This is a genomic window from Aestuarium sp. (assembly GCF_023253315.1).
Taxonomy (GTDB): domain Bacteria; phylum Pseudomonadota; class Alphaproteobacteria; order Rhodobacterales; family Rhodobacteraceae; genus Marivivens; species Marivivens donghaensis.
Genome location: NZ_JALRGW010000004.1, coordinates 106,778 through 162,394 on the forward strand (window position 1 = coordinate 106,778; position 55,617 = coordinate 162,394).

The window sequence follows — 55,617 nt, forward strand, 5'->3', positions numbered from 1 at the left end:
ACAGTGCATAGGACAGTGACGCGCCAAGGATCGCCCATTGCCCCAACGCGCTGAGGTTTAGGTTCCGGAACGCATCAAAACCGATCACCACGACCACTCCGGCAAAGCCGATGAGCACACCGACCAAACGGTTCAGGGTGAGGCGCTCATCCGCAAAGAAAATGGGCACCAACAGCACCGTAAAAAGCGCAGTTGTTGCATTAAGAATGCTCGCCAAACCACTGTCGATAAACTGTTGTCCCCAAACAATGAGGGTAAAGGGCAGGGCGTTATTCAGAAGCCCATGCATCAGGAATATCGGGATATATCGGGCTTGTTTGGGCACCTTTGCACCGCTGGCATATATCCAAAGCCAGAGCACCATCGCCCCGCCCGTGACCCGAAACGCGACAGTCGTGTAAACGCCGATGCTCTCAATCGCCGCGCGATTGGCAAGGAATGATCCCGCCCAAATCAACGCCAAAATGAGGATCATGCCCCATGCCTTAGGTGATAGTCGCATCTGCGGAGTCATCGGCGCCTCGATATTTGATCAAAAAGACAAAACCACACAAAAAAGCCCCGCACAATGGCGGGGCTTTCGGAATTTTATCGGCTGGGATTAGTAGTTGTATGCCAGCTTCAGACCGATTGCTGTTGCGGAGTTATCGGTGAAGTTAGAGTTGATAGTCTGCGTTCTTGCATCGCCCAATTCCACGTAACGGATGCCACCTGAAAGCTCCATTCCGTTATCAAACGTGTACGCACCGCCAATAGAATAGCTAATATAACCATCTGTTGGTGCGAGGTTGCTCGCTGCTAAGCCACTTTCTTTTTCATAACCAATCGCAAACTGAGCAGCGAAATTATCGCTAAATTTACGACCGATGCCGACGGTGTAGGTTGTCACGTCTTCGTTGTTAAAGTCAGAAAGAACACCAGTACCGTCAGTTGTACTCGCTGGGTTCGAGTCAGTAAGGTGCGCCTCTGACCAATCTGCCCATCGAATGTTTGCAAACGCGAGAGTGTTTGCCGCAACGCCAGTCTGGAAATCCAAGTTGACGGATTGTGGCATAGTAGCGGTTAGATCACCAGAAGTGCCGTCTAGAGCAAAGTTTGTTTCGGACGAGTAGGTAAGAGCCGCCCGCAATGCAATTTCGGGGATCTCATATGCCGCACCGACGACATACCCTATATCAGAATCTGCTGAGTAGGTCGATGTATACGCTACTGCGAGAGGGTTCCCGATCGGTTGTGTAAGTGTGTAGTTGCCTTCTGCGGACACAATACGAGGACCTGCGTATACACTCATGTTGTCATCAACATGGTACTGGGCGAGGAGTGTATATCCCTTCGAAGTCACTTCAGCGTTGGTTCCAACAAGTGCGTAGCCGGCTGTTGAATAATCAACATTCGCTCCGAACGGCTGGTCCATAATAAGCGCCAATGACCAGTCATCGTTAAGGTCAGTTTTATATGCAAGACCAATTTGAGTGTAACTGCCAGCAACATTACCTGAAGCAGCGGAGGTTGTAGTAGGTGCCAACGCGTGGTCGATCCCTGTACCCGTCACATCCGGGCTCACCGATCCGAACGAAATCTCTGCGTAGGTGCCTTCTTCGAACAGAGCGGTGATGCTCTGGCCGGAACGGTCCATACCGCCTGCGTAGGCTGCGGTGGTGCCGAGTAGCAGGGCGATGCCTGCGCCTGTAAACTTTTTCATGTTTTTGATCCCTGATTACCGTCACGTAAGCTGACGGTCTCCTTCTCCCATGACGTGAACGTTAGCTAACCGAAAGTTGATCGGTCAATTCTGACGCCGCGTAAGATGTTTCTCATGACTTAAGGTAACAGGGGACATGGTAAACGGAAGATTAACAGACGGATAGGCGCGCGGATAATTTGACAGTTGGTCAAATCTGTTGCGGCACCGCATCAAATAAACCGTTCAGTTTACTTTATTTTTCGAGATCAGGACGTTCGCGGATTGCATATTCACGAGGAATTCCAACCGAAATTTCACCCCACGCAGAGGCTTTTACCCGCGCCTGATGCGCATCAAAACTTTCACCATCGGTAAAGAGTTCGGACACGTTGTAACGGCCTGCAACATCGGGATCAGGGGTTACATCGAACCGCACACAGCCCGTTTCAGCGCGGGTGAGTTCGATATGAAGCGGAAGGGCGGCCGCGATTGCCTCGCGCCGCCCTTCGGGGACAACAATATATCCCGTGAGTTCGATCATTCTAGCTCGATCGTTCCCGGAGGCTTGGACGTGAGGTCGTAGAACACGCGGTTCACGCCTTTCACCTCGTTGATGATGCGGGTCATTGTTTCACCGAGGAATTCCTGCGTGAACGGGTAGGTGTCTGCGGTCATGCCGTCGACCGAGGTCACAGCGCGGATCGCAACGGCGTAGTCGTAGGTCCGCCCATCGCCCATGACGCCCACGGTGCGCATCGGAAGGATCGCAGCGAAGGCCTGCCAGATTTCATCATAGAGACCGTGCTTGCGGATCTGGTCGATGTAGACGGCATCCGCTTTGCGCAGGATTTCCAGCTTTTCGCGGGTGATTTCACCTGGGCAACGGATCGCGAGGCCCGGACCAGGGAAGGGGTGACGACCGATAAAGCTGTCTGGCAGTCCGAGTTCACGACCAAGCGCGCGAACCTCGTCTTTGAACAACTCACGGAGCGGTTCGACCAGTTTCAGGCCCATCTTTTCAGGCAGACCGCCCACGTTGTGGTGCGATTTGATGGTGACCGAAGGACCGCCCGAGAAGGACACGGATTCGATCACGTCCGGATAAAGCGTGCCTTGGGCAAGGAACTCTGCGCCTTCGATCTGGTCCGCGTATTTCTGGAACACGTCGATAAAGAGCTTACCGATGGTTTTGCGCTTCACCTCAGGATCGGAAATGCCTTCGAGTTCACCAAGGAACAGCTCGCTTTCGTCCGCATGAATGAGGTTCAGGTTGTAGTTGTCACGGAACATCGCGACGACCTGTTCAGCCTCGTTCAAGCGCAGCAAACCGTGATCCACGAACACACAGGTCAGCTGGTCGCCAATCGCTTCGTGCAAGAGAATACCCGTGACCGAAGAATCGACGCCGCCCGACAGAGCACAGATGACTTGTTTGTCACCGACTTGGGCGCGGATTTTTTCGATCATTTCCTGACGGTAAGACGCCATTGTCCAATCGCCAGTGAACCCAGCCATTTTGACAAAGTTTTCCAGCATCTTGGCGCCGTTCGGGGTGTGGTGCACCTCGGGGTGGAACTGGACAGCGTAGAACTTGCGCGCTTCATCCGCGACCATAGCAAGAGGGGCGTTCGGCGAAACACCGATGACCTCAAACCCAGGGGCGAGTTTCGTGACGCGGTCGCCGTGCGACATCCAAACCTGTTCTTTGCCTTCGCCAAAGAGACCAGCAAAGATCCCGTCGCCTTTGTGACCCTCAGCAGGGGTTACAAAAGCACGGCCATATTCAGCGTGATGTCCAGCTTCGACCTTACCGCCGAGCTGTTCCATCATAACTTGTTGGCCGTAGCAGATCCCAAAGATCGGCAGGCCCATGTCAAAGAGTTCTTGCGGCGCGCGGGGAGAGCCGTCGCGCGTCACGCTGTCAGGACCACCTGAGAGGATCACAGCCTTCGGAGCAAGCTCACGAATGGTTTCAGCGGTGACCGACTGATAGGGGTGGATTTCGCAGTAAACCTTCAGCTCACGCAGGCGGCGCGCGATCAGCTGCGTCACCTGAGAACCGAAGTCGATGATAAGGAGGCGTTGATGCTGGGTCATGCCTGCGGAATAGGGCCGTGGCCACTAAACCGCAAGCGTATTGTCGATAGGGAAATGTCGCTTTTGCCCCCGATAGGACGCAAAATCCGCACCTCGTGTGTTTTTGGCGCGGTATTGAACGTTAAACACCTACCGGAGGGATACATATGTCGGATGTTGCAGAGGCTCGTGGTCGTCGTGGACGTGGGGGTGGCGGTGCTGCCCGTCGTGCGGAACGGTCTGCCGTCAGCGTCGAAACGGCAAAATACATCGAACGCAACATTCCTAACCTCGAAGTTCTGAACGACGAGGCACTGGAAATCATCGAGAAAAACGCCGAAACGATTCTCGCTGAAGTCGGCGTGAACTTTGTCGATAACCCTGAAGCGCTCGAACTGTGGAAAGCAGCAGGCGCAGACGTTCAGGGAGAACGCGTTCGTATTCCCCGCGGCCTTGCTCGTGAACTGTGCAAAACCGCTCCGTCGAAATTCATTCAGCACGCTCGTAACCCCGAGCGCAACGTTGAAGTTGGTGGCAAGAACCTCGTTCTGGCTCCGGTTTATGGCCCGCCGTTCGTACGCGACAGCAACGGTGGTCGTCGTTACGCGACCATGGCAGACTTTGAGAAGTTCGTGAAACTGGGCTACATGTCCAAATGGCTTCACCACTCAGGCGGCACCGTTTGCGAACCGACCGATATTCCGGTGAACAAGCGTCACCTCGACATGCTTCTGGCGCACATGACCCTGTCGGACAAACCGTTCATGGGTTCTGTGACCGAACCGAGCCGTGCGCAAGATTCGGTTGAAATGTGTGAAATCCTGTTCGGCAAAGAGTTCGTTCAAGAAAACACCGTGATGACTTCGCTCATCAACATCAACTCGCCGATGACTTTCGACAGCATCATGATGGGTGCACTCGAAGTTTACGCTCGCAATAACCAAGCTTGCATCATATCGCCGTTCATCGTTGGCGGCGCAATGGCTCCGGTTTCTGTTGCTGGCACGCTGACACAGGTTCTGGCCGAAGTTCTGGCAGGCGTGGCTTATAGCCAGCTGGTCCGCAAAGGCGCGCCAGTGATCTTTGGTGCGTTCGTGACCTCGATCGACATGGGGTCGGGCGCTCCGACCTTTGGTACACCTGAGGCCGCTCTGATCACCTACGGTGCTGGTCAGCTCGCACGTCGTCTGAACCTGCCGTATCGTTCTGCTGGTTCGTTCTGTGGTTCGAAACTGCCTGACGCTCAGGCAGCTTATGAAACTGCGAACTCGCTGAACATGGGCCTCATGGCTGGCGTGAACTTCATGCTTCACGCTTGTGGTTGGCTCGAAGGCGGTCTTGTTGCAGACTTCGAAAAGTTCGTGATGGACGCTGATCAGCTCGGCGCTCTGCATGGTCTGGCTCGCGGCATCGATATGTCCGAAAACGGCCAAGCGATGGATGCGATCCGCGAAGTCGGCCCTGGCGGTCATTACCTTGGCTGCGCACACACTCAGGCGAACTTCCAGACTGCGTTCTGGCGCTCTGACCTCTTTGACTACAAGCCGTTTGAGACTTGGGACGAAGAAGGCGCACGTGACACCCGTGCACTCGCTGCCAATCGCGTCGAAAAGATGATCGAAAACTACCGTCAACCGGTTCTCGATCCAGCTATCGAAAGCGCGCTTCGCGAGTATGTCGCGAACAAGAAAGCGTCGATGCCTGACAGCTTTACCTAAGACAATCAGCCCCGCAGCGCTTCAAACGCTGCGGGGTTTTGCATTGGCACGCAGGTCGCGTGCTTCGGCCATGATCGCAATCAGAACCTCGACGTGCTTTGCAATCGAATACTCGGCCCGTGCGGCAAGCCGATGATCATTCATCCTCCGCTCTAGCTCCAACAGTTTGACCAAAGCCTCTGCGCATTTAGGCAATGATGGGCTGCGCAAAATGCGGGGCAGGTGGATTGATCGTTTGTAATCATCCACACCAAATCGCGCCGTCCGCACCAAAAGCGACGGACGATTGAGCGCCGCAACCATTCCAAAGATATCCAACATCGGTCAGTCCTTTCGCGTCAGAATTTGGAATATCCTGACACAGGTTTTCCCGTGTTGCGTGTGTTCGAATTTCAGCGTTCGGTCCTGCTACCAGAATTTATCTTTTTGAAACCATTATGATATGGCGCGGTTTCCTTAACATTTAGGTAACTAACGCAATTATAGGTTGAAAAAGTGTTAAGGGCGCTGCGCCCTGACGTGGGATGGACGATCTGGGGAACACTATGACTGTAACTGCTGAAAGGGTGGCCATCGTCACGCATCTGCCTGCGTGGGTGCCCGATGCCGCACGGAACTATCTGGCGCATACCGAAACGGGGCTTTCCATACGGGCATTGGCACGGGCGAGCGACTGCCATGCCTCAACGATTTTGCGCCAAGTGCGACGGTTCGAAAACCGACGTGACGATCCATTGGTCGACGATGCACTCAGACGGCTAGCGGGGCATATGCCTGCGCGGTCTCAAGCGTCAGATGGGGAAACAGCCTTTATGAATGTCGAACTGCGCAATGATCCAAACCCGCAACCTGATGGTCTGACCGAAGACCAAATCACCCGTGAAGCAAACCGTATCCTGCGGCGTCTATGTGAAACGGGTGCCGTTCTGGCGGTTGCTCGCGACATGGAAATGGCGGTCGTCGTGCGGGATGATCCTAGCGGTGGCACAATGCGCACGGCGGTGACGGAACGCGCGGTCGCGCAGGCCTTTGCGCTGCGCGATTGGATATGTTGCGACGATCCCGAAGCCCGCATTGTCCGCTATCGGATCACCAATACCGGCCGCGCCGCAATTCGCCAAATGATCGAAACCAGTGGGTTTGCTGAGCAGCAAAGTCCGTTCATTTCGTCCATGGATGAGCGGTTCTTTGACGACGTTCGGACGGCGGGGCGGGTGACAATTGCGGAAAGTCCGCTAGTTGGGCTTTCGCGTCGACGCGGGAAAGATGGGCAACCTTTTCTGACGCGGGATTTGGTGACCGCAGGGGAACGGCTCCGCGAAGATTTCGAGTTAGCAAATATTGAGGCGAACTCCCAATTGGATTGGGCAGCCTTAATCATGTCTCCCGCTGGGACGGAAATTCAATTGGATGGTGCGGGGCGGCGTGTTCTGTCGGCCCTTCATGATCTCGGCCCGGGGCTGGGTGACGTCGCATTGCGCTGTTGTTGCTACCTTGAGGGGTTAGAGGCAGCAGAACGCAAAATGGGCTGGGCCGCGCGTTCGGGTAAAATCGTGCTCCGCATCGCGTTACAACGATTAAAGCGTCATTACGATGAGCAGGGCCAATACGCGCCGAAAATCGGATAATGAAAACTTGCCCTAAGTTGAGTTTCAAATAAGTTCACCTGATGCGAACCACATTCAAACAACTCCGCTATATGATCGCTCTGGCCGAAGAAGGTAGCTTTGTTGGCGCGGCCGAACGCGTTCACGTCTCGCAACCTGCTTTGTCGCTTCAAATCAAAGAGATAGAGAGCAACCTTGGCGTTGATCTCTTCGAACGCTTGCCGCGTGAAGTTCGACTAACGCGGGCAGGACAGGTTGCCGTGGATCGGGCGCGTCAAATCATGGCAGAGGTAGCAGACCTAGAAAAAGCGGTCCGTGATCAGAAAGGCCTGTCGGGGAGCCTCAAGTTGGGCGTTATTCCAACCGTCGCGCCGTATCTTTTGCCGCTTGCCGTTACCGAAATTCGGGCACGCGATTTGATGTTAGAGCTTCGGATAAGAGAGGCGCAAACCGACCGATTGATCGAAGAACTGAAACGGGGACGCCTCGATGCCGCGGTGATGGCGCTACCGATCGGGGAAAAGGGGCTCGTCGCGCATCTACTGTTTGACGATCGGTTTCTGCTGGCCGGATCAAAGGGGCGGCTGGCGGCCTTAGCCGACCGAGGGGAGGCGCTGCGCCCGACCGAGATTGTGCCTGATCAACTGCTGCTCCTCGACGAAGGTCATTGCCTTGCCGATCAAGCGCTAGAGGTTTGCGGGTTACGTGGTCGCGGTCGCGTTGATCTCGGTGCGTCATCGCTCTCGACCCTATGTGGCCTCGTGGCCGAGGGGTTCGGTTTGACGCTGTTACCAGAGATTGCCGTTCGAACCGAACAAGCCGCGCAATCGGGGCTGTCTTTGATGCGGTTCAAAGGGGCAGAGCCAAAACGCACGCTTGCCTTGGTGCGACGGGAAACCACGACGGATGATGGGTGGTTTACCGAATTGGCGGGTATTCTAACAAATGCCGGGCAGGGGCTTTTGACCCATGCCCGACACGTCAGTCAGCCTTAGGCTGCTGCGGTTGTGTTGGCTTCTTTGAGCCACGCCATCACGGTTTCAGGCGAAGATACGCCGTAAGGGTCTTCACCGTGGTTGTCGCTGAGGCCCGGCTCTTCGAACCATGCTTCGATCACGCCATCATTGACAACGCAGGCATAGCGCCACGAGCGCAGACCAAAGCCGAGGTTATCTTTGCGCACCAGCATACCCATGCGGCGGGAAAATTCGCCCGAACCGTCAGGAATGACTTTGACGTTTTTCAGACCCTGATCCTGCGCCCATTTGTTCATCACGAACGAGTCGTTCACGGACATGCAGTAGATTTCATCGATGCCTTCTGCCGCGAAATCTGCAAAACCGTTCTCAAAACCCGGAAGTTGGTATGTCGAGCAGGTCGGGGTGAACGCGCCCGGCAGCGAGAAAAGAACAACGCGCTTGCCCGCAAAATAATCCGCAGTGGTCATGTCCTGCCAGCGGAACGGGTTCGGGCCGCCAACGGATTGATCACGAACACGGGTCTTAAACGTTACGTCGGGAAGCGTGTAACCAACTTTCATCTGTCTCTCCTAAAAGGTTGCTCTGCAGTGCAGCAATTCTGTCCGCTGTTTAGAATGATTCTACCCAAGCCACAATTCAGACCGAACCCTCAAATGGCGCATAGCTGCCATTCATTGCTTTCAATTCATAAAGAGACTATTTCGGTTCCATCATGGCTCAGGAGGAGGTCCCATGCGCGATCTTAAAATTCCGGATCAGCGGCACCCTGAAAAGGCGCACCGCCCAGACAACGCTCAGCCGAAAAAGCCGTCGTGGATCCGTGTTAAGGCACCGACTTCTGACGGGTATAAGAAAACCGCCGCTATTATGCGCGACCACAAGCTCGCGACCGTCTGTGAAGAAGCCGCATGCCCGAACGCTGGCGAATGCTGGAGCCAAGGTCACGCCACCATGATGATCATGGGCGAGATTTGCACCCGTGGCTGCACATTCTGTAACGTAGCGACGGGCAAACCGAACGCTCTCGACGTGTTTGAACCGGGTCGTGTTGCGGATGCAGTGCAAAAGCTGGGCCTGAACCACGTTGTGATTACCTCTGTCGACCGTGACGATCTGGATGACGGAGGTGCGGAACATTTCGCGCAAACAATCCGTGCTGTGCGCCATCGGTCGCCTGAGACGACGATCGAGGTTCTGACACCTGACTTCTTGAAATGTGGTCCTGAGGCGCTGGAAATCGTTGTTGAGGCGAAGCCCGATGTGTTCAACCACAACCTCGAAACGGTGCCGGGCCTGTATCACGAGGTTCGTCCAGGGGCGCGCTATTTCCATTCGCTGCGCCTTTTGCAGCGCGTGAAAGAGCTCGACCCGTCGATGTTCACCAAATCGGGCATCATGGTCGGTTTGGGTGAAGAGCGGCAGCAAGTGCTACAGGTGATGGACGACATGCGGTCGGCGGATGTGGATTTCCTGACCATTGGCCAATACCTTCAGCCGACGCCGAAACACCACCGCGTTGACGCGTTTATCACACCAGAGGAATTCGGCTCTTATGAAAAGTCTGCCTACGGCAAAGGGTTCCTAATGGTTTCAGCGACACCGCTGACGCGTTCGTCCTATCACGCAGGCGACGATTTTGCGCGTTTGCGGGACGCGCGAAATAAGAAATTGGGCCTCGCCTAATCCTTCATACGGTCCGCTACGGCGGGCCGTTTTCGTTTATGCGTAAAGTACGCCCGCACGGTCCTCGAACGCTTTCACGATCCGCGACATCGCCTCGTTAAAGAACATGCCAGCCGCCCCTTGGAGCAGTTTGTTCTTAAACTCAAAATCCACTGAAAATGCGACTTCGCAGCCACTCTCAACATCGCGAAAGTTCCAGACGGAATTCAGGTGCTTGAACGGGCCGTCGATGTAGGCTGTGTCGATCTGCATCTTTTCTGGCCAGAGCGTGACGCGCGACCCAAAGCTTTCGCGGAAGACTTTGAACGACACGACGAGGTCCGCCAGCATGACCGCATGATCGCCGTGATCAGTCACCGACCGAATGCGCGCACCTGCCGTCCACGGAAGGAACTTTGGGTAGCTCGCCACATCGCCAACCAGATCGAACATCTGTTGTGCGGTGTAGGGCAGAACCTTTGTCTCAGCGTGGCTTGGCATTTTGGCCTCATCGGTTTTATCGCGTCTTTACTTACGGACCACAGCCCGCGATGCAAGAGGGCCATTTCGCCACATAGCCAAATTCGACTTTGACATAGGCGGACTGTTTTCAGACAAAGAGGCGAAACTAACGGAGAGTCAGATGCCCAACCGTCCTTATGTCATTGACGAGATGATTTCCGCAAAGGCCATTGCGGCCCGGATTGAAGCCCTCGCCAAGGTGATTGAGACAGAGTTCGCAGACACTGACAAACTGGTTGTCGTTGGGCTCTTGCGTGGGTCGTTCGTGTTTATCGCGGATTTGGTGCGCGAGATTGGATTGCCGATTGAGGTCGATTTCCTTGAGGCGTCATCTTACGGCGATGGAATGGAGAGCAGCCGCGAAGTTCGCATCCTCAAAGACCTACGCGGTCAGATCGAAGGTCGCGATGTTCTGGTAGTCGAGGATATAATCGACACAGGTCACACGCTGTCTAAGGTGACTGAGTATCTCAAAACCCGCAAACCCGCGCGGTTACGCACGATTGCGCTGTTGGATAAACCGGCGCGTCGCGAGGTGCCGTTTAAGGCGGATTGGACTGGCTTTGAAATCCCCGATGAATTCGTTGTCGGCTACGGTATCGACTTTGCCCAGCGGAACCGAAATTTGCCGTTTATTGGGTCGGTGAAATTCGTACAGGACTAAATGAAAAGGGGGCCAATCGGCCCCCTGATCGTTTTAGGAGTTCAGTTCGTAGGCGCGTTCGCCGTGAACCGATAGGTCGAGGCCGTTTGTTTCGGTCTCTAGATCAACACGGATCGGGAAGATCAGTTTGACCACGTAGATGATGATCAGCGTGCCAACGACGGTGAAGATACCGACGATTGCAAGAGCGCCAAGCTGAGCCGTCCATGTGGCAGCGCCAAAGACAGCGAGCATGATCGTGCCGAAGATACCGCCAATCCCGTGAACCGCAAAAACGTCGAGCGAGTCGTCGATCTTTAGTTTGTCACGGATCAGGACAACGGCTTCTTGGCAGAGGACGCCAGCGATTGCGCCGATGATCAGGGCCTCAACAGGGCCGACAGAGCCAGCCGCTGGGGTGATCGATGCAAGACCCGCAATCGAACCTGTCACGATAGAGACCAGCGAAGCACGACCGAATTTAATACGTTCCCAAAGCGCCCAAGACAGCGAAGCGGTCGCAGCCGAGAGGTGGGTCACGGTGATCGCCATTGCAGCTGAACCGTTTGCTGCCAGTGCCGAGCCACCGTTGAAGCCAAACCAGCCAACCCAGAGCATGCCAGCGCCGATAAACACGAGGCCCGGATTATGCGGAGGGGTGTGCTTTGTCTTACGCGGACCAAGGACCAGCGCGAGAAGAAGCGCTGCGAGGCCAGCGGTTTCGTGAACCACGATACCACCCGCAAAATCGACAGTGCCCATCTGTGCAAGGAAACCACCGCCCCAAATCCAATGGGTGACGGGTGCGTAGATCAGCAACATCCAAGCAGCCGAGAAGGCGAGCACGAACCCAAAGCCGATACGTTCGACATATGCGCCGATGATCAGGGCAGGGGTGATGATTGCGAATGTCATCTGGAAGGCAAAGAACAGCACTTCGGGGATGGTGCCCGAAACGGTATCTGCATCAACGCCAGCGAGGAACATCTTGGACAGGCCGCCCCAGAAGGCGCCTTCGCCGCCAAATGCAATTGAGTAGCCAGCGACAAGCCACAGAACACTCATCAGACAGGCAACTGTGAAACAGTGCATGAACACACTCAATACGTTACGGGCGCGGACAAGGCCCCCATAAAACAGTGCAAGGCCCGGCAGTGTCATGAATAGCACAAGCGCAGTGGCCACAAGAATCCAGGCGGTATCCGCTCCGTTCATTGTCCCCTCCAGAATTGGGTTTTCCCGTTGATGGTGGGCAAAGGCAGGATTCGAAGTGCTTAGGAAAGGCGCAATCGCGGAATATCGTGATAAAATATTCAGCAGTTTTGTAAGTGATTAAATATTGGGCAGTCACAGGGTCCTACGATTAAAATCAGGGCAACACTGAATCTGTGGCCCTAAGTAAGAGATCAAGCGCATGATCCCGCGCTGCTAGCCGAACGTTTTCGCGGCCCAAGGCGCCAAACTCAACGGTTTCGGTCTGTGTTTCTGTGCCGTTGGTAATCCCAAAACAGACACGGCCTTCGGGTTTGAAGTCGGACCCACCGGGGCCAGCGATCCCCGTGATCGACACGGCAAGCGTTGCGTTGGAATGTGCCAGCGCACCGCGGCACATCTCATCAGCGACCTGTTCACTCACTGCACCAAAGGCATCAAGCGTCTCTGCACGGACACCCAACATCGCGATTTTTGCATCGTTGGTGTAGGTGACAAAACCCCGATCAAAGATTGCCGAACTCCCCGCGATATCGGTGATTGCAGCAGACACCATCCCACCTGTGCAGCTTTCCGCTGTGGCGATGACGATACCTTTGGCGCGTGAAATTTCGAGAAGGCGGGCAGCGCGGCTCACATCAGCACCAGATGAAACAGCGCCGCAAAGCCGATGGTCACAATCGCGGCAAAGACACCCGCAATCACATCGTCGAGCATAACGCCCATTGCGCCACCTTTGCGATCTGCCCAACCAACAGGGCCGGGCTTTGTAATGTCAAACAGGCGGAAGAAGATGAATGCACAGACCCAACCCGGCCAGAGACGGGTTACGTCGATGTTCATCATCGATGCACCGTAGATCACGGGCGCAAGGGCGACCCACTGGCCGACAACTTCGTCGATAACGACCTCGGACGGGTCGTGATCTTCTTTGCCGTCGATGTAGATGTTCGTGAAATACAGCCCCTTGAGGAACCCAGCGACAATCGCAAAAGCAAAGAACCAAACGCCACCGATTTGATAAATCGCCCAAGCAAAGGGTAGGGCGGCCAACGATCCCCACGTGCCGGGGGCAGCGCGCAAGAGGCCGACGTAAAAGACGGTTACAGCGAGACGAGCGAGTTCTTTCATAGTTTCACCAATGTTGCTGTTGCAATCGATGCGATACCTTCTTCGCGACCTGTAAAGCCGAGCCGTTCTGATGTGGTTGCCTTGACGCTCACACGCGTCTTATCAAGCCCCATGATCCGCGCCATTTCCGCTTTCATCGCCGCTGCGTGCGGACCGACCTTGGGTCGTTCGCAGATCAGCGTGCAATCAACATGAGTGATGGTAAAGCCGTTTTCACGCGCCAAGGCACATGCGTGTTCGAGGAAAATATAGCTGGCGGCACCCTTCCATTGCGGATCGGAGGGCGGAAAATGTTGGCCGATGTCGCCCATCCCAAGCGCGCCGTAGATCGCATCCGTCACCGCATGCATCCCAACGTCCGCGTCCGAATGACCCTTGAGCGCCTTGTCATGCGGGATTTTTACGCCGCAGAGCCAGACATGATCGCCGTCCTCAAAAGCGTGAACGTCAAACCCGTTGCCAGTGCGAATATCCATGTCGGCCCTCAATATTGCTTCGGCCCACGCAAAATCTTCGGGAGCCGTAATTTTAATGTTCGTCTCGTCGCCCGCCACGATCGCAACGTCAAGCCCAGCCCGCCGTGCAACCTCCACATCATCCGCAGCGTCGCCAACTAGGCTGCGATGGGCCGCAAGGATTGGATGGTAGTGAAACCCTTGCGGCGTCTGTGCGCGGTATAGGCCATTGCGATCCTGCGTGCCAATGACGGTTCCGGCATCCCCTCGCCAGAGGGCATCTGTCACCACGAGGGCCGGCGCCGCTGCTTGGTGGGTAGTCAGAGCGGCGACAACACGGTCAATTACAGCTTGGGGCACCAATGGACGCGCTGCATCGTGGATCAATACGAAATCAGGTGCGGTTTCAACCATCGCCTCAAGCCCCGCCCGAACAGAGGCAGCGCGGGTCGCGCCACCGGCAACACAGCGGCAGCCCGTCAATTCAGTAGCACGATCCATGTCGTCGGGATGAAGAACAACGACTACAAGATCACAGCTAGAAAAACGAGCAATAGACCGCGTGAGGATCATCTCGCCCGCGATGCTTTGCCATTGCTTGGGGATATCGCCGCCCGCTCTGACACCGCGTCCCGCCGCCACAATCAATGCTGCTGTCGTCATTAAAACCTCGGTTCGTTTTACTCAGTCTTAAGCGCCTCAGGCGGGCCACGCAAACCATGATAGCTTTGCGGGCGTTTTGATTAAAAATTAAGCAGCAACACGCAAATGCCTAAATATTATCGCTGATTTTATTGTGGGTTGAGTGCGAAATGGCTAGATCAGAACCGAACGCTCAACAAATAGGCAAAATTGGTGGTTCGGAACGATTCCTTATTGATTGGTGATGTGACCCTAACGCCGACGGTGGCGCTGGCTCCGCTTGCGGGGATCACTGACCTGCCGTTTCGCCAGCTCGTTGGTGAATTCGGTGCGGGTTGGGTCGTGTCCGAAATGGTCGCCAGTCAGGAAATGATCCAAGCGAAACCCGGTGTCCGTGAAAAGGCTGAACTGGGATACGATCAGGCCAATACCGCCGTTCAGATCGCAGGGCGCGAGGCCTATTGGATGGCAGAGGCTGCTCGGCTGATTGAGGCCAACGGTGCGCGGATGATCGATATCAACATGGGCTGCCCCGCGAAAAAGGTGACGAACGGTTACTCTGGCTCGGCCTTGCTCAAGGATTTGGACCACGCACTCACGTTAATTGAGGCCGTCGTGGATGCGGTTTCCGTGCCTGTCACTCTCAAAACACGTTTGGGCTGGGACGATGCACTACTGAACGCTCCAACGCTCGCCAAACGCGCTGAGGACGCAGGGATCAAGATGATCACCATCCACGGCCGCACGCGATGCCAATTCTACAAAGGCAAAGCAGATTGGGATGCGATCCGCGCGGTCAAAGATGCGGTGACGATCCCCGTGATTGCGAACGGCGACATTGTTGATAGCGCCTCGGCCAAAGAGGCTCTTGATCGATCGGGGGCAGATGGCGTGATGATCGGGCGAGGTGCCCAAGGGCGGCCTTGGGTTCTCGCGCAAATCGCGGCCGATCTTTCTGGCACCAAAGCGCCAGAAACGCCGACCGTTGCGGAATTTATCGACCTAGTTTCAAAACATTACGAGGCGATCCTTTCATTCTACGGGATCGACCTTGGCGGGCGCGTCGCGCGGAAACACTTGGGTTGGTACATGGATCAAGCCGCACCAAGCGCAGAGCTTCGTCGCGCGGTGTTAACAGAAAAAACACCAGAGCAGGTTCTGCGTCTTTTGCCCGACGCACTATGTGACATGGAAAGACGTGCAGCATGATCAATGATCAAAACCTTTGGAATTCGCTGCCTGTTCCGGCCTTGTTGCTGGGTGGGGATGACACGATCCTCGACAGCAACCCCGCTGCTGAAAGCTTCCTCAACCTTTCATCCAAGGCACTTACAGGCGCGAATGTCTGGGAAAAGGTGATGATTGATGCGCCGATGGAAGAGGCCTTTGAACGGGCGCGGAAATACAAAACGTCACTCTTTGTAAACGACATTGATGTGGGATCGGGTGAACGCCCGCCGATGCAATGCAACATCCAATTTTCTCCGCTCCAAGGCACCGAAGACCAGATGGTGATGATGATCTCACCGCGCGAAATCGCGAGCCGTATGACGATCAACACGTCGTCGGGTAAGGCCGCAAAGTCCGCCATTGGTATGGCTGAAATGCTGGCACACGAGATCAAGAACCCGCTGGCGGGGATTACGGGTGCGGCGCAGCTGTTGTCGATGAACCTCAATTCCGAGGATCAGGAAATGACCGACCTGATCGTCGATGAATGCCGCCGTATTGTGAAACTGTTGGAGCAGGTCGAGCAATTCGGGAACCTTCGCCCACCTGTCGCAAAGCCCGTGAACATTCACGACATCTTGGATCGCGCACGGCAATCAGCTTCAATCGGGTTTGGCGCGCATATGATGTTCGTCGAGGACTATGACCCGTCGCTGCCTCAAACAATGGCGGATGCGGACCAGTTACTGCAGGTGTTCCTGAACCTACTGAAAAACGCGTCCGAGGCTGGCAGTGCGGGCGGCACAATCCGTCTACGGACCTTCTATGATCCGTCGTTGCGCGTACGTCGGCCTGACGGCACCCATGCACGGTTGCCGCTTCAGATCGAGGTGATCGACGATGGCCCCGGACTGCCACCCGAAATCGCGGCAGATGTATTTGAACCCTTTGTTTCGGGACGGGAGAACGGAACGGGCCTTGGTCTTGCGCTGGTCTCGAAATTGATCGCCGACGTTGGCGGCTGGATTTCGGTGGACTCCGTTCCCGGACGCACCTTGTTCCGCATTTCACTACCTCTTGCGCCCAAAGACCTTCAATTGACTGACGGAGAGACCTAATGGACGGCACAGTCCTCGTCGCCGATGACGACCGCACAATTCGCACCGTTTTGACCCAAGCATTGACGCGAGCAGGCTGTAAGGTCCACGCCACGTCGTCGATCGTGACGCTCATGCGCTGGGTCGAGGAAGGGAAGGGCGATCTGGTTATTTCCGACGTGATTATGCCCGACGGCAATGGTCTGGAACAGCTGCCCAAGATCGCAGAGCTTCGACCGGGTCTGCCTGTCATCGTGATTTCGGCACAGAACACGATTATGACAGCGATCCAAGCGGCTGAGGCAGATGCCTATGACTACCTGCCGAAACCGTTTGACCTACCTGACCTGATGAAACGTTCGGCGCGTGCGCTGGAAGTCAAACGCCGTGCGCCCGTGCCGCGTAGTGACAGCGATGAGCGTGCGGGGGATTTGCCTCTGGTCGGTCGAACAGCTGCGATGCAGGCGCTTTATCGGCTTGTCGCACGCGTGATGAACACACCGCTTCCCGTGCTGATCACGGGGGAAAGTGGCACGGGAAAATCTCTTATTGCCCGCGCAATTCATGACCTCTCTGACCGTCGGAGCCTGCCGTTTGTGGTGGTGGCGCCCTCTGACCTTGACGGGATGGACGGCCCCAGCACAGTGATCGCACGTGCCAAAGGCGGTTCGGTTCTTTTTGATGAGGTCGGCGACCTGAGCCACGACGCCCAAGCGCGGATTGTCCGGATGCTGGATGCCTTGGGCGAAAACGCGCCGCGGATCATGGCGACAAGCCAGATTGACCTGATGTCGCGGATGGAGTCCGGTGAATTCCGCGAGGACCTGTTCTATCGTCTATCGGGCGTAACGATCGCCGTTCCATCGCTTCGCGAACGGGTTGATGACGTTGCCATCCTTGCTGAACACTTCCTATCGAAATCAGAGCGTGACGGCATGCCTGCACGCCGTCTGTCCCAAGGGGCGCTGGATTTGGCCCGTGCTTACAGCTGGCCTGGCAACGTGCGTCAGTTGGAAAACGCCATGCGTCGATTGGTTGCGACTGCTGCCGAGGAAGAAATCACGCGCAGTGAAATGGAGATGATCCTCAGCAACCAGCCTGCGATGGAGCCGCTGCGCAGTGGCGACTCTGGTGACAAACTCTCGGCTTCGGTGACCAAACACTTGCGTCGGTATTTCGATTTACATGGCGGCGTGCTGCCGCCTCCAGGGCTGCATCAACGTATTTTGCGCGAAGTTGAGACGCCGTTGATCGAGATTGCACTGGATGCGACAGGCGGCAATCAGGCGAAATGCGCCGATCTTCTCGGGATCAACCGAAATACGCTCAGAAAGAAGATCACCGAGCTCGATATCCGCGTGACACGGCGCCGTAAGTTGATGTAAATTAGCCACACAACAGTGGCGGAAGAGTCGCAATGACCTTTTGACCACATAAGGCGGTAGCGGGGAAAACCTCGCATTTTACAGGACGAGCGGGTGCAACACTCCCTCTTGGGTCAAATCCTCAGCCAGTTCAGCTGGTGGAGACGAAAGCGTTCGGTTCAGAACGCTGCAACGCTCGGGTTGGTTCTTTTAGGGCCAACTCTTGTGGCGCTTACCTTTGTTGTTTTGGGACCCCTGGATCAGGGCGCTGCGGATAATTCGCTGCGTCTCGTCTTGCTTGCTGACTTTGTTTACATTCTCGTCGTTGCATCGCTCGTCATGCAGCGCGTGGCGAAAATGGTCGCAGCCCGTCGCGCACGATCTGCAGGCTCTCGCCTTCACCTTCGTTTGACAGGAGTTTTCGCACTCTTGGCGCTGATCCCGACGGTCATGGTCGCTATTTTCGCGGTTCTGTCGATCAACATGGGCCTTGAGGGGTGGTTTTCGGAACGCGTTGGGAATGTTCTGAACAACTCACTCTCCGCGGCGCAGGCTTATAAGGACGAGCACCGTCGTGAATTGACCCGCGATGGGGAGGCATTGGCGGGGTATCTCAACCTCAAACGCCAAGCGACTCCATTCATGACTGATGGCCAAATCCGCGAGGCACTCGCCGCCGTTCAACCCCAAATCGACCGCACCCTTACTGAAGCGTTTGTGATCGATAGCGCAGGTGATTTTCGTGCCCGCGCCGTGGGGTCTTACGAGTTTGATCTCGAACGCCTCACACCCGAAGAGATTGCCGTTGCTGATGCCGAAGGACAACTTTTGATCGAGGACTGGGATAACAACGAATTTCGGATCGTTATTCCGCTAGAAAGCTACCTTGATCGTTACCTCTATGTGAGCCGCGCAGTCGACGGGAGCGTTCTGTCACTTCTCGACGAAACTGAACAAACTGTTGGCCTTTACAATCAGTTAGAGAACGAACGTGGGCGGCTCTTCTTTGAATTCGGCCTCGTTTACCTCGGGTTCGCATCAATCCTAATCCTTGCCGCGATTTGGCTAGGACTTTGGTTCGCGGAACGCCTCGCACGGCCAGTTGGTCGCCTTGTGACAGCCTCGCACCGTGTGGGTGAAGGTGATCTAGATGTTCGTGTTCCAGAGATCGTAGGTGATGATGAAATCGCGCAATTGGGTCGCGATTTCAACAAGATGACAGAGCAACTTAAGGCGCAACGAACGGAGTTGCTGGAGAACACGCAGCAGATTGAGGGTCGCCGAAGGTTGTTCGACTCTGTGCTTGGGTCGATTACGTCGGGGGTTATTGGCCTCGATCCCAATGGAAATATCAGTTTTGTAAACCGCTCGGCGCGTCGATTGCTCGATATCGACAGCATGCAAAAAGATGTGGCTCTGTCAGTCGCCGTCCCAGAATTCGGCCCCGTTTTTGACGTCCTACGCACCGAAGGACGCGAAGTCGTTCAAGAGCAGCTGAACCTGATAAGGTCCGGTAAACAAGAAACTTTGCTGGTTCGCATGGGTACACGGCGTGCGCAAATCCAAGGCGAGGGCGAAGCTGCGCTCGAAGGGTATGTTGTGGCGTTTGACGACGTGACCGACCTCGTGACCGCTCAGCGCACTGCAGCTTGGGGTGATGTAGCCCAGCGGATTGCGCATGAAATTAAAAACCCGCTGACGCCGATTCAATTGTCTGCGGAACGGATTAAACGAAAATTCGGGCCTAAAGTTGGTGACGAAAGCGACAGCCTGACACAAATGACGGACGTCATTGTTCGGCAGACGGGTGACTTGCGGCGCATCGTCGACGAGTTCTCAAAATTCGCTAGGATGCCAGAACCCGTCAAAACGACCTTCGATTTGGTGAAGCTACTCAAGGATTCCGTTTCACTTCAAGAAGTTGGCCAGCCGACGGTTAAGTTTGTAAGTGACCTCCCAACTGATCACGTAGATGCCGAAATTGATCAGACAATGATTGGGCAGGCCCTGACGAACTTGATTAAAAACGCTGGTGAAGCCATTGAGACGCGACAGGAAAAGCTGGGATCAGATTTTACGCCAGAGATCCGCGTGACGATGGCCGTTGATAGCGGATTGGCGCGTATCACGATTTCGGACAACGGCATCGGTTTGCCTGAGGATCGTGCGCGACTGTTCGAACCCTATGTCACCACCCGCGACAAGGGCACCGGCCTTGGCCTGCCGATTGTGCGCAAAATTATCGAAGAACATGGCGGCACTCTCACACTTGAGGACGCCGAAACCTATGACGGCACCGGCCATTTTGGCGCGATGGCTGTTATTGATCTACCTGTGCTGGCGGCGGTACCGCAAGACCAGAAAACGTGAGTTTATGAGGGACTTATGGGCGATATTTTAATCACCGATGACGAACGCGATATCCGCGAACTCATCTCGGACATTTTGAAAGACGAGGGTTTTTCGACCCGTATGGCTGCTAATGCAGATGAATGCATGGGCGCAATCGCGGCAGAAAAACCAGCGTTGATGATCCTAGATATTTGGCTCAAAGACAGCCACATGGACGGGATCGACATTTTGTCGAAGGTGAAAAAAGACCATCCCGAAATTCCGATTGTGATCATTTCTGGCCACGGCAACATTGAGATTGCAGTCGCTGCGATCAAACAAGGCGCCTACGATTTCATCGAAAAGCCTTTTAATATTGATCAGTTGCTGGTCGTTATTAAACGAGCAATGGAAACATCGCGCCTGCGTCGCGAAAACATCGCCCTGAAACGGTCTGATGGCCCGACGGCGGAAATGCTAGGCGATAGCGCAACATTCCGCATCATGAAATCGCAACTGGATAAGGTCACAAAATCCAATGGCCGCGTGATGTTAACGGGTGGTCCTGGTGCGGGCAAAGAAATCGCAGCGCGGTACATCCATGCGAATTCGAACCGCGCGGACGCTCCGTTTGTAGTGGTCAGCTCTGCGTCGATTGATCCAGATCGCATGGAAGAAGTTCTGTTCGGACGCGAAGGCACCGAGCGCGGCTTAGAGAAAGGGCTACTGGAGCAGGCGAATGGTGGCGTCATCTATTTCGATGAAATCGCCGATATGCCATTGGGAACACAGACCAAAATTTTACGCGTCCTTGTTGATCAAAAGTTCTCTCGCGTCGGCGGTTCCGATGTGATCGAAGTTGATCTTCGTGTGATCTCATCTACCAACCGTGACTTGAATGCCGAGATTGAGGCGGGTAATTTCCGCCAAGAACTCTATCACCGTCTGAACGTTGTGCCGATTGAGGTTCCGACCTTGGAAGAGCGGCGCGATGATATTCCGCTTTTGGCAGAACACTTTATCGCTGAACTGAATAAGTCGCAGGGCCTGCCTATGCGGGCGCTGTCCGAAGATGCCCGCGCCATGCTCCAAACGATGATTTGGCCAGGGAATGTGCGTCAGTTGAAGAACGTGATCGAACGCGTTCTTATCCTTGGCGATAGTTCCGAGCCGATCAGTGCTAAGGAGCTTCCAAATGTTGAGGAGAGTGCTGCGACCGAAGGGCGGATCGTTCTGTCTGGGGCGCTTGCGACTTTGCCGCTTCGCGAAGCACGTGAACTGTTCGAACGTGAATATCTGCTGACCCAAATTAACCGATTTGGCGGCAACATTAGCCGCACCGCGTCCTTTGTCGGGATGGAACGGTCCGCGCTACACCGCAAATTGAAATCTCTAGGCGTTGTGACGACCAGCAAGGCGGGCGCACGGATCGCCCAAATCGAACAGGATTAATTGCTGTTAGAACGATGAAATGATAGCGCGCAGATTGTTTTCGATGCTGCGCGCTGCGTCCTGCGCACTGTGGCGGCAGGTATCGCGAAGCATGAAGTAGACCTCAGGTCCAGATGCGACAAACACCATATCGCAGGCCTGATAGAAAGAGGTTCCGAGCTTCTGGCGCAGCGGGTCCATCGCCAAGCGGATCAGAGCCAAACGCCGTGCCGCGTAGGGAATAGCCGATACGTCAGAATTCGCGGCAGATGCCAATTTTTCCTGAGTTTTCGCGATAAACAACCGATATCCAGCCTCATTTCGCATCACGAAATCAATCACGATACGATTGGCGAGATTGACGCGATCAATGACAGACAAATCCTCAGTGCAGTTCGATTGAAAATGCTGGATAAAGTCGGCCTGCGCTCCAATGTCTTGGCTCGTGACGGCTTCGAGTTGGAGCGTCTCTGGGTTTGGAAAATACCGGTAGGCTGTCGCGGTGGAAATCCCTGCGCGTTCGGCAACAGTTGCAACGGTGACCACGCTTTGTTCAGCCATCAACTCTCGGGCGGCGTTCAAAAGTTGGTTTCTAGTTTTTGCCTTTTGAGCAATCCGACCGGTCGATTGAACCATTGAACGATGTAGTTTTGACATCACTAAACTCTTCTTACTGGATAATGTGCTGCGAATTTTATTCTTACAATTCAAGCATGACGATAGTTAATCCAATACACGCTATGGATTAGTAAGGAATTCCTTACCTGAGCGTCAAAGAGAGGGCTTCCATTGACCCTTTCCTGTGCATCTGCCACTTGTAGCCCAACCAAGATATTAGGAAGCTCGGTCATGAAAGTTATCATTTGTGGCGCTGGTCAGGTTGGTTGGCAGATTGCGCGCCACCTGTCTTCGGAACGAAACGACGTAACCGTTGTTGATAACAACCCCGAGCTGGTGCGCCGCGCGACAGAGACCTTGGACGTGAACGGCGTAACTGGACATGCATCCTATCCTGACGTGCTCGAACGGGCAGGGGCGCGGGATGCAGAGATGATCATCGCCGCAACGCATTCTGATGAAGTGAACATGGTCACCTGTCAGGTGGCGCACTCCGTGTTTGCCGTTCAGCGCAAGATCGCACGCTTGCGGGCACAAAGCTATTTGGACGCAATCTATTCCGATTTGTATCGTCGCGATCATCTGCCCATCGATGTGGTGATCAGCCCTGAACGCGAAGTGGCCGAGGCCGTACTGCAGCGGTTGTCATCGCCAGCGGCCTTTGACACTGAGAACTTCTTTGAGGGGAAGGCACAGCTTTTGGGGATCACCGTCCGCGAGGATTGTCCCGTTATCAACACGCCACTGCGCCAGTTGACCGACCTGTTTTCCACCTTACGCGCTATTGTTGTCGGTATTCGCCGCGAGGGAACACTGTTCGCACCCGCGCCAGGCGATCAGATATTTCCGGGCGATGATGTTTATGTCTTTACCAGCACCGATGACGTAACACGAACGCTAGAGGTTTTTGGCAAAACCAACGTCAAACAGGAGCGTGTGGTGATCATCGGTGGGGGCAATGTCGGCCTCGCTGTGGCGCGTGCTTTGGAAACCAGCACGGACCGCGTTCGTGTGAAGGTCATCGAGAAGAACCGTGCGCGAGCTGAGATTGCGGCTGACGCCCTAGAGCGGACGATTGTTTTGCATGGTGACGGCTTGAATGCGGCGCTCCTTGAGGAGGCGAACGTAAGCAGCGCGGATGCGGTCTTGGCGATTACGGACGACGATAAAACGAATATGCTGGCAGCGGTGCGTGCGAAATCTCTTGGCGCTGGTATGTCGATTTGTTTGACCAACGATCCGACATTGGTTCCGCTGATGGGGCCGCTCGACATCGACGCCTACATTAACCCGCGGGCCACAACGGTTTCGTCGATCCTACGTCATATTCGCCACGGTCGCGTGCGTGCCGTTTATTCGATTGGCGATGCCGAAGCCGAGATGATCGAAGCCTATGTCCTCGGTACTTCGCCGATTTCTGGACAACGTATCAGAGAGATTGATTTCCCAGAGGGCGTGCTGGTCGGTGGGATTTTCCGTGATCGGAAATACCTCAAACCCACTGGCGACTTGCGGGTAGAAGAAGGGGACATTGTTGCGATCTTTGCGATGACCTCTGATGTTCCTGCAGTGGAACAGTTGCTTCAGGTTTCGATCGATTTCTTCTGATGCTTAAGCGGATCACAGACCTTCCGTTTTTTGTCCTCCTTATGGGGATCTCGTCTCTGGCGATGATTGCGCCTGCGGCTTTTGCATTGTCGCATGGGCACCACGCGATTGCGCGTCCTTTCTTTTATTCGATGATCTTGTTCATGTTGCTTACGACCCTGATCGGGTTCGCAACACATGGCCAGCAACCGCGCCGCGTGGCGCGTAGCCACCTGATCACTTTGGTCGGCGCCTACCTGATCCTACCGATCCTCCTCGCCGTTCCATTTCACGAAGCCCACGGTCGCACGACGTTTTTTGATGCGTGGTTCGAAATGGTGTCGGATTTCACCACGACGGGGTCTACTCTCTATGACAGCCCTTGGCGGATGAATGCAGCGCTGCACCTTTGGCGCGCGATCGTGGGTTGGATGGGTGGTCTGTTTATTTGGATCACCGCTGTCGCGATCCTCGCCCCGATGAACCTGGGCGGGTTCGAGGTGCGGAATGCGGGTGCACCTCAGGGCACTGTGCAGAGCTTTGTTCAAATCACGCGGGTCGCAAATACGTCCGAGCGTTTGACGCGCTACACCCTTCAACTTGCGCCGCTCTATATCGGGCTGACATTCGCACTTTGGGTTGGTCTGTCAGCCGTCGGTGAACGTCCCTTTGTCGCTCTCATCCACGCGATGTCCACCATGTCGACCTCAGGGATTTCAGCGACGGGCGGTTTGTACTGGGCCAACGGCGGCGTTCTTGGCGAAATACTGATCTTCGCCTTTATGTTCTTTGCGGTCTCTCGTCTGACCTTCAGCAGCGATATCCTCGCCCAAGAAAAGGGCCGTTTGCGCAAAGACCCAGAAATTCAAATGGCGCTCTTATTGATCACGATTGTGCCGACGCTCTTGTATCTTCGCCATTACGTTGGCGTCCTTGAAGAACATCGCATCCACGGGCTTTTCACAGGTCTAAAGGCCCTTTGGGGTAGCGTGTTCACTGTAATGTCGTTCCTGACCACGACAGGGTTTGAATCACGTTACTGGTCGATAGTCGCGGATTGGTCCGAACTCTCAACGCCGGGGTTGGTTTTGCTTGGCCTGTCGATCACAGGCGGTGGGATTGCAACGACAGCAGGCGGGGTGAAACTCTTGCGGGTATATGCACTGTTCCGCCATTCAGAGCGCGAATTGGAACGGCTGGTGCACCCCAGCTCGGTCGGTGGATCGGGCCAAGAAGCGCGTCGTATTCGTCGGCAAGGGGCGCAGATCGCATGGGTATTTTTTATGCTCTTCGCGCTATCCATCGTAGGCGTGTTAACAGCGCTTTCACTAACTGGTGTGCAGTTTGAGAACGCAATGGTGCTCGCCGTTGCCGCACTGTCTACCACTGGTCCCTTGGTAGAGATCGCTGCTGAGGCACCGATTTCTATCTCTGGCGTGACCAATGAGGCCAAGATGGTGCTGGCGCTTGCGATGGTTCTGGGGCGGCTTGAGGCGCTGGCGATTATTGCTCTTTTCAACCCCGATTTTTGGCGCAAATAGACCCTACGATAGATGGTTGATTTTGGGGCTGGAATCTCTTTCGCGGGTTAGACATACTCACACCAAAGACGGAGGCCGGTCCGCGGCCACAAGAATAAAGGATAATATCAATGGCGGCCGACAAGCAGAACCTTCAGGATGCTTTTCTTAACCATGTTCGCAAAGCTAAAATCTCGGTCACTATCTTTTTAGTGAACGGTGTAAAACTGCAGGGCGACATCACGTGGTTCGACAATTTCTGTGTGCTCCTGCGCCGCGATGGTAAATCGCAACTGGTGTATAAGAGCGCGATCTCCACGATAATGCCGGCTGCACCTGTCAGCCTTTATGACGGCGAAGAGTAAGACCATCATGGAGGAAACGGACAGGCCTGCAACGCGGGCCTGGGTGCTCCACCCAGACATTAAATCAGATCGTAACCGCCGTGCTGCTGCTCCGGCGCTAGAGGAGGCTGTCGCACTTGCGGCGGCCCTTCCATCGTTGGAGGTCTTTGGTGCCACGGTCGTATCGCTCCCCAAAGTGCAGCCGGGTTATTTGTTCGGCTCGGGCAAGATCGAGGAATTGAACCAGCAGTTCAAAGCCGAAGAGATCGAACTCGTCTTGGTCGATGGCCACCTGAGTCCCGTTCAGCAGCGGAACCTTGAAAAGGACTGGGGTGTTAAGATCCTCGACCGTACGGGCCTGATCCTCGAAATTTTCTCGGATCGTGCACGTACCCGCGAAGGTGTGCTGCAGGTCGAAATGGCTGCCTTGTCCTATCAACGCACACGGCTAGTGCGGGCTTGGACCCACCTTGAGCGTCAGCGTGGTGGTTTGGGCTTTGTGGGTGGTCCAGGTGAGACACAGATCGAGGCCGACCGCCGTGCCATCGACGAACAGCTCATTCGTCTGCGCCGCCAGTTGGACAAAGTGGTTAAGACACGTGAACTGCACCGCAAGGCCCGCGCTAAGGTGCCGTTCCCGATTGTCGCGCTGGTTGGTTACACCAACGCTGGGAAATCGACGCTGTTCAACCGCGTGACCGGTGCGGAGGTATTTGCCAAAGACATGCTCTTTGCGACTCTCGACCCGACGATGCGTCGCCTTAATTTGCCAAGCGGTGAAGAGATCATCCTCTCCGACACCGTGGGCTTTATCTCTGACCTGCCAACGGAACTGGTCGCATCCTTCCGGGCGACCCTCGAAGAAGTTCTCGACGCCGATCTCATCGTTCACGTCCGTGACATCAGCCACGAACAGACCGAAGAACAGTCAGAGGATGTTCATACTATCCTTCAGTCACTTGGCGTTGCTGAAACAGAGCCAATGATTGAAGTCTGGAACAAGGTTGATCGCCTTGATGACGAACAAGCCGACGCGGTTCGGACACAGGCCGAGCGTACCGAAGATATCTTTGCAATTTCGGCGATTACGGGCGAAGGCTTAGATACGCTGCTCGACGCGATTTCATTGAAACTGCGTCCGGACCACATGATCGAGGTTCTGACCCTGCCATTTAGCGCAGGCAAAGCACGTGCATGGCTGTTTGAGCAAGGCGTAGTCGAAGCGGATGTTCAGACCGACGAAGGCTACCAGATGACGGTCAAATGGACGCAAATCCAGAAAGACCGCTACGCCCGCGTCTGATCAGTTCGGCACCAGCACAGTAACGCCCACGGCACCCGCACGCGCAAGGGATGGATCGAGCGACATGGGGATGTATTCCCCACGTCGCCACAGTTCGCCCATGTCATCGTAATAGCGGCTGAGCGGGTGGCCCGACTGACCCGTTGAAATGATAAAGACGGAACTATCTGGGTCCGCAAAATCATAAACCCCACGATACCCAGCAGCGTGAACATTGCGGAACGGGGTAGGGTCGACGCCGGAGGTCAGACCACGCAAAAGCGTGTTGTCGCCGCCCGAGGTCGATTGGTGAATATTCACGAACCAGCGCAAAATGGGCGCATCTGCGAGTGTTTTGTGCACATGCACAGCCGTATGCGCGTCGCCCCAACGGAGAGATTCCAGCGATCCGCTTTGGTTCTCAGAAATCCAGATCAACGCCTCATCCAAAGACTGCCGTGCGATGTCGACGCAGGTCTCAACAGGTGCAGATTGGATCACGTCGCACCAAGCAGAGGCACCACCGATATCGCGATAAACCCGTTCAATGAAAATAGGATCAACATGGGTAAAGGCATTGGCCACATCACCAAGTTCATCGCGGATCAAACGATCCTGTAACGCACGCATCCATGCCGCATAAATCAGCGGCTCGGGCAGGTGTTCGTTCATTTCACCATTCCACGAGGCCAACATATCGAGCGCCTGCTGGCGGCGACGTTCTGGTGTGCCTTCGGGTGCAGGATCGCCGGTGAACCACAGGTCCGCACCAACGAGAGGCAAGAGCGAACGGGCAGTGTAGCTGACCGTATCCAGCTGTGCCTCGATAAAGCTTTCCCGCGTGTGAACGCCTCGCGCCTGCATAAGGCGCTGCCAACGATAGATACGCTGACTGTCACCCCAGACATAGGACACATGGTTCGGGAACGCAGCGGTGCTGGTCTTGTTGTTGGTGTTGCCGATGATGCCACCCTCGGGATCGACGATCGACGGATTGCTGTCATAGGGCAGGGTGCCGAGCCATTGGTTCTGCGGAAGATAGCCATACGTCGGCATGCGGCCCTTGCTTTGGTGTGCTTCGTCGCGCGACGGGATCGCACCGATGGTTTGCATGGCGATGCCATTCGGATCAGCCAGCATTAGGTTTTGTGCGGGCGCGATATAGTTCTGACCCGCTGCGATAGCCGACCGAACAGAGCGGGAGCGCATGATGCCCATGGCCGCGGACAATGAGGTGTCCTGATCGCTCAGCCCCGTCCAAGCCAGAGACACGACATGACCCGCTGGACGAATGGTTGCGAGGTTAAATTGATCGGGTGGCAGAACAGGTCCATTCTGGGTCCATAAGAGTTTGAGCGTTACGGCAGGCGCATCGGCGATTTCAATGATGCTTTCGCGAGTTACAAAGTCGGCCCAGCCATCCGCGGTGCGATACCGATTGGATTGGTTTTCATCGACCTCTTCGAGGTAGAGGTCCATATCGTCGGCCCAAGCGCTGGTGATCCCCCAACCGAGGCTCGCGCTGCGTCCCGTGAGCACCACAGGTACACCGGGAATCGTTGCGCCAATAACGCCACCAGTCGACAGCTCCAACCGTGCCAAATACCATGGCGATGGCGCGGTCAGCATCCCATGCGGATCATTGGCGAGAAGGGTCGATCCGGACGTCGATCGTGACGGACCCGCAGCCCAAGCGTTCGAGGCACCCGAAAAATCAGCGGCAGGAAGACCCGCGCGCGAAGCGTCGGACCAATCGAACGCAACATTAGTTGGCAGATCGTGAACAAGCGACGCATAGGATGGCAGCGCAGTGACGCTCGTTCCCGGAACCTCGGGCAAAATATCATGGATACGGTCGTCAGCGATGCGCTGCGACACGCTGGCGCGCAGAACTTCGGCCTGAAGGTGGCCGCTTTGACGGAAGGCATAGAGTTTAAAGAGCGCGATACTATCGGCAGGCTGCCAAGGGGCGATGGGCTGATTGAACACCCACATTTCGGGTGCGCCACGACCTCGCACGCCGTTGTTCACCTCGGTCAACCATGCGTTCACCCCAGCGCTATAGGCTTCAAGTGCAGCTTTGGTTTGGTCATCCTGCGCCTCAACGCTCGATAACGACAGATTATAAAGATCCAGACGCCGCATTAGGATATCGGACGGCAGCATCGATTGCCCGAACACCTGAGCCATGCGTCCTTGGGCGGTACGGCGATCGGTAATCATCTGCCACATGCGGTCTTGGGCATGGGCAAAACCAAGCGCAAAGAAAACGTCGGGATCGGTTTCACCGAAAATATGCGGCACGTCAGAATTATCGCGCACAACCTCGACCGTTGCGCCCAAACCATTGACAGCGATTGTTTCGTTGTAATCGGGCAGGGACCGTGAGGCGAAATAATAGGCCAGCACGAAAGCCGCCAAGGTCAAGCCAATGAGCCCCGACGCAAGCCAAAACATCAAACGAAACACGGTGATCATACTGCCCCCAACGCACAGCATCGGCGTTCGTTATGGTGCCGACGGCTCTACTTATCGTGATGGTGCATATTCGGCAAAAGCAAAAGGGACAAGCCCGCGGCCAAATATGAAAACGGGGCCCAGAGGCCCCGCTTTGTTAGTTTTCTGGAAGCATCCCACGGGGATTGAACCGCAAGACAAAGAGGAGGACCAAGCCCATGGTAAAGAGCCTCATGTGCGCTGCGGCCTCTGTGATGCGAACGGCAACCCAGTGACCTTCGGGCAGGCCATAGGTCAACACTTGAGCAAGCCACTGGCCCAGCGGTTCAACCTTGACCCAGAGCCACCAGATTAGGAAGCCACCGAGAACAGAACCGAGGTTATTGCCAGAGCCACCAACGATCACCATCACCCAGATGAGGAACGTGAAACGAAGTGGGTGATAAGACGCAGGGGTCAACTGACCATCAAGCGTTGTCATCATTGCGCCTGCGAAACCACAGACCGCAGACCCGAGGATAAAGATCTCGAGGTGACGGCGGGTGACGTTTTTTCCCATCGCACGCGCAGCTGTTTCGTTATCCCGAATGGCGCGCATCATACGGCCCCATGGGCTGTGACGCGCCAACTGCGACAGAACGAGAATCGTCACAAGCACAGCGGTGAACAACAGTGCGTAACCGATCTTTACGTAGAGCGTCGACGCTGTCACGGGATCGAGGCCAAGGCTCGCCGCATTCGCCACAAACTCGGCACTCTGCTGAAGGTCGACTTCGTAAGGAACGGGACGCGGCAGGCCGTTCACGTTCTTTGCACCACGCGACAACCACTCTTCGTTTTTAAGGATCGCAACGATGATCTCTGCGATGCCGAGTGTCGCGATGGCAAGGTAGTCAGACCGCAGACCAAGCGCTGTTTTGCCGATAATCCACGCAGCACCCGCCGCAAGGAGACCACCAACAGGCCAAGCGACCAACACAGGCAGGCCAAGGCCACCAATGTTCCCTGTGACCGACGGATCAATCGCCTCTACCGCCTGAACGCCGCTATCGAACACAGCGCGGTAGAGGAAAAAGCCACCGATCAGGATCGCAAGGGTCAATGCGCCACGCAGACGACCTTGGGGCAGTTTCATCCGCATCAGGATCGTGCCAGCTATCGTCAGCGCACCAAGGATCAGACCCAGGATGATCCGATACCCACCAGCCGACCAGCTCTCGGTCACGGGCGGAAGCGAGGTCACCACAACAGCCAGACCACCCAAGGCCACAAAGCCCATGATGCCCGTGTTAAACAGACCCGCATAGCCCCACTGAAGGTTCACCCCCAACGCCATGACAGCCGAAACCAGCGCCATGTTCAGGATCACCAAGGAGGTGTTCCATGAGCCCGAAAAAATCCAGAAGTTCGTGCTGCCCTCAATGATGAAAAGTGCAGCCATGAAGCCAAAGAATAGGATTGCACGCATGGATTGGGTCATACGGATTGCCCCTTGAATAGGCCGGTCGGTTTAAACAGAAGCACGACAACTAGGATCGCGAAACTGACCGCAAATTTATATTCGGTCGACATCAACTGCAGCAGACCATTCGGCTCTAGTGCTTCGGGCAGCAGATAGATCGCGACCTTTTTCCAAACGTAGGTGACCATGACCTCTGAGAAGGACACGACGAACCCACCGACAATCGCGCCAAGCGGGTTGCCGAGGCCACCAACGATCGCGGCCGCAAAGGTCGGCAGCAGCAGCTGGAAGTAAGTATAGGGCGAATAGGCCTTATCAAGGCCATAGAGAACGCCAGCCGTCGTCGCGAGCATAGCCACGATCACCCAAGTCACCATCACAACGCGGTTCGGGTTGATACCCGACAGGAGCGCCAAATCTTCGTTGTCCGAAAAAGCGCGCATGGATTTACCAGTGCGGGTCTTGTTCAGGAACCAGAACAGCCACGCCACGATTGCAATGGCGACAACGAGGGTCAAGACTTGGGTCGTGCGCAGCGAGAGGGCTTCGTCGAGACCAGACCACTCTTTGAAATCACGTGCCTTGATGATGAACCGCGTGCCGTCGTCAAAGGTTTGGTCCTTCACGCCAGCCATGAAACGAATAAGACCGTTCATCACGAACATAACGCCTAAAGATGCCATCACAAAAATGATCGGAACAGCGCGTTTCTTGCGGTAAAAGCGGTAGATCGCAAAGTCGGTGCCGACGAGAAGAACAGCCGTAATCGCAATGGCAAAGGGCAGGGCGAGGAGGGCGGTTGGAAGCGGCCCGAGGCTGATGCCCCAGGATTGGAACAACGTCGTAATGCCAATGGTTACGACGGTGCCAAAGGCCATCGTGTCCCCATGCGCAAAGTTAGAGAACCGCAGGATCGAATAGATCAGCGTCACACCCAACGCACCCAGAGCAAGCTGAGCGCCATAGGTCGTTGCGGGAATGATAAGGAGGTTGGTGATCGCCACCACAGCGTTGAGGAAATCCATATTAACCCCCGAGGAAGGAACGGCGGACTTCAGGGTCGGCCAGTAGGTCTTTGCCCGTGCCAGTGTGGGCGTTTGCGCCCTGAACCAGAACGTAAGCACGGTCGGCGATTTCGAGCGCCTGTTTGGCGTTCTGTTCCACCATCAGGATCGGAATACCTGTGCGGCTGACCTCAATGATACGGTCAAAGAGTTCGTCCATCACAACGGGCGATACGCCAGCGGTCGGCTCGTCAAGGAGGAGCACTTTGGGCTTTGTCATCAGAGCACGGCCAACAGCCACCTGCTGACGTTGACCGCCAGACAGTTCGCCCGCGGCCTGAAAACGTTTGTCACGCAAGATCGGAAAGAGGTCATAGACCTGCTCCATCGTCTCGCGGAAATCGTCGGTGCGAATGTAGGCGCCCATTTCGAGGTTCTCTTCGACCGTCATCGACGGGAAGATGTTGCGCACCTGCGGGACAAAGCCCATGCCTTTTATCACGCGCTCTTGCGGCGAGAGTTTGGTGATGTCCTCACCATCAAGGCGCACAGCACCAGAGCGGACGTTCAGCATCCCAAAGGTCGCTTTCATCGCGGTCGATTTACCGGCCCCGTTCGGGCCAACGATCACGGCGATTTCGCCTTTGTTCACAGAGATTGTGCAATTGTGGAGGATGTCAGGACCACGGCCATAGCCGCCCGTCATGTTGTCCCCGATCAGGAATGGTTCGCTCATGCGCCCACCTTGTCTTTGTTCTTGAGGCCAGTACCGAGGTAGGCTTCGATCACCTGTTCGTTGGCCTTGATTTCAGCGAGTGTTCCTTCGGCCAGAACCTTGCCCTCTGCCATACAAATGACTGGGCCACAGATCTTGCCGATAAAATCCATGTCGTGTTCGATCACAACGAAGGTGTAGCCGCGCTCTTTGTTGAGCTGGAGGATGGCATCACCAATGGTCATGAGGAGGGTGCGGTTCACACCAGCGCCGACCTCGTCAAGGAATACGATCTTTGCGTCGACCATCATCGTGCGGCCAAGCTCCAACAGCTTTTTCTGGCCGCCAGAGAGGTTACCCGCTTTTTCGTCCGCCAGATGGCTGATGGTGAGAAACTCTAGAACCTCGTCGGCTTTCGCACGCAAGGCGCGTTCCTCGTCCGCGATACGCTTACGACCAAACCAAGTGTTCCAAAGGGTTTCACCCGATTGACCCGCAGGAACCATCATGAGGTTCTCACGGCAGGTCATCGAATGGAATTCGTGTGCAATCTGGAAAGTCCGCAATAGGCCTTTGCCAAACAGATCATGCGGGGGCAGGCCAGTGATATCCTCACCGTCCATCATCACGCGTCCAGAGGTTGGCTCTAGAACGCCCGCGATCACGTTGAAAAGAGTGGTTTTTCCGGCACCATTCGGACCGATCAACCCAGTGATCGAGCCTTTTTCGATGCTCAGAGAAGCTCCGTCAACGGCATGAAAGCCGCCGAAGTGTTTATGGAGGTTGTCGACGACAATCATATTGATCCCCAACGGCGCGATTGATCGCGCTCATCTTATGGAAAACGGCGCGGGGACAAACCCCGCGCCGCAAAGAACGTCATTTCTGACGATTAGCGGTATTCAGCGGTTACCATTTCGCCACCTTCAAAGGTGACAACGCGGTAGGAACCAGCAGCTTCGCCGCCGTTTACCAGTTCAACGCCAGTCGCGCCAATCAGGTCAACGTCGCCGCCAGCTGCGAGGATTTCGAGAGCTTTACCCAGTTCGCCCGGCATGATCGGCTCACCCGGAGCGTTCGCAACCGACTCTACGTATTCTTTGTAGACGTTCGGATCGGTCGAGCCAGCAGCCTGCATCGCAAGCAGGATCAAAGCAGCAGCGTCATAGGATTCCGACGCGTAGGTGCCTTCACCGTTGAAGCCGTTAGCGAGGCTAACGAAAGCTTGATAACCAGGGTTGTCCGAACCAGGAGCCTGACCGTAGGAACCGTCGATGTCAGCACCGAAAGTTGCCGGCAGTGCGTCACCGATCATCCCATCAGGGAAGTGGAACAGGTCGAATGCGCCAGCGTCGATCGATGCGCGAACGATATCGCCGCCACCTTGGTCAACGTAGCCAGCAACAACCAGACGCTCACCGCCAGCAGAGGACAGCGCTGCAACTTCTGCAGAGTAGTCACCTTTGCCAACGTCGTGCGCAGCAGAGATAGTGACGGTGCCGCCCATGCCTTCGTATGCAGCTTGGAAGCTGTCTGCGAGGCCTTTGCCGTAGTCGGAGTTGATGTAGGTCAGAGCGACCGAGCCAACGCCTTGCTCTTTGAGCAGTTCAGCCATCACAACGCCCTGACGTGCGTCAGACGGTGCAGTGCGGAAGAAGAGACCGTTGTCTTCGACGGTCGACAGGCCCGGGGAGGTCGCGGACGGCGAAACCATAACCATGCCATTCGGCACAGCAACGTTCTGGAGGATCGCACCGGTTACACCAGAGCAGTCAGCACCAAAGATACCAGCAACGCCTTCAGCGATCAGTTCTTCGGCAGCAGCGGTCGCAGCAGCAGCGTCAACGCAGGTCGAGTCCTTGCGGATCGGCGTAACAGTCATACCGCCGAGCAGGTTGCCCGATGCAGAAACTTCGGCCATCGCCATTTCAGCGCCAGCAGCCATGTCAGGTGTCAGCGATTCGATCGGACCAGTGAAACCAAGGATAACGCCCAGTTTCACTTCGTCTGCCGAAGCAGCACCAGCAACCAGAGCGGTGGCCGCAGTGGCCAGCAGCAGTTTTTTCATTTTTAGACTCCCTATCGGATGTTCTTATCCTGTAGTGAAGCTAATTGGACCATTTGGAAAAGTGAAGCGGTGACGCAAGGTGAATTTTCCCGCAGACGGGTGTAAACTCCGTCAATTAGCCTGCGAGACGCCTAAAACGGTCAAGAAAGCAGAGATTTGACTAGTCGCGACGCCCATGTGCACCGCGTTCGCGGTAGGGTGTGGTCTGGTAATGCGCACGATAGCATTTCGAAAAATGCGACGGTGAGGCAAAGCCGCAGGCGAGAGCGACGTTGATCACACTCATGTCGGTTTGCATCAGCAGGTTCCGCGCTTTTTGAAGACGCAGTTCCATATAATAGCGCTTTGGCGACCGTGTAAGATATCGACGGAAGAGGCGCTCTAGCTGGCGGGTCGACATGCCCACATCTTTGGCGAGGGTCGCTGGGCTGATTGGCTCTTCGATGTTCTGTTCCATCATCTGAATCACGCGGCTCAGTTTTGGATGGCGAACACCGATGCGGGTCGGGATGGACAAACGTTGCGTGTCTTGGTCGGTGCGGATCGACGAATAGATCAGCTGATCTGCCACTGCGCTGGCGAGCTCTTCACCGTGATCGTCCGCGATGATTTTCAGCATAAGATCGAGGGAGGCCGTGCCACCCGCAGCCGTAATGCGATTTCCGTCGACGACGAAAACCGATTTCGTCAGGTCAACTTCTTCGAATTCTTCGGCAAAGCTGTCTTGGTTTTCCCAGTGGATCGTCGCACGTTTTCCATCAAGGAGACCCGCTTTTGCCAGCGCATAGCTCGCCGTGCAGAGACCGCCCATGACCACGCCACGACGCGCCTCACGACGGAGCCAATTCAGCACGCGTTTGTTCGTGGCTTTTTGAACATCGATTCCACCGCACACGATAACAACATCGTCGCGGGTGAGTTCATCGAGGTCCATCTGCAGCTTAAATTCAGTTCCGTTCGAACAGGCGACCATTTCGCCGCCATCACCCGCGAGAGCCCATGAATACAGCTCAGCATTCGACATGCGGTTCGCAATGCGCAAACACTCCACCGCGCTTGCAAAGGACAGCATAGTAAATTGTTCCAAGAGCACGAAGACAAAACGCTTTGCTTTCTTGGGCGCTTCGACTTCGACGATTTGAATTTCTGTGTCCATTTGGGTCTCGAAAACGGAGGTGATTTTCGACCACAACATCTTTTTCTCGACAAAGGCAAGAGTTGTTTGTTTGCGACCCCAGTGTCGCTAAAGGACAGGTCACAAATTGAGCAAAGTGATTTTTACGTTGCCGTGTCAAAGTCAGAAGCTATAAACGCGTCCTGATACCGCTAAAATCGATTATGCGGGTCGAATTTGAACGCAAAACGGAGCGAGACAATGACCGAGTGGCAGAAAACGGACTGGCGTGCAAAACCGCGGGTTCAGATGCCCGACTATACGGATGAGGCAAAGCTGAACGCTGTAGAAGCGAAGCTGGCAAGCTATCCGCCCTTGGTCTTTGCTGGCGAGGCACGCAAACTCAAAGCGAAACTGGGTGCAGTTTCCCGTGGCGAGGCCTTCCTTCTTCAGGGCGGTGACTGCGCTGAAAGCTTTGCTGAATTTTCGGCTGATAACATCCGCGACACCTTTAAGGTGATGCTGCAGATGGCAATGGTTCTGACCTACGGTGCGAAGGTTCCTGTGGTCAAAGTAGGTCGTATGGCTGGCCAGATGGCAAAGCCGCGTTCGGCACCGACCGAAGTGATCAATGGCGCGGAACTGCCGAGCTACCGTGGTGATATCGTCAACGGTTTCGACTTCACGCCTGAGGCTCGTATTCCTGATCCAGACCGTATGCTGCAGGCCTACACGCAGGCCGCTGCAACGCTGAACCTTCTGCGCGCATTCTCGACAGGCGGTTATGCCGACCTGCACAAAGTGCACTCTTGGACGCTTGGTTTTACCGCGTCGCCTGAGGCAGAGCGTTACCGCGAACTGGCAAACCGCATCAGCGATACGCTTGATTTCATGAACGCTGCTGGCATTCGTGATGAGGCGAACCATGCGATGCAGACCGTCGACTTCTTCACCAGCCACGAAGCGCTCCTCTTGGAATACGAAGAAGCGCTTTGCCGTCTGGATTCGACCTCGGGCAAATGGCTTGCAGGTTCGGGTCACATGATCTGGATCGGTGACCGTACCCGTCAGCCTGATGGCGCGCACGTTGAATTCTGCAAAGGCGTTCAGAACCCGATAGGCCTGAAATGCGGTCCTTCGATGACTTCTGGTCACCTGAAATCGTTGATGGCGTCGCTGAACCCACAGAACGAAGCAGGTCGTCTGACCCTGATCGCGCGTTTCGGTGCAGGCAACGTCGGTGAACATCTGCCACGCCTGATCAAAGCTGTTCAGGAAGAAGGCGCAAATGTTGTTTGGACCTGTGACCCGATGCACGGCAACACGATCAAGTCGTCGACAGGCTACAAAACCCGTCCATTCGACAGCGTACTGCGTGAAGTCCGCGAATTCTTTGCAGTTCACAACGCTGAAGGATCGATCCCGGGTGGTGTACACTTCGAAATGACAGGCAAAGACGTCACCGAATGCACCGGCGGTGTTCGCGCTGTGACCGATGAGGATCTGAGCGATCGTTACCACACAGCATGTGACCCGCGTCTGAACGCGTCGCAATCTCTGGAGCTTGCGTTCCTTGTTGCGGAAGAACTCTCTGCGCGTCGCGAAAAACTGGCAGCAGCGGCAAACGCTTAATCGCGGTCGTTGTCGACAACCAAACGAAGGGCCGGCCGTTGGGTCGGCCTTTTTCGTTCACCCGCATAGAGCGCCTGATCAAAAGCCTGCATGGGGGCAATATTGATCTTTTCGTGACGAACAGGGGCTGGGCCTTCGATAGAGAACCGACGTGCGCTGCGGCCCTGAATTCCCTCAGTCACAATCGCACCTAATGCCCGCGTCGGGATTCCGTTCACACCCGCGAGCGGCATCAAGAGGAGCCGCCCTGTAAACTTTGGCCGCGAGAGGCCACGTTGAGTGGTCAGTAACAGTTCGACAATCGCTGGATCGGCAAAACACGCCTCAACATAGGTCTGCAAACGATCCCGTTCGGTCGGTTCAAACAGCATGGACAGAGGCATGCCGCGCGCCTCCATCATCATCAGGTCGTTGATTTTTTGACCGCTGACACGCAACCGCCCTACACCCGGGGCCACACGTTCCAAGATAAAGGAATAGGGCAGAGCCGCGTCAATTCGCGTTGGATCAATGGCACGACGTTCAGGCAACGTTTTAGGGCCGCGCAATTCATGCCAATAGGCCTCAAGCACCTTGAGCGTTTCGCTATTGGTTTGGTGTGGCGTGTCCATGTCGCACATCCTTAACGGGTGATTCAAATTCATAAAACAATTCATTCAAATTGACACGACCCTTCGCACATCAAGGTTAACAGGCCGTCGCGCCACTTGCCGCAGTGCCCCAATTTGCATTAAGCCATTGGCAACAAAAGGAGAGGCCATCGTGATCCGATCAATGACCGCATTCGCCAGCCGAACGGGCGCACATGGCGCAACCCAATGGAGTTGGGACATTCGAAGCGTGAACGCACGGGGACTCGACCTTCGCCTACGCCTCCCAGACGGCATTGAAGGGCTGGAACAATCGGTGCGCACGTCGCTGAACAAACGGTTTTCGCGGGGGAACATCACCTTGAACCTGCGCCTTACGCGGGACGAGACAGATAAAAAACTGGATGTGGACACCGCAGCGTTGGACCGCGCTTTGGAGGCACTTGGCCGCATCGATGCACGGGCCGCAGCAATGGGGCTACAGGTCAACACCCCGACCTCGGTTGAAATCCTCAATATCAAAGGCGTTTTCGTTCCGACGAACCTGTCCGAGGATGACGACGACCTTCTGAAACACTTGATCGATGACTTTGGCCCCTTGCTCGACGATTTCGCCGCGATGCGGGCAACCGAAGGACGGGCGTTGCATGCGGTTGTGACTGACCACCTCAATAGGATCGAAGAACTCATTGAAAAGGCGTCAATTACTGCCGAAGAGCGCAAGGCCGATGTTCGCGTTGCACTTACCTCTGCGATGAAACGTGTGCTCGACGATATTGCAGAGGTCGATGATCAACGGCTGGCCCAAGAGCTCGCTGTTCTTGCGGTAAAACAAGACGTAACTGAGGAATTGGACCGCCTTCGTGCCCATGTCGATGCGGCCCGTAGATTAATCAGCGATCCGGCCCCTGCGGGACGCAAGCTCGACTTCCTCGCGCAGGAATTTAACCGTGAAGCCAATACCCTGTGTTCGAAATCTCAGGCTGTTGGGCTCACGGCCGTTGGGCTAGAGTTAAAAGCCGTCATCGAACAGATGCGCGAACAAATTCAGAATGTGGAGTAATTGATGTCTGCCATCCAACGCCGTGGTCTCTTGATCATTTTGTCCTCGCCGTCAGGGGCAGGGAAATCCACATTGGCGAAACGTTTGATGGCGTGGGACCCGACACTTTCGTTTTCGGTCTCGGCAACCACGCGTAATCCGCGTCCCGGCGAAACCGACGGTGTCGAATATTACTTTAAAACCAAGTCCGAATTTGAAGCGATGGTCGATGCGGGTGAAATGCTCGAACATGCGGAAGTCTTCGGGAACTACTACGGCACACCGAAAGGTCCTGTTGAAACAGCTATGATGGCTGGTCGTGACACGATTTTCGACATCGATTGGCAAGGCGGTCAACAAATCAGACGCTCTGCCTTGGCCAATGACGTTGTGTCGATCTTTATTCTGCCTCCGTCGATCGCTGATCTGGAATCGCGCCTACGTGGACGTGCACAAGACAGCGATGAGGTGATCGCGAACCGCATGGCCCAAAGCCGCGATGAGATCAGCCATTGGGCCGAATATGACTATGTGATCGTGAACCGCGACGTGGATGCAGCCGAAGCCGAACTAAAAACGATCCTCATGGCGGAACGGTCCCGTGCTAATCGTCAACCGGGCCTCAATGAATTTGTCCGCGGATTGAACAAGGAGTTTGAAGCCAGATGATTTACGAACTCGACGGAATCGCCCCGATTATAGATGACACCGCTTGGGTTGCTGACGATGTGAACTTGATCGGCAAGGTGACGCTGGCCGCGAAATCTTCGGTCTGGTTTGGTTCAACGCTGCGCGGTGACAACGAAATGCTCACGCTCGGCGAGGGTAGCAATATCCAAGAAAACAGCGTGCTGCATACCGATATGGGGTATCCGCTCACCATCGGTAAAAACTGCACTATCGGTCACAAGGTTATGCTTCACGGCTGCACTATCGGCGACAACACATTGATCGGGATGGGTGCTATGGTGATGAACGGCGCTGTGGTCGGGAAAAACTGCCTTATTGGGGCAGGGGCGTTGATCACCGAGGGCAAAGTGATCCCCGATGGGTCGCTCGTCATGGGCGCACCCGGTAAGATCATTCGAACCTTGGCCGACGACGCCATCGAAGGTCTGACCAGATCGGCGTTGAGTTATCAGAAAAACGCAGAGCGTTATCGCAAAGGGCTCAGAGCGATCAATGCAGAGTGATTTTGGGCGCTAAGAAGTTCAGAACGTCAAAATCCAAACCCGGTGCAACTTGTGCGACTTCGCGACGGATCATGTCGGGGTTGGGCAGGTTCCCCGTGAGCGCGCGGTAGCGACCCGTAAACCCAAGTCGGTAAAGTTGCTTTGCAATATCAATCGCATCAAACCCTCGACCAAAGAGGGACGACACGACTGTGTCGGGTTCAATACGCGCCATAAGAGTATGGTCTAAGTCAGAAAAATCGACGTAGTGATAATCGGCAACCTCGGCAGCAATACCCGGATCAGCCCACTCGGATTTCTGTCCAATCACAAGCATCACAGATCTCTGCGCAGTGCTGCGCAGGCGCGTTGCTTTTAGGGTTCCCATCCCCGATTTCCCCACTCTTAGTCGTTCGTGATGCAGTCAGATACATCGACTGCGTATACAATTATACGGAGTATTTCTCATGTCGCAATCACCGTTAAGGGGGAGTTGAAAAGACTTGCGGGGAAACAAACGGACGCTACGAATAGCGGCATGACACCAGATATCCCAACCCCCGCCCAGATCGTCCAAGCCCTACCACTGGTGGCTTTGATCATTGGACCCGACGAACGGATCACCGTTGCCAATGGGCATGCACGATCCCTGTTGGGTCAGGAAATCGTGGGGCGCCACTGCATTACAGGATTACGGCAACCCAATATCCTCGACGCGATTGAGACGGTGTTTCGCACGAAGACGAAACAAGAATCACGCTACCTTGGGCGCGATAGCGGGCGGGATACGACGTTTCGGGTCAACATTGCTCCGATTGAAACGGGTAAGGGGACCTCTGTCCTGATCACCTTCGAAGACCTCACTGATATTGAAGATGCGGGAAAAATGCGTCGCGATTTTGTGGCGAACGTCAGTCATGAACTCAAAACGCCACTCACTGCGCTGATGGGGTTTATCGAAACGCTGCGTGGGCCCGCACGGAATGATCCTAAAGCGCAAGATCGGTTTCTGTCCATCATGGAACAAGAAGCCACGCGGATGTCGCAGCTTGTTTCGGACCTATTGTCGCTGAGTAAGGTTGAGGAGAATGAACGCATTCGCCCCGTTCAACCCGTTAACCTTGATGCGATCCTCAATTCGACGATCCTTGCGCTTGCGCCTGTCGCGGAAAAGGCTGCGGTCGCAGTCACTGCACATTTCCCGCCAACGGTTCCGCTCATTCCAGGTGATGAAAATCAATTACGTCAGGTATTTCGCAATCTCATCGAAAACGCGATCAAATATGGCGCACGTGGCGGCAAAATCGACGTCATCATTGATGAGGCCCAAGAAAGTGCACTTTTGCGCGGCCAAGGCATCACGGTGCGCGTTCGGGATTATGGCGAAGGGATCGCAGCGCATCACATCGCCCGCCTGACTGAACGATTCTACCGCGTTGATAGCCATCGTAGCCGCGAAGTTGGCGGCACAGGCCTTGGGCTTGCGATTGTAAAACATATCATCAGCCGACATCGCGGGCGCCTTCGGATCAATTCCGTAGTAAATGAGGGTACTGAGTTCGCAGTTATTTTGCCTGTTGAGTGAAGTTTTCTGCAAAAATCTTAGGCTGTCATAAAACTCTTACAAAAGTGTCACAAAAGGTTGTCACGCCGCCCTTAGGTGGAGCGCATAGGTCACGCGGCTCGCGTGTGACCCATGTCTGACAGACAGGAGTTTATTTAATGTCGTTCATGAAACTGACCGCCTCGACCCTGGCGATCGCCGCCGTATCCGCAACTGCTGCAGTAGCACGTGACAACGTCCAGATCGCTGGTTCGTCGACTGTTCTGCCTTACGCTTCGATCGTTGCAGAAGCATTCGGCGAAAACACCGATTTCCCGACACCCGTTGTAGAATCGGGCGGTTCGTCTGCTGGCCTCAAAGCTTTCTGTGAAGGCGTAGGCGAGAACACCATCGACATCGCAAACGCTTCGCGCGCTATCAAATCGTCGGAAGTTGAAACCTGCGCTGCAAACGGCGTAACCGACATCATCCAAGTTCGCATCGGCTATGACGGCATTGTGTTCGCATCCGACATCAACGGTAACTCCTTCGAGTTCACACCGTCTGACTGGTACCTTGCTCTTGCTGCTGAACTGCCAGTTGACGGTGCAATGGTTGCAAACCCGAACACCAACTGGTCTGAAGTAAACGAAAAATTCGCTGACCAGCCGATCCAAGCCTTCATCCCGGGCACCAAGCACGGCACCCGCGAAGTATTCGACGAGAAAGTAATCCTTCAGGGTTGTGAAGACACTGGCGCGATGGCTGCAATTCTCGAAATCAACGGTGGTGACGAAGACGCTGCTGAAGAAGCATGTATGACCATCCGTGGCGACGGTCTGTCCGTAGACATCGACGGCGACTACACTGAGACTCTCGCACGTATCGCTGCTGACACCAACGGCATCGGTGTGTTCGGCCTCGCGTTCTACGAAAACAACACTGACAAACTTCAGGTTGCGACCATGAACGGCGTTGTTCCTTCGACTGCATCGATCGCTGCAGCAGAATACCCTGTATCGCGTCCGCTGTACTTCTACATCAAAGCAGCTCACATCGGCGCCATCCCTGGCCTGAAAGAGTACGCTCAGTTCTTCGTATCTGACGAACTCGCTGGTCCTGACGGCCCGCTCGCAGCTTACGGTCTGGTTTCGGATCCGGAACTGGCAGCAACCCAAGCAATGGTTGCTAACGAAGAGACCATGGGCTCGAACTAATCGGCCTGAAATAGGCGGGGGGACGGGTTCCGTCCCTCCGCTTTTTCGTGTCTAAAGGCACAAACAAGAATTTACGCATTTGGGGTCCCTATGCCGTTTCTCTGGATTTTAATTGCCCTCATCATCATCGCATCGGTTGCGTTTGTTTTGGGTCGGCAGCGTGCAGTACAGAGTGCAGGCGGCGACTCCCGCAAGCTTCATTCTCTCCCCGGATTTTACGGCTGGAACACTGCGATTGGCGCAATGGTTCCGTCGATTGCAATCCTCGCCGTTTGGATGATCGCCCAGCCCATTATCGTTAACATGTCGATTGCCCCGATGATTACATCGGTAGAGGCTTCTGACAGCGCGACGCTTGGGCTCGTTTTGTCCAACGTGACCAACGTTTCCGAAGGTCTGGACGCTGCAATTGCCGCAGGCGCGATCACGGACAACGAAGTCGCAGCTTTGAATGCTGAGACGGACAACATCAAAGGCCTCCTGTCCCAAGTCGGCAAGGTCGTAGGCTCTGATATCACCCCTGAAATTCTCGACGCGGCACGTGCATCGCGTGACATGAACGCGACGGGAACGCTTTTCAAAACCATTGTGGTTCTGGCCGCGGCCATTGCTGGCGGCGCCTTTGCGCTAACGAAAATTCGACCCGATCTCTGGGCTCGCAATCGGGTCGAATCCTTTGTGCGCTACGTTCTTATCACGGCCGCATCGATCGCGATCCTGACCACAATCGGCATCGTTCTGTCCCTGATCTTCAACACGGTGAAGTTTTTTGGCATGTATTCAGCCACCGACTTCTTCTTTGGTCTAAACTGGCTCCCCCGTTTCCAAGGCGAAAGCGATCTCGGCATCCTGCCGCTGATGTGGGGCACCGTTTACATCTCGATCATCGCGCTCCTAGTTGCTGTCCCAATCGGCCTTTTCGCTGCGATCTACCTATCTGAATACGCGTCCAAAGGGGTTCGCGCAGTCGCTAAACCCGCGCTTGAGGTTCTGGCTGGTATCCCGACCATCGTTTACGGTTTGTTTGCTCTTTTGACAGTTGGTCCGCTGCTGAAGTCCGCCTTTGGTGACGGTGGCGTTCTTGGCGTTCAGTGGATGGGCAGTGCAGACGCTGCAATGACCGCTGGCCTTGTCATGGGCATCATGTTGATCCCATTTGTTTCGTCGCTTTCTGACGACATCATCAACGCTGTACCCCAGGCAATGCGCGATGGCTCTTATGGCCTAGGTGCAACAAAGTCGGAAACGATCAAGCAAGTTGTCTTGCCTGCCGCTCTGCCTGGCATTGTGGGCGCGGTTCTTTTGGCGGCCTCGCGCGCCATCGGCGAAACGATGATCGTTGTGCTCGGGGCAGGGGCAGCGGCGCAGCTGTCGTTGAACCCCTTCGACGCGATGACCACTGTGACAACCCGTATCGTGGCCCAGTTGACAGGTGACACCGACTTTGCATCGGCCACCGCTCTGGTCGCCTTTGCTTTGGGTATGACACTCTTTGTTGTCACCCTCGGGCTGAACATTCTCGCCCTCTACATTGTCCGTAAATATCGGGAGCAGTACGAATGACCGACGCGTCCGCAAATAACTCCGCATCGGGTAAATCATCGCTGCTCGTTCAGGATGCCCGCACGCGCAAACGCAATGCTGTCGAGGCACGGTTCAAGTGGTATGGCATCACGGCGATTGCCATCGGCTGCGCGTTCCTGATCCTTCTCGTGACCGCGATTGCGTTCAACGGTAGCCGCGCATTCCGCCAGACGTTTGTGAACGTTCCTGTGACACTCGACGCCGCGGCTATTGAGGCTGCAGAAGCGTCGATGATGAAAACGTCGCAGTATCGCAAAATGATCGAAGCGGCGCTTTTGATCGAAGTGTCGGAGGCCAGCATCGAGACCGACATGGATGCTGGCAAACTTGGCGACATGCTGTCGTCCTCGGCGCCTGCGCAAATGCGTGATTTCGTTTTGGCGAACCCTGACCGCATCGGCGACACGGTTTCTTTCGATTTCCTGACCTCCTCGCGCGTCGATGGCTATTTGAAAGGCCGCGTGACCCGCGAGTCTCTCGCGAACGATAAGAACCTTGATGCCGCTCACCTCGATCTGGTTGATCAGATGCGTGACATTGGCATGGTCGAAAAACGGTTCAATATCGATTTCATCATCGGCTCGGATGCGTCTGAGGAACGTCCAGAACAGGCGGGGATGGGCGTTTCTATCCTCGGCTCACTGTTCATGATGTTTGTGGTTCTTTTCCTTTCGCTCCCGATTGGTGTCGCTGCATCGATCTACCTCGAAGAATTCGCACCAAAGAGCCGCTGGACCGACTTGATCGAGGTGAACATCTCGAACCTCGCTGCAGTGCCGTCGATTGTTTTCGGTATCTTGGGCGTCGCTGTGTTCATCCAGATCGGCCACCTGCCCAAATCCGCACCTCTGGTCGGCGGTCTGGTGCTAACCCTGATGACCCTGCCGACGATCATCATCTCGACCCGCGCCGCACTCAAAGCTGTTCCGCCATCGATCCGCGAAGCAGCGCTTGGGGTAGGGGCCTCGAAAATGCAGTCGGTATTCCACCATGTTCTGCCTCTCGCCATGCCCGGCATTCTAACGGGTACAATCATCGGCTTGGCGCAGGCCTTGGGTGAAACTGCACCGCTTCTGCTGATCGGTATGGTTGGCTTTATCGCGACGAATTACCCGACAGGTCCAATTGACGGCTTCCTGTCCCCAAACTCCGCAATGCCTGCTCAAATCTACGAATGGGCCAAACGCGCTGATCCGGCCTATTACGAACGGGCTTGGGGAGGTATCATCATTCTGTTGGTGTTCCTTCTCGCCATGAACGTAATCGCGGTCATCCTGCGCCGCCGTTTTGAACGCCGGTGGTAAGAAGGTCTAAAACCATGAACGATATGCGACTAATAGATAGAGCGGTGGACATGAAGGACATCAAATTTTCGGCCCGCAACGTGCAGGTCTACTACGGAACCACGCATGCCATCAAAGACGTGAATGTTGATATCGCGGATAAAACCGTGACTGCGTTCATCGGCCCGTCGGGTTGCGGTAAATCCACGTTCTTGCGTTCGCTGAACCGGATGAACGACACCATCGATATTTGCCGTGTCGAAGGCGACATCCTCTTGGACGGCGAAGACATCTACGACAAACGCGTGGACCCTGTGCAGCTGCGCGCAAAGGTCGGCATGGTGTTTCAAAAGCCGAACCCGTTTCCTAAGTCGATCTATGACAATATCGCCTATGGGCCCCGTATTCATGGCCTCGCGAAGAACAAGACCGACCTCGATGAGATCGTCGAAAGTTCGCTAAAGCGTGCGGCGCTGTGGAATGAGGTCAAGGATCGCCTTGATGCTCCGGGCACTGGACTTTCTGGTGGTCAGCAGCAGCGTCTGTGTATTGCACGTGCTGTAGCGACACAGCCTGAAGTCTTGTTGATGGACGAACCTTGTTCGGCACTCGACCCGATTGCAACAGCGCAGGTTGAGGAATTGATCGACGAACTTCGGTCCAACTTCTCGGTCGTGATCGTGACCCACTCGATGCAACAGGCTGCACGTGTGAGCCAAAAGACCGCCTTCTTCCACCTCGGGAACCTCGTCGAATACGGCGAGACGGGTCAGATCTTTACCAATCCGGTTGATCCCCGCACCGAGAGCTACATTTCCGGCCGCATTGGCTAAGGAGCGCACATAATGAGTGATCAACACATCCTATCCGCCTACGACCGCGACCTCGAAGCCATTCAGGCACTGGTTATGAAAATGGGTGGCCTAGTTGAGGCTGCAATTCTCGACGGCGCACAGTCGCTAGAAACCCGAGACGTGGAATTGGCGGCGAAAGTCCGCGCTAATGATAAAGCTATCGACGAACTCGAACTTCGCATCAACGAAGAAGCAGCGCGTTGTATCGCCCTGCGTGCGCCCGTGTCCAAAGACCTGCGCACTGTTTTGACCACGCTCAAACTGGCAGGCAGCCTCGAGCGTATCGGCGACTACGCAAAGAACATGGCGAAACGCACCAATGTTCTGGTCGAGATGCGCGAAATCCCGGGCCCCGACGCGTCCTTGCGTCGTATGGCACGCGAAGTCGAAGGCATGCTGCGTAACGTTTTGGATGCCTATATTCAACGCGACGCGAAACTGGCTGAGCAGGTCCGTGAACACGACCACGACGTCGACCAGATGTATAACGCCATGTTCCGCGAATTCCTGACGTTCATGATGGAAGACCCGCGTAATATCACGGCCTGTATGCACTTGCATTTCATCGCGAAGAACATCGAACGCATGGGCGATTTGGTAACCAATATGGCCGAACAAGTCATCTATTTGGTGACAGGTGAACTGCCCGAAGATAGCCGCCCCAAAGCTGATAGTACCTCGTATATTTCCAAGGTTGATTAATGGCTCAGCAACCCCTCGTTCTCGTCGTCGAAGATGAACCCGCGCAACGTGAGGTTCTGAAATACAACCTTGAATCAGAAGGTTACACGGTGTCTTTCGCTGTAAATGGCGAAGAAGCGCTGCTGATGATCAGCGAAGAGCTCCCTGATGTGATCGTTTTGGACTGGATGCTTCCGAATGTCTCTGGGATCGAGGTTTGCCGTCAGGTGAAAACACGCCCTGAGACACGTGAAATCCCTGTCATCATGCTCTCTGCGCGGTCAGAGGAAGGCGACAAGGTTCGCGGTCTGGAAACAGGTGCCGACGACTATGTCACCAAACCCTATTCGGTGACTGAACTGCTGGCTCGCGTTCGGTCGCAGCTCCGTCGCTCCCGTCCGACAATGGCGGGGCAGGTTATGGTGTTCGAGGATATCCAACTCGACAGTGAAACCCATCGCGTGACCCGTGATGGTGAACAGTTGAAACTCGGCCCGACAGAGTTTCGCCTCTTGTCGACCTTCATCGAAAAACCGGGGCGTGTTTGGTCGCGTGATCAACTTCTGGACCGTGTTTGGGGACGCGATATCTACGTCGATACTCGCACCGTTGACGTGCACGTTGGGCGACTAAGAAAAGCGCTTACTGCCCATGGTGGAAATGATCCCGTGCGCACCGTTCGCGGTGCCGGATACGCCCTAGGCTAAGGCGTTTTTGGGCTTTTAAACGCGCGTTTATCGCGTAGCGTAAGGAAACCACTTCGAAAGGTTTCCCTATGCCAAGCACGCGCACAAGCCCATCGTTTGCAGATTCAGAATACTGGGATCGTATTGAGAAAACCCGCGCGGCGATGGAAGCCGCAGGAGTTGATACGATCATCGTCTCTGACCCGTCCAATATGGCGTGGCTGACGGGGTACGATGGCTGGTCATTCTACGTTCATCAGGCCGTGATCCTCGGCTTGGAAGGCGAACCCATTTGGTGGGGCCGCGGGATGGACGCAGCAGGCGCGTTGCGCACTGTTTTCATGCACGAAGACAACATCTTTGGCTATGAAGACAGCTACGTTCAGAACCCTGACAAGCACCCGATGGAAGACCTATCGCGAGTAATTGAAGGTTATGGCTGGGACGCAGGTCGCGTCGGCGTCGAAATGGACAACTACTATTTCAGCGCTGCAGCCTATGGATCATTAATCAAAGGTCTGCCAAAGGCGACCTTTGTCGACACCACAGGCCTCGTGAACTGGCAACGTGCGATCAAGAGCCCGACGGAACTGACCTACATGCGCCGTGCCGCCGACATCGTTCAAGCCATGCACGCGCGTATTGCCGAGGTCGCCGAACCCGGGATGCCAAAGCACCATCTGGTTGCTGAGATTTATCACACTGCGATCAAGGGCGTCGGTGGCCACTGGGGGGACTATCCAGCAATCGTTCCCATGGCGCCGTCTGGCCTTGACGCCACCGCACCACACCTGACGTGGGATGATACACCGCTGCGGACAGGTGAAACGACGTTCTTTGAAATTGCTGGCGTTCACCGCCGCTATCACTGCCCGCAATCCCGTACGCTGTTCTTTGGCACCATGCCGCAAAAGTTCATCGATGCAGAACATGCGGTGACTGAAGCCACAGCAGCTGCCCTCGAACAAGCGAAACCGGGCAACCGCTGCGAAGACGTTGCCAACGCCTTTAACCAGACGCTCAACAAGCTCGGTTTTGTCAAAGACAGTCGTTGCGGCTACGCCATCGGCCTGAGCTATCCGCCGGATTGGGGCGAACGCACGATGTCGTTCCGCGCGGGCGATAAAACGGTTCTACGTCCGGGGATGACGTTCCACTTTATGCCTGCGCTTTGGCTCGACGACGGCGGTATTGAAACGACCGAACCGATTGTTATCACCGAAACTGGTCACGAACTGCTTTGCAAAACCCCTAGCGGTATCGTTATCAAGTCGTAATCGGTGCAACACAGAGGAGGGCGGCGATGAGCGATGTTGAACGACTTGCCGTCCATGACCTAAAACTGCTGCGCGCACTTGTCGTCGTCGCCCGTGAGGGGAACGTCACACGTGCCGCAGACATCCTGAACCTCTCCCAACCTGCGGTGAGTTTTCAACTGCGCAAATTGGGGCAATTGAGCGGCCTTGTGTTGTTCAAACGAACGGCGACGGGGCTAGAACTTACGAAAGACGGCGCCTTATTGGCGACGAAGGCCGAACAGGTTTTGGGCTCGGTCCAAGACTTCAACCGTCTCCTTCAAACGATGCGGACCCACCTACAGGGCACCTTGCGCGTGGGCACCATCATCGACCCTGAATTCACCCGTTTGGGCGCGTTTTTGCAGCAGATGTTGCAGGTTGGGCCAGGGGTTTCGACCTCACTTCGGCATGGGATCAGTGGTGAAGTGCTGGACTATTTGCGGAACGACACCTTGGATGTCGGATTTTACCTCGGTGACTTGGATCAACCAGCGGACGCCGAACAGTTCCACGTGCGTCACCTATCTACGCTGACGTATTGCGTGGTTGCGCCACCTGCGCTCTTAGGATCGGCCAAAGACTACGATTGGCGCGAACTGGCTGCGTTGCCGTGGATCGGAACACCGCCAGCATCGGTTCATAACCGGTTGCTGACAAAGGTTTTTGACCGAATGGGTCTGCGCCAAAACCAAGTCGCACAGGTCGATCAGGAATCGTCCATGCTCGCTATGGTGCGCACGGGGGTCGGCCTGAGCCTCGCACGTGAATCCATTGCACTCCGTGAGGCCCAGTCCGGCAACGTCACCATTCTAACGGGCAAACGACTGGATACATCGCTGAGCTTTCTTTGCCTTGCGCAGCGCCGCGATGATCAAGTTGTTCAACTTGCCTTTGAGGCCATTGATGATGTTTGGCCAACTTAACTCGGCAGATATTCTTTGCTCCACGTTTCGCTGATCGATCCGTTTTGCAACATCTCATCGATGTCGGTCTCGTTATAGCCAAGATCAAGCAAGACCGACCGCGTTGAGGCCCCGTATTTTTCGGCGGGATCCATCATATTCACAGCACCACGCGTAGGGCGAACGGCAAATGGATCGAGCTGTGTGACCGTATGGCCGCTCGGGTGGTCCTCATAGACCGAGAACGAATAGCTCCCGCGATCAATGCCCGGAGTGCCATCAGGCGTCCGAACATAGGCCGCGCGCAAGGCGTCAATGTTGTCACAGACCGCCGCGCCAATATCGTTCGCCCGCAAGACCTCTAGCCACGCCGCTGAGGTATCATTCGCGAACACCCCGGCAAGGAACCCTTCGCGTTCCTCATGGGGCAGGGCCGATAACCCCGAGAAAGCCTCGATCGCTTCTAGGCGTCCAATGTCTTTCTCGTAAGTTGAAAGCAGCAGATATTCGCCCGAAGCCGTGTAATAGAACCGCGACAAGGCATCGTAGCCGTTTACATACCGCCCTGACGGTTCATCGAACAGACCACGCCCAGTGTAGTCATAGCAGAACGGCACCTGCAGAAGACCGCTGTTCGCAGAAAGCGATGTACGACCGCGACCCGTTTTGCCCGTCTTCAGTTTTTGATACAGGGCTGTCGCGACGCCCAATGCGCCGCCAAACCCACACATCACGTCAATCGTACCAACGTGCGCATGTTCCTCTGGCTCGCTCATCAGCCCACCAAAGCGCAACATAATACCCGTCGTCGCCTGCACGAGGTCATCGTAGCCCACGTAATCCGTCCGAGGGCCACGACGCACGCCGCTGAAACAGTCGAGCTTGCAGAAGATCGCATCGGGGTTCAGCCGCGCGAGGTTATCCGCGTCCAATCCCATCACTTTGATCTGGTTGTCTGGCGCGTTCCAAACGATCACATCGACGGACCGCACGAGGTTCTCGAATACCTTGCGACCATGTTCGGACGTGATGTCTGTCAGAACTGACTTCTTGCCGCGCATGTGCGACATGCCAAAGATCACCGTGTTCCACGCGTCATACATCGGCTTCGATGGATCAAGCTTGATCACCTCAGCGCCAAACCGTGCCAGATAGCTCACCGAATGTGGTCCCGCGATCACGTTGCAAAGGTCGAGAACGCGGACACCTTCGAGCCAGCCAGACCGATCGTTCGGATCGGTCACACGCGGCAGTTTGGTGCGTTGTTTCTTTAACTGCGCAAGGGCGCTGCTTACATCCACCCAACGGCGTGGGATCGGATAGAGCGCTGCTTCGCCGCTTTCCTCTAACCAGACTACAGGTCCAGGTTGGATCATCATTCCGTATTCAGGATCCTCAACGTCGATCATGAGACCCGACGTTTCCGCGTGGTCGTCGTTGATCCATTCCTGCAACCAGCGCTGCGGCGCACCAGGGAATTTGTTGCGACCAAAAATACGTTCCCACTCTTTGGCGGTTCGCGTGATGAATACCTCTTTCATCTTAGCCGCGATCTTATCCGCCCAGAATTTCGGGAGCGGATAAACACCCAGCGACACGTCGGACGACCATTCGCTGGTGGGCTTGTAGGTATCGTCTTCTTCCTGAAGGCCCTCGGCAACAAGATCATCATAGATACCGAGCGTCTGCAGACACCGTTTCGCGTGGGTCTTATGGCTCGGACAGACGACATAGAACATCCGACCGTCCTTGCAGAGGTAGCTGCGGTAGAATGGGTCAAGGAGCTCCTGCAGCTCTTCATAGGTCACATTCATCGGCAGGCCTTCGGTCCGACGACGGGTGATCTCTTGTTCGCGCTGAGTGATATAGCGTTCAGGCAAACCGTCGATCTTGATCGAGTTATAGCATAGACCTTCCATAACCGCGCTCGCCAGTGGCACTTCGATCTGATCACCCAGACCCGTGCGTTCCCGCGCCTGAAGCGCCAGAACCGCCGCAGAGGCCGCCATCATCGCACCGTAGGACGAGGCGAGGGGTAGGGGAGAGAATGACGGGTTCACGCCCATCAGAACTCGGTTCAAGCCCATATCCGTGAACACACCCGAACTCGCCGCGATCACACTCTCATATGCGCGCAACTCACGACGTTCTTCGTCCGCTGACGCAAAACCGGGGATCGACACGGTGATCAGGTCAGGCTGTGACTGGCGCAATTCCGCGAAATCAATGCCGAGCTTAGCCAGTTTCCCCGGACGGAAATTTTCGACCACGATGTCGGCTTCTGCGATCAGCGCTTTGGCCTGTTCGACACCCTCGGCAGACTTCAGATCGATCGTTACGATCATCTTGTTGCGGTTCAGGGTCGCGTTTGCGGGGCTCTGCCACATCGGACCACCGGGCGGGTCGATATGCACCACCGTAGCCCCCAGATCGCCAAGGATCATCGCAACCGCGGGGCCCGCAATATATTGTCCAAAATCAATGACTTTAACTCCAGCGAGAGGGAGCGTGTCACGGGAAGGGATGGTCATTTCCGAAATCCTGAAAAGGGGGTGTTAGTGTGCATCGGCGAGGATATATCCCGCCGCTTTTTCAGCAATCATCAGCGTTGGCGAATTCGTATTGCCCGACGTGATCTTTGGCATCACGCCCGCATCTGCAACGCGCAAGCCTTTGATCCCTTTGACGCGCAGTCGGCTATCGACAACGGCCATATCATCGTCCGTGCGGCCCATTTTCGTGGTGCCAACGGGATGGAAAATCGTGCTCGCGATGTCACCAGCGAGACGGGCCAATTCCTCGTCCGTTTGGAACTGAGGACCGGGTTTCCATTCGACGGGCTTGTATTTGGCCAAGGCAGGCTGCGCCACGATGTTACGGACCTGACGAATACTCTCGGCGGCGACCAAACGGTCCTCTTCAGTTGCGAGGTAATTCGGCGCGATCTTTGGTGCGTCAAACGGGTTCGCAGATCGAAGCGTAACGCTGCCTGTCGAGGTCGGGTTAAGGTTACAGACACTCGCCGTGAAGGCTGGAAAATCGTGCAACGGATCACCAAACGCATCGAGGCTCAGCGGCTGAACGTGATACTGCAAGTTGGCGTGGGTGCGGGATGCATCGGACCGCGTGAACGCCCCAAGTTGAGACGGCGACATGCTCATTGGGCCAGTGCGTTTTAGCGCATATTCCAGCCCGAACATCGCCTTACCAATCAAACTATTCGCAAGCGTATTCAGCGTCTTAGCGCCTTCAATTTTAAACACGGTACGGATTTGCAGGTGATCTTGGAGGTTGCGACCGACACCTTGAACATTGGCAACAACAGGTATGCCATTCGCGGTTAGTTCTTCGGCGGGGCCGACACCTGACAACATCAGAATTTGCGGCGAACCGATTGCGCCAGCGGACAAAACGACTTCTTTATTGGCAGCGACAGTCACCTGAACACCTTTGCGGTTCACAATCGCACCAGTGCATTTCAACTGACCATTTGCATCGGTCTCAAAGGTGAGTTTCTCGACCTGAGCCTCAGTCCAGATGGTTAGATTTGGTCGCTTAGACGCTGGCCGCAGAAACGCCTTGGAACTGTTCCAACGCCATCCAGAGCGTTGATTTACTTCGAAATATCCAACACCTTCATTGTCGCCGGTGTTAAAATCTTCGGTGCGGCGCACACCAGATTGTTCAGCAGCTTCAGCAAAACTATCAAGGATATCCCATCTCAATCGCTGTTTTTCGATACGCCATTCACCACCATGGCCGTGCAGATCGGAAAAACGACCATTGTCGCCGTCTGCAGGATCAGCGTCGTCGTCCAATTTGTAGTGGTTTTCATGAGCCTTAAATGCGGGCAGGGTGTTTGCCCACGACCAATCGTCATCACCCGTAAGGTCCGCCCAATTGTCGTAGTCCCGTGCTTGACCGCGCATGTAGATCATACCGTTGATCGACGAACATCCGCCGAGTGTCTTACCACGCGGATACCGCAACGACCGACCGTTCAAACCAGCTTCGGCTTCGGTATTGAAAAGCCAATCCGTCCGAGGGTTACCGATGCAATATAGATAGCCGACAGGAATATGGATCCACGGGTAGTTATCTTTTTTGCCAGCTTCGAGGAGCAGAACACGGTTCTTTGGGTCAGCAGAAAGACGGTTCGCAAGAAGACATCCAGCTGTCCCAGCGCCAACAACGACATAGTCAAAGGTCGTAGTGCTCATGAAATTCAGCGCCTCCCGTCGCGTATTTGATCGGGAGGAAGGTAGCTAAACAGAGCATCAACGCCCAATGAAATCTTGCACGAAAAGATATCAAAAAATCTTATAAAGATTTATAATCAGATACTTGCGCCTCTGATTGAGCTGTAGGGCATGAAAAAGAGACAATGATTTTCGAAATCTAGAAGTGTCATTTGTGATGGCTCAAGACACGTTGCGACATTTTCCGCTATCTCAGTTTCATGATCTCTTCTCTGAAGGCTTCTGTTGGGGTTCTCCATCCCAGGCACTTTCTGGGCGTCCCGTTCAGGCGATCACAAATTGCCTTCATATCGAGATTTGAGAGCGCCGCGAGCTGGGTGTCGCGTGGCAGGTATCGGCGCGCCCTTTTGTTCAGGTTCTCGACCGACCCTTTCTGCCACGGCGCTTGCGGATCGCAGAACCAGCTTTCAGTGCCGATGCCCGATTGAAGCCTGCGCCAGTCGCGGAATTCGATGCCCCGGTCGAACGTTATCGAACGCCGTGCCGGTTGGGGCAGGGGTTCCATTACATCCATGAGGCTATTCATCAGGTGCGTCGGGCTGCGATCGTTGTTGCGAAACAGTACTGCAAAACGGGTTTTCCGCTCAACCACAGAGGCCACGTTCATCTGGCCTTGAGCGCGCTCGAAGATCATCAGATCGCCTTCCCAGTCACCGAAAGTCTCACGGGATTTCACATGGTCCGGACGCTGGTGGATGGAGCGATCCGGCGGGAAAACCTGGCCTCTGGGCCGTCTGGCGTAGCGGGGTTGGCGTTTCTTGCGGCGGCTAGGCAGGTGGCGGGCCAGGTGTTCGGACTGGCCGTCGGCGCTGTAGACATAGGCATAGATCGTCTCGTGGCTGACGCGGAGTGTCTGGCCATCATATCCAAGACGGCCCGCAATCTGCTCCGGTGTCCATCCGAGTTTGAGTTGAGTGATGACATGCGTTCGCAGATCATCCAAGCGGATCAGCTTGCGTCGCCGAGCGCGCCGCTTGG

The 55,617-nt window shown here is 55.3% G+C and carries 51 protein-coding genes; 27 read left to right on the forward strand and 24 right to left on the reverse strand.

Annotated elements, in window-relative coordinates; translation table 11 throughout:
- The 4 genes from AC1QQ2_RS04270 to guaA form a co-directional block, all read right to left on the reverse strand.
- The coding region (locus AC1QQ2_RS04270) for a DMT family transporter (RefSeq protein WP_479712213.1) at window positions 1–502 on the reverse strand (502 nt) is incomplete at its 3' end.
- A 99-nt stretch (window positions 503–601) separates the two neighbouring features.
- A complete protein-coding gene (locus AC1QQ2_RS04275; protein ID WP_479712214.1) occupies window positions 602–1,702 on the reverse strand; it encodes an OmpP1/FadL family transporter in 1,101 nt (366 codons plus the stop codon).
- A gap of 235 nt (window positions 1,703–1,937) precedes the next feature.
- Complete coding sequence (locus tag AC1QQ2_RS04280) at window positions 1,938–2,225, reverse strand: putative quinol monooxygenase (protein ID WP_479712215.1); 288 nt, start codon at window positions 2,223–2,225, stop codon at window positions 1,938–1,940.
- Window positions 2,222–3,781, reverse strand: a complete 1,560-nt coding sequence (gene guaA, locus AC1QQ2_RS04285) for a glutamine-hydrolyzing GMP synthase (protein WP_105235067.1) — start codon at window positions 3,779–3,781, stop codon at window positions 2,222–2,224. Before guaA ends, AC1QQ2_RS04280 begins: the two co-directional genes overlap by 4 nt.
- A gap of 146 nt (window positions 3,782–3,927) precedes the next feature.
- Between guaA and AC1QQ2_RS04290 the strand changes: the two genes are divergently transcribed.
- The gene (locus AC1QQ2_RS04290; RefSeq protein WP_105235068.1) at window positions 3,928–5,478 is read left to right on the forward strand and encodes a trimethylamine methyltransferase family protein; all 1,551 of its coding nucleotides are present in this window, start codon (window positions 3,928–3,930) and stop codon (window positions 5,476–5,478) included.
- Between the two features lie 21 nt (window positions 5,479–5,499).
- Here the strand turns inward: AC1QQ2_RS04290 and AC1QQ2_RS04295 are convergent, their stop codons facing one another.
- On the reverse strand, window positions 5,500–5,799 hold the full coding sequence (locus AC1QQ2_RS04295) for a DUF6477 family protein (protein WP_105235069.1): 300 nt from the start codon (window positions 5,797–5,799) through the stop codon (window positions 5,500–5,502).
- A 224-nt stretch (window positions 5,800–6,023) separates the two neighbouring features.
- Between AC1QQ2_RS04295 and AC1QQ2_RS04300 the strand changes: the two genes are divergently transcribed.
- Both AC1QQ2_RS04300 and AC1QQ2_RS04305 read left to right on the forward strand, forming a co-directional pair.
- Window positions 6,024–7,106 carry a DUF6456 domain-containing protein gene (locus AC1QQ2_RS04300; protein ID WP_479712216.1) on the forward strand — a complete coding sequence of 361 codons (1,083 nt, stop codon included), beginning with the start codon at window positions 6,024–6,026 and terminating at the stop codon, window positions 7,104–7,106.
- A gap of 41 nt (window positions 7,107–7,147) precedes the next feature.
- Window positions 7,148–8,080, forward strand: a complete 933-nt coding sequence (locus AC1QQ2_RS04305) for a LysR substrate-binding domain-containing protein (RefSeq protein ID WP_479712217.1) — start codon at window positions 7,148–7,150, stop codon at window positions 8,078–8,080.
- Here the strand turns inward: AC1QQ2_RS04305 and AC1QQ2_RS04310 are convergent.
- The gene (locus AC1QQ2_RS04310) at window positions 8,077–8,625 is read right to left on the reverse strand and encodes a redoxin family protein (RefSeq protein ID WP_479712218.1); all 549 of its coding nucleotides are present in this window, start codon (window positions 8,623–8,625) and stop codon (window positions 8,077–8,079) included. The genes AC1QQ2_RS04305 and AC1QQ2_RS04310 overlap by 4 nt on opposite strands.
- A 172-nt stretch (window positions 8,626–8,797) precedes the next feature.
- On the opposite strand from AC1QQ2_RS04310, the gene lipA reads away from it, so the two are divergent.
- Window positions 8,798–9,748: a lipoyl synthase gene (lipA, locus tag AC1QQ2_RS04315; RefSeq protein WP_105235071.1), complete on the forward strand. Its 951-nt coding sequence runs from the start codon at window positions 8,798–8,800 to the stop codon at window positions 9,746–9,748.
- Window positions 9,749–9,784: 36 nt separating this feature from the next.
- Here lipA and AC1QQ2_RS04320 read toward each other — a convergent pair whose 3' ends face one another.
- A complete protein-coding gene (locus AC1QQ2_RS04320) occupies window positions 9,785–10,228 on the reverse strand; it encodes a type II toxin-antitoxin system RatA family toxin (RefSeq protein WP_479712219.1) in 444 nt (147 codons plus the stop codon).
- A 142-nt stretch (window positions 10,229–10,370) separates the two neighbouring features.
- Here AC1QQ2_RS04320 and hpt point away from each other — a divergent pair, with 142 nt between their 5' ends.
- Window positions 10,371–10,913 carry a hypoxanthine phosphoribosyltransferase gene (gene hpt, locus AC1QQ2_RS04325; protein WP_067545061.1) on the forward strand — a complete coding sequence of 181 codons (543 nt, stop codon included), beginning with the start codon at window positions 10,371–10,373 and terminating at the stop codon, window positions 10,911–10,913.
- A gap of 33 nt (window positions 10,914–10,946) precedes the next feature.
- Here hpt and AC1QQ2_RS04330 read toward each other — a convergent pair whose 3' ends face one another.
- The 4 genes from AC1QQ2_RS04330 to AC1QQ2_RS04345 form a co-directional block, all read right to left on the reverse strand.
- Entirely contained in the window at window positions 10,947–12,107 is a 1,161-nt protein-coding gene (locus AC1QQ2_RS04330) for an ammonium transporter (protein WP_438986800.1), read from the reverse strand.
- 154 nt (window positions 12,108–12,261) lie between these two features.
- Entirely contained in the window at window positions 12,262–12,741 is a 480-nt protein-coding gene (locus AC1QQ2_RS04335; RefSeq protein WP_479712220.1) for a CinA family protein, read from the reverse strand.
- Complete coding sequence (locus AC1QQ2_RS04340) at window positions 12,738–13,235, reverse strand: phosphatidylglycerophosphatase A family protein (RefSeq protein WP_479712221.1); 498 nt, start codon at window positions 13,233–13,235, stop codon at window positions 12,738–12,740. The genes AC1QQ2_RS04335 and AC1QQ2_RS04340 overlap by 4 nt, the downstream gene beginning before the upstream one ends.
- The gene (locus AC1QQ2_RS04345) at window positions 13,232–14,353 is read right to left on the reverse strand and encodes a bifunctional 2-C-methyl-D-erythritol 4-phosphate cytidylyltransferase/2-C-methyl-D-erythritol 2,4-cyclodiphosphate synthase (RefSeq protein ID WP_479712222.1); all 1,122 of its coding nucleotides are present in this window, start codon (window positions 14,351–14,353) and stop codon (window positions 13,232–13,234) included. The genes AC1QQ2_RS04340 and AC1QQ2_RS04345 overlap by 4 nt, the downstream gene beginning before the upstream one ends.
- Window positions 14,354–14,569: 216 nt before the next feature.
- Here AC1QQ2_RS04345 and dusB point away from each other — a divergent pair, with 216 nt between their 5' ends.
- The 5 genes from dusB (at window position 14,570) to ntrX (ending at window position 21,746) form a co-directional block, all read left to right on the forward strand.
- Window positions 14,570–15,541, forward strand: a complete 972-nt coding sequence (gene dusB / locus AC1QQ2_RS04350; protein WP_479712244.1) for a tRNA dihydrouridine synthase DusB — start codon at window positions 14,570–14,572, stop codon at window positions 15,539–15,541.
- Entirely contained in the window at window positions 15,538–16,620 is a 1,083-nt protein-coding gene (locus AC1QQ2_RS04355; RefSeq protein ID WP_479712223.1) for a two-component system sensor histidine kinase NtrB, read from the forward strand. Before dusB ends, AC1QQ2_RS04355 begins: the two co-directional genes overlap by 4 nt.
- Window positions 16,620–17,984, forward strand: a complete 1,365-nt coding sequence (locus tag AC1QQ2_RS04360) for a response regulator (RefSeq protein WP_479712224.1) — start codon at window positions 16,620–16,622, stop codon at window positions 17,982–17,984. Before AC1QQ2_RS04355 ends, AC1QQ2_RS04360 begins: the two co-directional genes overlap by 1 nt.
- 93 nt (window positions 17,985–18,077) lie before the next feature.
- Window positions 18,078–20,333 carry a sensor histidine kinase NtrY-like gene (locus AC1QQ2_RS04365; protein ID WP_479712225.1) on the forward strand — a complete coding sequence of 752 codons (2,256 nt, stop codon included), beginning with the start codon at window positions 18,078–18,080 and terminating at the stop codon, window positions 20,331–20,333.
- A gap of 15 nt (window positions 20,334–20,348) precedes the next feature.
- Window positions 20,349–21,746: a nitrogen assimilation response regulator NtrX gene (ntrX, locus tag AC1QQ2_RS04370; RefSeq protein ID WP_105235081.1), complete on the forward strand. Its 1,398-nt coding sequence runs from the start codon at window positions 20,349–20,351 to the stop codon at window positions 21,744–21,746.
- 6 nt (window positions 21,747–21,752) lie between these two features.
- Here ntrX and AC1QQ2_RS04375 read toward each other — a convergent pair whose 3' ends face one another.
- Window positions 21,753–22,382: a TetR/AcrR family transcriptional regulator gene (locus AC1QQ2_RS04375; RefSeq protein WP_105235082.1), complete on the reverse strand. Its 630-nt coding sequence runs from the start codon at window positions 22,380–22,382 to the stop codon at window positions 21,753–21,755.
- 192 nt (window positions 22,383–22,574) lie between these two features.
- Here AC1QQ2_RS04375 and trkA point away from each other — a divergent pair, with 192 nt between their 5' ends.
- From trkA to hflX, 4 genes are all read left to right on the forward strand, one after another.
- Window positions 22,575–23,951 carry a Trk system potassium transporter TrkA gene (trkA, locus tag AC1QQ2_RS04380; RefSeq protein ID WP_249947080.1) on the forward strand — a complete coding sequence of 459 codons (1,377 nt, stop codon included), beginning with the start codon at window positions 22,575–22,577 and terminating at the stop codon, window positions 23,949–23,951.
- Between the two features lie 41 nt (window positions 23,952–23,992).
- Window positions 23,993–25,471 (forward strand): TrkH family potassium uptake protein, encoded by a 1,479-nt coding sequence (locus tag AC1QQ2_RS04385; protein WP_479712226.1) that lies wholly within the window; start codon window positions 23,993–23,995, stop codon window positions 25,469–25,471.
- Window positions 25,472–25,581: 110 nt separating this feature from the next.
- The gene (hfq, locus tag AC1QQ2_RS04390) at window positions 25,582–25,815 is read left to right on the forward strand and encodes an RNA chaperone Hfq (protein ID WP_067545032.1); all 234 of its coding nucleotides are present in this window, start codon (window positions 25,582–25,584) and stop codon (window positions 25,813–25,815) included.
- Window positions 25,799–27,097, forward strand: coding sequence for a GTPase HflX (hflX, locus tag AC1QQ2_RS04395; protein WP_479712227.1), 1,299 nt, complete (start codon window positions 25,799–25,801; stop codon window positions 27,095–27,097). The genes hfq and hflX overlap by 17 nt, the downstream gene beginning before the upstream one ends.
- Here the strand turns inward: hflX and AC1QQ2_RS04400 are convergent, their stop codons facing one another.
- The 7 genes from AC1QQ2_RS04400 to AC1QQ2_RS04430 all read right to left on the reverse strand — a co-directional run bounded on the left by AC1QQ2_RS04400 (window position 27,098) and on the right by AC1QQ2_RS04430 (window position 35,938).
- On the reverse strand, window positions 27,098–29,554 hold the full coding sequence (locus AC1QQ2_RS04400) for a penicillin acylase family protein (RefSeq protein WP_479712228.1): 2,457 nt from the start codon (window positions 29,552–29,554) through the stop codon (window positions 27,098–27,100).
- A gap of 136 nt (window positions 29,555–29,690) precedes the next feature.
- Window positions 29,691–31,013, reverse strand: coding sequence for a branched-chain amino acid ABC transporter permease (locus AC1QQ2_RS04405; protein ID WP_249947084.1), 1,323 nt, complete (start codon window positions 31,011–31,013; stop codon window positions 29,691–29,693).
- Complete coding sequence (locus AC1QQ2_RS04410; RefSeq protein ID WP_105235087.1) at window positions 31,010–32,020, reverse strand: branched-chain amino acid ABC transporter permease; 1,011 nt, start codon at window positions 32,018–32,020, stop codon at window positions 31,010–31,012. The genes AC1QQ2_RS04405 and AC1QQ2_RS04410 overlap by 4 nt, the downstream gene beginning before the upstream one ends.
- Before the next feature lies 1 nt (window position 32,021).
- Window positions 32,022–32,735: an ABC transporter ATP-binding protein gene (locus AC1QQ2_RS04415; RefSeq protein ID WP_105235088.1), complete on the reverse strand. Its 714-nt coding sequence runs from the start codon at window positions 32,733–32,735 to the stop codon at window positions 32,022–32,024.
- The gene (locus AC1QQ2_RS04420; protein WP_249943925.1) at window positions 32,732–33,514 is read right to left on the reverse strand and encodes an ABC transporter ATP-binding protein; all 783 of its coding nucleotides are present in this window, start codon (window positions 33,512–33,514) and stop codon (window positions 32,732–32,734) included. Before AC1QQ2_RS04420 ends, AC1QQ2_RS04415 begins: the two co-directional genes overlap by 4 nt.
- A gap of 92 nt (window positions 33,515–33,606) precedes the next feature.
- Window positions 33,607–34,782 carry an ABC transporter substrate-binding protein gene (locus tag AC1QQ2_RS04425; protein ID WP_479712229.1) on the reverse strand — a complete coding sequence of 392 codons (1,176 nt, stop codon included), beginning with the start codon at window positions 34,780–34,782 and terminating at the stop codon, window positions 33,607–33,609.
- Window positions 34,783–34,942: 160 nt separating this feature from the next.
- Entirely contained in the window at window positions 34,943–35,938 is a 996-nt protein-coding gene (locus tag AC1QQ2_RS04430) for a GlxA family transcriptional regulator (protein WP_105236351.1), read from the reverse strand.
- 219 nt (window positions 35,939–36,157) lie between these two features.
- Between AC1QQ2_RS04430 and AC1QQ2_RS04435 the strand changes: the two genes are divergently transcribed.
- Entirely contained in the window at window positions 36,158–37,528 is a 1,371-nt protein-coding gene (locus AC1QQ2_RS04435) for a class II 3-deoxy-7-phosphoheptulonate synthase (RefSeq protein WP_249947089.1), read from the forward strand.
- Here the strand turns inward: AC1QQ2_RS04435 and AC1QQ2_RS04440 are convergent.
- The gene (locus tag AC1QQ2_RS04440; RefSeq protein WP_479712230.1) at window positions 37,525–38,139 is read right to left on the reverse strand and encodes a PAS domain-containing protein; all 615 of its coding nucleotides are present in this window, start codon (window positions 38,137–38,139) and stop codon (window positions 37,525–37,527) included. The two genes, AC1QQ2_RS04435 and AC1QQ2_RS04440, sit on opposite strands and share 4 nt — an antisense overlap.
- Window positions 38,140–38,302: 163 nt before the next feature.
- Here AC1QQ2_RS04440 and AC1QQ2_RS04445 point away from each other — a divergent pair, with 163 nt between their 5' ends.
- Genes AC1QQ2_RS04445 through AC1QQ2_RS04455 form a run of 3 tightly spaced genes read left to right on the forward strand, consistent with a single transcriptional unit; the run spans window position 38,303 to window position 40,353 of the window.
- Window positions 38,303–39,181, forward strand: a complete 879-nt coding sequence (locus tag AC1QQ2_RS04445; protein WP_479712231.1) for a YicC/YloC family endoribonuclease — start codon at window positions 38,303–38,305, stop codon at window positions 39,179–39,181.
- Between the two features lie 12 nt (window positions 39,182–39,193).
- Window positions 39,194–39,829, forward strand: coding sequence for a guanylate kinase (gmk, locus tag AC1QQ2_RS04450; RefSeq protein WP_479712245.1), 636 nt, complete (start codon window positions 39,194–39,196; stop codon window positions 39,827–39,829).
- Entirely contained in the window at window positions 39,826–40,353 is a 528-nt protein-coding gene (locus AC1QQ2_RS04455) for a gamma carbonic anhydrase family protein (protein ID WP_479712232.1), read from the forward strand. The genes gmk and AC1QQ2_RS04455 overlap by 4 nt, the downstream gene beginning before the upstream one ends.
- Here the strand turns inward: AC1QQ2_RS04455 and AC1QQ2_RS04460 are convergent.
- On the reverse strand, window positions 40,340–40,720 hold the full coding sequence (locus AC1QQ2_RS04460) for a hypothetical protein (RefSeq protein ID WP_479712233.1): 381 nt from the start codon (window positions 40,718–40,720) through the stop codon (window positions 40,340–40,342). The genes AC1QQ2_RS04455 and AC1QQ2_RS04460 overlap by 14 nt on opposite strands.
- 150 nt (window positions 40,721–40,870) lie before the next feature.
- Between AC1QQ2_RS04460 and AC1QQ2_RS04465 the strand changes: the two genes are divergently transcribed.
- The 9 genes from AC1QQ2_RS04465 (at window position 40,871) to AC1QQ2_RS04505 (ending at window position 50,401) form a co-directional block, all read left to right on the forward strand.
- Complete coding sequence (locus AC1QQ2_RS04465) at window positions 40,871–41,917, forward strand: ATP-binding protein (protein ID WP_479712234.1); 1,047 nt, start codon at window positions 40,871–40,873, stop codon at window positions 41,915–41,917.
- 137 nt (window positions 41,918–42,054) lie between these two features.
- On the forward strand, window positions 42,055–43,092 hold the full coding sequence (locus AC1QQ2_RS04470; protein WP_479712235.1) for a substrate-binding domain-containing protein: 1,038 nt from the start codon (window positions 42,055–42,057) through the stop codon (window positions 43,090–43,092).
- A 90-nt stretch (window positions 43,093–43,182) separates the two neighbouring features.
- Window positions 43,183–44,655 (forward strand): phosphate ABC transporter permease subunit PstC, encoded by a 1,473-nt coding sequence (gene pstC / locus AC1QQ2_RS04475; RefSeq protein ID WP_479712236.1) that lies wholly within the window; start codon window positions 43,183–43,185, stop codon window positions 44,653–44,655.
- Window positions 44,652–45,980 (forward strand): phosphate ABC transporter permease PstA, encoded by a 1,329-nt coding sequence (pstA, locus tag AC1QQ2_RS04480; protein WP_479712237.1) that lies wholly within the window; start codon window positions 44,652–44,654, stop codon window positions 45,978–45,980. Before pstC ends, pstA begins: the two co-directional genes overlap by 4 nt.
- Before the next feature lie 50 nt (window positions 45,981–46,030).
- The gene (gene pstB, locus AC1QQ2_RS04485) at window positions 46,031–46,792 is read left to right on the forward strand and encodes a phosphate ABC transporter ATP-binding protein PstB (protein WP_435404538.1); all 762 of its coding nucleotides are present in this window, start codon (window positions 46,031–46,033) and stop codon (window positions 46,790–46,792) included.
- 12 nt (window positions 46,793–46,804) lie between these two features.
- Window positions 46,805–47,515, forward strand: a complete 711-nt coding sequence (gene phoU, locus AC1QQ2_RS04490; RefSeq protein ID WP_249947097.1) for a phosphate signaling complex protein PhoU — start codon at window positions 46,805–46,807, stop codon at window positions 47,513–47,515.
- Entirely contained in the window at window positions 47,515–48,201 is a 687-nt protein-coding gene (phoB, locus tag AC1QQ2_RS04495; RefSeq protein ID WP_067544982.1) for a phosphate regulon transcriptional regulator PhoB, read from the forward strand. The genes phoU and phoB overlap by 1 nt, the downstream gene beginning before the upstream one ends.
- A 68-nt stretch (window positions 48,202–48,269) precedes the next feature.
- Entirely contained in the window at window positions 48,270–49,457 is a 1,188-nt protein-coding gene (gene doeA, locus AC1QQ2_RS04500; RefSeq protein WP_479712238.1) for an ectoine hydrolase DoeA, read from the forward strand.
- Between the two features lie 26 nt (window positions 49,458–49,483).
- The gene (locus AC1QQ2_RS04505) at window positions 49,484–50,401 is read left to right on the forward strand and encodes a LysR family transcriptional regulator (RefSeq protein WP_479712239.1); all 918 of its coding nucleotides are present in this window, start codon (window positions 49,484–49,486) and stop codon (window positions 50,399–50,401) included.
- Here AC1QQ2_RS04505 and AC1QQ2_RS04510 read toward each other — a convergent pair.
- The 3 genes from AC1QQ2_RS04510 to AC1QQ2_RS04520 form a co-directional block, all read right to left on the reverse strand.
- On the reverse strand, window positions 50,398–52,911 hold the full coding sequence (locus tag AC1QQ2_RS04510) for a CoA transferase (RefSeq protein WP_479712240.1): 2,514 nt from the start codon (window positions 52,909–52,911) through the stop codon (window positions 50,398–50,400). The two genes, AC1QQ2_RS04505 and AC1QQ2_RS04510, sit on opposite strands and share 4 nt — an antisense overlap.
- 24 nt (window positions 52,912–52,935) lie before the next feature.
- The gene (locus AC1QQ2_RS04515; RefSeq protein WP_479712241.1) at window positions 52,936–54,600 is read right to left on the reverse strand and encodes a GMC family oxidoreductase; all 1,665 of its coding nucleotides are present in this window, start codon (window positions 54,598–54,600) and stop codon (window positions 52,936–52,938) included.
- 226 nt (window positions 54,601–54,826) lie between these two features.
- The coding region (locus AC1QQ2_RS04520) for an IS30 family transposase (RefSeq protein ID WP_479712242.1) at window positions 54,827–55,617 on the reverse strand (791 nt) is incomplete at its 5' end.

Excerpts from the sequence above, each read along its gene's own strand:
- AC1QQ2_RS04515 (WP_479712241.1), bottom strand. The coding sequence starts at position 54,600 with ATGAGCACTACGACCTTTGACTATGTCGTTGTTGGCGCTGGGACAGCT.
- hfq (WP_067545032.1), top strand. The coding sequence starts at position 25,582 with ATGGCGGCCGACAAGCAGAACCTTCAGGATGCTTTTCTTAACCATGTT.
- AC1QQ2_RS04295 (WP_105235069.1), bottom strand. The coding sequence starts at position 5,799 with ATGTTGGATATCTTTGGAATGGTTGCGGCGCTCAATCGTCCGTCGCTT.
- pstA (WP_479712237.1), top strand. The coding sequence starts at position 44,652 with ATGACCGACGCGTCCGCAAATAACTCCGCATCGGGTAAATCATCGCTG.
- AC1QQ2_RS04435 (WP_249947089.1), top strand. The coding sequence starts at position 36,158 with ATGACCGAGTGGCAGAAAACGGACTGGCGTGCAAAACCGCGGGTTCAG.
- AC1QQ2_RS04510 (WP_479712240.1), bottom strand. The coding sequence starts at position 52,911 with ATGACCATCCCTTCCCGTGACACGCTCCCTCTCGCTGGAGTTAAAGTC.
- AC1QQ2_RS04460 (WP_479712233.1), bottom strand. The coding sequence starts at position 40,720 with ATGGGAACCCTAAAAGCAACGCGCCTGCGCAGCACTGCGCAGAGATCT.
- AC1QQ2_RS04360 (WP_479712224.1), top strand. The coding sequence starts at position 16,620 with ATGGACGGCACAGTCCTCGTCGCCGATGACGACCGCACAATTCGCACC.
- AC1QQ2_RS04440 (WP_479712230.1), bottom strand. The coding sequence starts at position 38,139 with ATGGACACGCCACACCAAACCAATAGCGAAACGCTCAAGGTGCTTGAG.
- AC1QQ2_RS04355 (WP_479712223.1), top strand. The coding sequence starts at position 15,538 with ATGATCAATGATCAAAACCTTTGGAATTCGCTGCCTGTTCCGGCCTTG.
- phoU (WP_249947097.1), top strand. The coding sequence starts at position 46,805 with ATGAGTGATCAACACATCCTATCCGCCTACGACCGCGACCTCGAAGCC.
- AC1QQ2_RS04470 (WP_479712235.1), top strand. The coding sequence starts at position 42,055 with ATGTCGTTCATGAAACTGACCGCCTCGACCCTGGCGATCGCCGCCGTA.
- AC1QQ2_RS04400 (WP_479712228.1), bottom strand. The coding sequence starts at position 29,554 with ATGATCACCGTGTTTCGTTTGATGTTTTGGCTTGCGTCGGGGCTCATT.
- AC1QQ2_RS04455 (WP_479712232.1), top strand. The coding sequence starts at position 39,826 with ATGATTTACGAACTCGACGGAATCGCCCCGATTATAGATGACACCGCT.
- AC1QQ2_RS04430 (WP_105236351.1), bottom strand. The coding sequence starts at position 35,938 with ATGGACACAGAAATTCAAATCGTCGAAGTCGAAGCGCCCAAGAAAGCA.
- AC1QQ2_RS04305 (WP_479712217.1), top strand. The coding sequence starts at position 7,148 with ATGCGAACCACATTCAAACAACTCCGCTATATGATCGCTCTGGCCGAA.
- AC1QQ2_RS04300 (WP_479712216.1), top strand. The coding sequence starts at position 6,024 with ATGACTGTAACTGCTGAAAGGGTGGCCATCGTCACGCATCTGCCTGCG.
- AC1QQ2_RS04415 (WP_105235088.1), bottom strand. The coding sequence starts at position 32,735 with ATGAGCGAACCATTCCTGATCGGGGACAACATGACGGGCGGCTATGGC.
- AC1QQ2_RS04320 (WP_479712219.1), bottom strand. The coding sequence starts at position 10,228 with ATGCCAAGCCACGCTGAGACAAAGGTTCTGCCCTACACCGCACAACAG.
- doeA (WP_479712238.1), top strand. The coding sequence starts at position 48,270 with ATGCCAAGCACGCGCACAAGCCCATCGTTTGCAGATTCAGAATACTGG.
- guaA (WP_105235067.1), bottom strand. The coding sequence starts at position 3,781 with ATGACCCAGCATCAACGCCTCCTTATCATCGACTTCGGTTCTCAGGTG.
- AC1QQ2_RS04330 (WP_438986800.1), bottom strand. The coding sequence starts at position 12,107 with ATGAACGGAGCGGATACCGCCTGGATTCTTGTGGCCACTGCGCTTGTG.
- phoB (WP_067544982.1), top strand. The coding sequence starts at position 47,515 with ATGGCTCAGCAACCCCTCGTTCTCGTCGTCGAAGATGAACCCGCGCAA.
- AC1QQ2_RS04345 (WP_479712222.1), bottom strand. The coding sequence starts at position 14,353 with ATGACGACAGCAGCATTGATTGTGGCGGCGGGACGCGGTGTCAGAGCG.
- AC1QQ2_RS04420 (WP_249943925.1), bottom strand. The coding sequence starts at position 33,514 with ATGATTGTCGTCGACAACCTCCATAAACACTTCGGCGGCTTTCATGCC.
- lipA (WP_105235071.1), top strand. The coding sequence starts at position 8,798 with ATGCGCGATCTTAAAATTCCGGATCAGCGGCACCCTGAAAAGGCGCAC.
- ntrX (WP_105235081.1), top strand. The coding sequence starts at position 20,349 with ATGGGCGATATTTTAATCACCGATGACGAACGCGATATCCGCGAACTC.
- pstB (WP_435404538.1), top strand. The coding sequence starts at position 46,031 with ATGAAGGACATCAAATTTTCGGCCCGCAACGTGCAGGTCTACTACGGA.
- AC1QQ2_RS04375 (WP_105235082.1), bottom strand. The coding sequence starts at position 22,382 with ATGTCAAAACTACATCGTTCAATGGTTCAATCGACCGGTCGGATTGCT.
- AC1QQ2_RS04405 (WP_249947084.1), bottom strand. The coding sequence starts at position 31,013 with ATGACCCAATCCATGCGTGCAATCCTATTCTTTGGCTTCATGGCTGCA.
- AC1QQ2_RS04425 (WP_479712229.1), bottom strand. The coding sequence starts at position 34,782 with ATGAAAAAACTGCTGCTGGCCACTGCGGCCACCGCTCTGGTTGCTGGT.
- AC1QQ2_RS04290 (WP_105235068.1), top strand. The coding sequence starts at position 3,928 with ATGTCGGATGTTGCAGAGGCTCGTGGTCGTCGTGGACGTGGGGGTGGC.
- AC1QQ2_RS04505 (WP_479712239.1), top strand. The coding sequence starts at position 49,484 with ATGAGCGATGTTGAACGACTTGCCGTCCATGACCTAAAACTGCTGCGC.
- AC1QQ2_RS04280 (WP_479712215.1), bottom strand. The coding sequence starts at position 2,225 with ATGATCGAACTCACGGGATATATTGTTGTCCCCGAAGGGCGGCGCGAG.
- hpt (WP_067545061.1), top strand. The coding sequence starts at position 10,371 with ATGCCCAACCGTCCTTATGTCATTGACGAGATGATTTCCGCAAAGGCC.
- pstC (WP_479712236.1), top strand. The coding sequence starts at position 43,183 with ATGCCGTTTCTCTGGATTTTAATTGCCCTCATCATCATCGCATCGGTT.
- AC1QQ2_RS04410 (WP_105235087.1), bottom strand. The coding sequence starts at position 32,020 with ATGGATTTCCTCAACGCTGTGGTGGCGATCACCAACCTCCTTATCATT.
- AC1QQ2_RS04465 (WP_479712234.1), top strand. The coding sequence starts at position 40,871 with ATGACACCAGATATCCCAACCCCCGCCCAGATCGTCCAAGCCCTACCA.
- AC1QQ2_RS04340 (WP_479712221.1), bottom strand. The coding sequence starts at position 13,235 with ATGAAAGAACTCGCTCGTCTCGCTGTAACCGTCTTTTACGTCGGCCTC.
- AC1QQ2_RS04310 (WP_479712218.1), bottom strand. The coding sequence starts at position 8,625 with ATGAAAGTTGGTTACACGCTTCCCGACGTAACGTTTAAGACCCGTGTT.
- AC1QQ2_RS04385 (WP_479712226.1), top strand. The coding sequence starts at position 23,993 with ATGGGGATCTCGTCTCTGGCGATGATTGCGCCTGCGGCTTTTGCATTG.
- AC1QQ2_RS04275 (WP_479712214.1), bottom strand. The coding sequence starts at position 1,702 with ATGAAAAAGTTTACAGGCGCAGGCATCGCCCTGCTACTCGGCACCACC.
- AC1QQ2_RS04445 (WP_479712231.1), top strand. The coding sequence starts at position 38,303 with ATGACCGCATTCGCCAGCCGAACGGGCGCACATGGCGCAACCCAATGG.
- hflX (WP_479712227.1), top strand. The coding sequence starts at position 25,799 with ATGACGGCGAAGAGTAAGACCATCATGGAGGAAACGGACAGGCCTGCA.
- trkA (WP_249947080.1), top strand. The coding sequence starts at position 22,575 with ATGAAAGTTATCATTTGTGGCGCTGGTCAGGTTGGTTGGCAGATTGCG.